Annotated in this window: 47 protein-coding genes and 1 tRNA gene; 24 read left to right on the forward strand and 24 right to left on the reverse strand. The window is 63.9% G+C overall.

All coding sequences use genetic code 11. The features are described from left to right. Positions 1–37 precede the first annotated feature (37 nt). A complete protein-coding gene (gene aroA, locus LB568_RS30545) occupies positions 38–1,396 on the reverse strand; it encodes a 3-phosphoshikimate 1-carboxyvinyltransferase (RefSeq protein WP_224732117.1) in 1,359 nt (452 codons plus the stop codon). 206 nt (positions 1,397–1,602) lie between these two features. On the opposite strand from aroA, the gene LB568_RS30550 reads away from it, so the two are divergent. Beyond that, the gene (locus tag LB568_RS30550; protein ID WP_013891533.1) at positions 1,603–1,989 is read left to right on the forward strand and encodes a TIGR02300 family protein; all 387 of its coding nucleotides are present in this window, start codon (positions 1,603–1,605) and stop codon (positions 1,987–1,989) included. A gap of 173 nt (positions 1,990–2,162) precedes the next feature. Further along, positions 2,163–2,238 (forward strand) — tRNA-Ala (locus LB568_RS30555). 279 nt (positions 2,239–2,517) lie between these two features. Here the strand turns inward: LB568_RS30555 and LB568_RS30560 are convergent. The 4 genes from LB568_RS30560 to LB568_RS30575 form a co-directional block, all read right to left on the reverse strand. Next, positions 2,518–2,757, reverse strand: a complete 240-nt coding sequence (locus tag LB568_RS30560; protein ID WP_013891531.1) for a hypothetical protein — start codon at positions 2,755–2,757, stop codon at positions 2,518–2,520. 175 nt (positions 2,758–2,932) lie between these two features. Further along, a complete protein-coding gene (locus LB568_RS30565; protein WP_013891530.1) occupies positions 2,933–3,655 on the reverse strand; it encodes a Crp/Fnr family transcriptional regulator in 723 nt (240 codons plus the stop codon). A gap of 120 nt (positions 3,656–3,775) precedes the next feature. Further along, complete coding sequence (gene dgoD, locus LB568_RS30570; protein ID WP_224732118.1) at positions 3,776–4,924, reverse strand: galactonate dehydratase; 1,149 nt, start codon at positions 4,922–4,924, stop codon at positions 3,776–3,778. Positions 4,925–4,931: 7 nt separating this feature from the next. Beyond that, positions 4,932–5,678 (reverse strand): FadR/GntR family transcriptional regulator, encoded by a 747-nt coding sequence (locus tag LB568_RS30575; RefSeq protein ID WP_140570544.1) that lies wholly within the window; start codon positions 5,676–5,678, stop codon positions 4,932–4,934. A 200-nt stretch (positions 5,679–5,878) separates the two neighbouring features. Between LB568_RS30575 and LB568_RS30580 the strand changes: the two genes are divergently transcribed. The 17 genes from LB568_RS30580 to LB568_RS30660 all read left to right on the forward strand — a co-directional run bounded on the left by LB568_RS30580 (position 5,879) and on the right by LB568_RS30660 (position 24,823). Further along, positions 5,879–6,868 carry an arabinose ABC transporter substrate-binding protein gene (locus LB568_RS30580; protein ID WP_013891527.1) on the forward strand — a complete coding sequence of 330 codons (990 nt, stop codon included), beginning with the start codon at positions 5,879–5,881 and terminating at the stop codon, positions 6,866–6,868. Positions 6,869–6,938: 70 nt separating this feature from the next. Beyond that, positions 6,939–8,450, forward strand: a complete 1,512-nt coding sequence (gene araG / locus LB568_RS30585) for an L-arabinose ABC transporter ATP-binding protein AraG (protein ID WP_140570542.1) — start codon at positions 6,939–6,941, stop codon at positions 8,448–8,450. Positions 8,451–8,461: 11 nt separating this feature from the next. Beyond that, positions 8,462–9,412 (forward strand): L-arabinose ABC transporter permease AraH, encoded by a 951-nt coding sequence (gene araH / locus LB568_RS30590; protein ID WP_140570540.1) that lies wholly within the window; start codon positions 8,462–8,464, stop codon positions 9,410–9,412. Between the two features lie 24 nt (positions 9,413–9,436). Next, complete coding sequence (locus LB568_RS30595) at positions 9,437–10,216, forward strand: SDR family oxidoreductase (protein ID WP_224732119.1); 780 nt, start codon at positions 9,437–9,439, stop codon at positions 10,214–10,216. A gap of 15 nt (positions 10,217–10,231) precedes the next feature. After that, positions 10,232–11,944, forward strand: coding sequence for an L-arabinonate dehydratase (gene araD, locus LB568_RS30600; protein ID WP_224732120.1), 1,713 nt, complete (start codon positions 10,232–10,234; stop codon positions 11,942–11,944). An 11-nt stretch (positions 11,945–11,955) separates the two neighbouring features. Then, positions 11,956–12,861, forward strand: coding sequence for a dihydrodipicolinate synthase family protein (locus LB568_RS30605; RefSeq protein WP_224732121.1), 906 nt, complete (start codon positions 11,956–11,958; stop codon positions 12,859–12,861). A gap of 257 nt (positions 12,862–13,118) precedes the next feature. Further along, positions 13,119–14,291 carry an FMNH2-dependent alkanesulfonate monooxygenase gene (gene ssuD, locus LB568_RS30610; RefSeq protein ID WP_224732122.1) on the forward strand — a complete coding sequence of 391 codons (1,173 nt, stop codon included), beginning with the start codon at positions 13,119–13,121 and terminating at the stop codon, positions 14,289–14,291. Beyond that, on the forward strand, positions 14,288–15,748 hold the full coding sequence (locus tag LB568_RS30615; RefSeq protein WP_224732123.1) for an FAD/NAD(P)-binding protein: 1,461 nt from the start codon (positions 14,288–14,290) through the stop codon (positions 15,746–15,748). Before ssuD ends, LB568_RS30615 begins: the two co-directional genes overlap by 4 nt. Positions 15,749–15,913: 165 nt before the next feature. Further along, positions 15,914–17,020, forward strand: coding sequence for a dimethylsulfone monooxygenase SfnG (gene sfnG / locus LB568_RS30620; protein ID WP_140570528.1), 1,107 nt, complete (start codon positions 15,914–15,916; stop codon positions 17,018–17,020). 125 nt (positions 17,021–17,145) lie between these two features. Further along, a complete protein-coding gene (locus tag LB568_RS30625) occupies positions 17,146–18,081 on the forward strand; it encodes an ABC transporter ATP-binding protein (protein WP_224732124.1) in 936 nt (311 codons plus the stop codon). Then, the gene (locus tag LB568_RS30630; RefSeq protein WP_224732125.1) at positions 18,078–18,977 is read left to right on the forward strand and encodes a branched-chain amino acid ABC transporter permease; all 900 of its coding nucleotides are present in this window, start codon (positions 18,078–18,080) and stop codon (positions 18,975–18,977) included. The genes LB568_RS30625 and LB568_RS30630 overlap by 4 nt, the downstream gene beginning before the upstream one ends. Before the next feature lie 3 nt (positions 18,978–18,980). Beyond that, entirely contained in the window at positions 18,981–20,021 is a 1,041-nt protein-coding gene (locus LB568_RS30635) for a branched-chain amino acid ABC transporter permease (protein ID WP_224732126.1), read from the forward strand. A gap of 82 nt (positions 20,022–20,103) precedes the next feature. Further along, positions 20,104–21,441 (forward strand): ABC transporter substrate-binding protein, encoded by a 1,338-nt coding sequence (locus LB568_RS30640; RefSeq protein WP_224732127.1) that lies wholly within the window; start codon positions 20,104–20,106, stop codon positions 21,439–21,441. 77 nt (positions 21,442–21,518) lie between these two features. After that, positions 21,519–22,325, forward strand: coding sequence for an ABC transporter ATP-binding protein (locus LB568_RS30645; protein ID WP_224732128.1), 807 nt, complete (start codon positions 21,519–21,521; stop codon positions 22,323–22,325). A 24-nt stretch (positions 22,326–22,349) separates the two neighbouring features. Continuing rightward, the gene (locus LB568_RS30650; protein ID WP_224732129.1) at positions 22,350–23,597 is read left to right on the forward strand and encodes an SfnB family sulfur acquisition oxidoreductase; all 1,248 of its coding nucleotides are present in this window, start codon (positions 22,350–22,352) and stop codon (positions 23,595–23,597) included. A gap of 61 nt (positions 23,598–23,658) precedes the next feature. Then, on the forward strand, positions 23,659–24,219 hold the full coding sequence (gene msuE, locus LB568_RS30655; protein WP_013891512.1) for an FMN reductase: 561 nt from the start codon (positions 23,659–23,661) through the stop codon (positions 24,217–24,219). Positions 24,220–24,337: 118 nt separating this feature from the next. Next, positions 24,338–24,823 carry a hypothetical protein gene (locus LB568_RS30660; protein ID WP_224732130.1) on the forward strand — a complete coding sequence of 162 codons (486 nt, stop codon included), beginning with the start codon at positions 24,338–24,340 and terminating at the stop codon, positions 24,821–24,823. Here LB568_RS30660 and LB568_RS30665 read toward each other — a convergent pair. The 5 genes from LB568_RS30665 to LB568_RS30685 all read right to left on the reverse strand — a co-directional run bounded on the left by LB568_RS30665 (position 24,813) and on the right by LB568_RS30685 (position 30,516). After that, positions 24,813–25,373 (reverse strand): sarcosine oxidase subunit gamma family protein, encoded by a 561-nt coding sequence (locus tag LB568_RS30665; protein ID WP_224732131.1) that lies wholly within the window; start codon positions 25,371–25,373, stop codon positions 24,813–24,815. The two genes, LB568_RS30660 and LB568_RS30665, sit on opposite strands and share 11 nt — an antisense overlap. Beyond that, entirely contained in the window at positions 25,366–28,239 is a 2,874-nt protein-coding gene (locus LB568_RS30670; protein WP_224732132.1) for a sarcosine oxidase subunit alpha family protein, read from the reverse strand. The genes LB568_RS30665 and LB568_RS30670 overlap by 8 nt, the downstream gene beginning before the upstream one ends. Beyond that, the gene (locus LB568_RS30675) at positions 28,236–28,502 is read right to left on the reverse strand and encodes a sarcosine oxidase subunit delta (protein WP_224732133.1); all 267 of its coding nucleotides are present in this window, start codon (positions 28,500–28,502) and stop codon (positions 28,236–28,238) included. The genes LB568_RS30670 and LB568_RS30675 overlap by 4 nt, the downstream gene beginning before the upstream one ends. Positions 28,503–28,510: 8 nt before the next feature. After that, positions 28,511–29,764 (reverse strand): sarcosine oxidase subunit beta, encoded by a 1,254-nt coding sequence (locus tag LB568_RS30680; RefSeq protein WP_224732134.1) that lies wholly within the window; start codon positions 29,762–29,764, stop codon positions 28,511–28,513. Between the two features lie 92 nt (positions 29,765–29,856). Next, the gene (locus LB568_RS30685) at positions 29,857–30,516 is read right to left on the reverse strand and encodes a TetR/AcrR family transcriptional regulator (RefSeq protein WP_041163957.1); all 660 of its coding nucleotides are present in this window, start codon (positions 30,514–30,516) and stop codon (positions 29,857–29,859) included. Positions 30,517–30,796: 280 nt separating this feature from the next. On the opposite strand from LB568_RS30685, the gene LB568_RS30690 reads away from it, so the two are divergent. Both LB568_RS30690 and LB568_RS30695 read left to right on the forward strand, forming a co-directional pair. Further along, entirely contained in the window at positions 30,797–32,236 is a 1,440-nt protein-coding gene (locus LB568_RS30690; RefSeq protein WP_013891505.1) for an aldehyde dehydrogenase family protein, read from the forward strand. Positions 32,237–32,311: 75 nt separating this feature from the next. Beyond that, a complete protein-coding gene (locus LB568_RS30695; RefSeq protein ID WP_224732135.1) occupies positions 32,312–32,887 on the forward strand; it encodes a DUF1349 domain-containing protein in 576 nt (191 codons plus the stop codon). A 69-nt stretch (positions 32,888–32,956) separates the two neighbouring features. On the opposite strand, the gene LB568_RS30700 is transcribed toward LB568_RS30695, so the two are convergent. The 6 genes from LB568_RS30700 to LB568_RS30725 form a co-directional block, all read right to left on the reverse strand. Then, complete coding sequence (locus tag LB568_RS30700) at positions 32,957–34,531, reverse strand: glycosyltransferase (RefSeq protein WP_224732136.1); 1,575 nt, start codon at positions 34,529–34,531, stop codon at positions 32,957–32,959. Beyond that, on the reverse strand, positions 34,528–36,660 hold the full coding sequence (locus LB568_RS30705) for a glycosyltransferase (RefSeq protein ID WP_224732137.1): 2,133 nt from the start codon (positions 36,658–36,660) through the stop codon (positions 34,528–34,530). The genes LB568_RS30700 and LB568_RS30705 overlap by 4 nt, the downstream gene beginning before the upstream one ends. Then, positions 36,657–37,268 carry a bifunctional DNA primase/polymerase gene (locus LB568_RS30710; protein WP_263497327.1) on the reverse strand — a complete coding sequence of 204 codons (612 nt, stop codon included), beginning with the start codon at positions 37,266–37,268 and terminating at the stop codon, positions 36,657–36,659. The genes LB568_RS30705 and LB568_RS30710 overlap by 4 nt, the downstream gene beginning before the upstream one ends. A gap of 168 nt (positions 37,269–37,436) precedes the next feature. Beyond that, a complete protein-coding gene (locus LB568_RS30715; RefSeq protein WP_224732138.1) occupies positions 37,437–38,966 on the reverse strand; it encodes a mercuric reductase in 1,530 nt (509 codons plus the stop codon). Next, positions 38,956–40,305, reverse strand: a complete 1,350-nt coding sequence (locus LB568_RS30720) for a glucoamylase family protein (protein WP_224732139.1) — start codon at positions 40,303–40,305, stop codon at positions 38,956–38,958. The genes LB568_RS30715 and LB568_RS30720 overlap by 11 nt, the downstream gene beginning before the upstream one ends. Positions 40,306–40,542: 237 nt before the next feature. Further along, the gene (locus LB568_RS30725; protein ID WP_224732140.1) at positions 40,543–41,295 is read right to left on the reverse strand and encodes an SDR family NAD(P)-dependent oxidoreductase; all 753 of its coding nucleotides are present in this window, start codon (positions 41,293–41,295) and stop codon (positions 40,543–40,545) included. Between the two features lie 397 nt (positions 41,296–41,692). On the opposite strand from LB568_RS30725, the gene LB568_RS30730 reads away from it, so the two are divergent. Further along, entirely contained in the window at positions 41,693–43,006 is a 1,314-nt protein-coding gene (locus LB568_RS30730; protein WP_013891497.1) for an O-antigen ligase family protein, read from the forward strand. Between the two features lie 292 nt (positions 43,007–43,298). On the opposite strand, the gene LB568_RS30735 is transcribed toward LB568_RS30730, so the two are convergent. After that, positions 43,299–44,555, reverse strand: a complete 1,257-nt coding sequence (locus LB568_RS30735; RefSeq protein WP_224732141.1) for a polysaccharide biosynthesis/export family protein — start codon at positions 44,553–44,555, stop codon at positions 43,299–43,301. An 85-nt stretch (positions 44,556–44,640) separates the two neighbouring features. Beyond that, a complete protein-coding gene (locus LB568_RS30740) occupies positions 44,641–45,318 on the reverse strand; it encodes a sugar transferase (protein WP_140570488.1) in 678 nt (225 codons plus the stop codon). 599 nt (positions 45,319–45,917) lie between these two features. Here LB568_RS30740 and LB568_RS30745 point away from each other — a divergent pair. After that, the gene (locus LB568_RS30745; RefSeq protein ID WP_031249634.1) at positions 45,918–46,190 is read left to right on the forward strand and encodes a hypothetical protein; all 273 of its coding nucleotides are present in this window, start codon (positions 45,918–45,920) and stop codon (positions 46,188–46,190) included. 25 nt (positions 46,191–46,215) lie between these two features. Here LB568_RS30745 and LB568_RS30750 read toward each other — a convergent pair whose 3' ends face one another. The 6 genes from LB568_RS30750 to LB568_RS30775 all read right to left on the reverse strand — a co-directional run bounded on the left by LB568_RS30750 (position 46,216) and on the right by LB568_RS30775 (position 52,052). Beyond that, positions 46,216–48,060: an ABC transporter ATP-binding protein gene (locus tag LB568_RS30750; protein WP_224732142.1), complete on the reverse strand. Its 1,845-nt coding sequence runs from the start codon at positions 48,058–48,060 to the stop codon at positions 46,216–46,218. Continuing rightward, a complete protein-coding gene (locus tag LB568_RS30755) occupies positions 48,053–49,030 on the reverse strand; it encodes a serine kinase (RefSeq protein ID WP_224732143.1) in 978 nt (325 codons plus the stop codon). The genes LB568_RS30750 and LB568_RS30755 overlap by 8 nt, the downstream gene beginning before the upstream one ends. Then, complete coding sequence (locus LB568_RS30760; RefSeq protein WP_140570482.1) at positions 49,027–50,946, reverse strand: lasso peptide isopeptide bond-forming cyclase; 1,920 nt, start codon at positions 50,944–50,946, stop codon at positions 49,027–49,029. Before LB568_RS30760 ends, LB568_RS30755 begins: the two co-directional genes overlap by 4 nt. Continuing rightward, positions 50,943–51,149 (reverse strand): lasso peptide biosynthesis B2 protein, encoded by a 207-nt coding sequence (locus LB568_RS30765; RefSeq protein WP_224732144.1) that lies wholly within the window; start codon positions 51,147–51,149, stop codon positions 50,943–50,945. The genes LB568_RS30760 and LB568_RS30765 overlap by 4 nt, the downstream gene beginning before the upstream one ends. A 296-nt stretch (positions 51,150–51,445) precedes the next feature. Next, complete coding sequence (locus tag LB568_RS30770) at positions 51,446–51,745, reverse strand: PqqD family protein (protein ID WP_013891489.1); 300 nt, start codon at positions 51,743–51,745, stop codon at positions 51,446–51,448. A 154-nt stretch (positions 51,746–51,899) separates the two neighbouring features. Further along, positions 51,900–52,052: a lasso peptide gene (locus LB568_RS30775; RefSeq protein WP_013891488.1), complete on the reverse strand. Its 153-nt coding sequence runs from the start codon at positions 52,050–52,052 to the stop codon at positions 51,900–51,902. A 518-nt stretch (positions 52,053–52,570) separates the two neighbouring features. Here LB568_RS30775 and LB568_RS30780 point away from each other — a divergent pair. Further along, on the forward strand, positions 52,571–53,695 hold the full coding sequence (locus LB568_RS30780; protein ID WP_224732145.1) for a nucleotidyltransferase family protein: 1,125 nt from the start codon (positions 52,571–52,573) through the stop codon (positions 53,693–53,695). Positions 53,696–53,917 lie beyond the last annotated feature (222 nt).

A 53,917-nucleotide genomic window follows, 5' to 3' on the forward strand; every position in this document is an offset into this window, starting at 1 on the left:
GCCGACATCTCTGCTTGCTTCGCGCTTGCCATCAACCTTACCCGATCTCCGCGCCCAGTCCCTTCATCAGCCCCATGAATTCCGGGAAACTCGTCGAGATCATCGCCTGGTCGTCGATCGTCACCGGCTTTTCCGTCGCCAGCCCCATGACCAGGAAACTCATGGCGATGCGGTGGTCGAGATGGGTCTGCACCGTCGTATCCAACCCGTTGGGATGGCCGCCCAGCCCCTTTCCGCCCGGCTTGCCGCGCACGGCAAGCGAAGCCTCGCCCTCGGTGCAGTCGACGCCGTTGAGCTTCAGCCCGTTGGCCACCGCCGACAGCCGGTCGGATTCCTTCACCCGCAGTTCCTCCAGCCCCTGCATCAGCGTCTCGCCCTCGGCGAAGCTCGCCGCGACCGCCAGCACCGGATACTCGTCGATCATCGACGGCGCCCGCTCGGGCGGCACGGTGACGCCCTTGAGCTCGGAATAACGCACCCGCAGGTCGGCGACATCCTCGCCGCCGGCATTGCGCGGGTTGAGGATTTCGATGTTGCCGCCCATCTCCTGCAGCGTCAGCAGAAGGCCGGTGCGGGTCGGGTTCATCAGTACGTTTTCGATTGTGATGTCGGAACCCGGCACGATCAGTGCCGCCACCAGCGGGAAGCCGGCCGAGGACGGGTCGCCCGGCACCGCGATCGTCTGGCCGTGAAGCTTGCCCTGGCCTTCGATGAAGATGTGGCGCACGCCGCGCTCGTCGGTTTCGACCGACAGATTGGCGCCAAACCCCTTCAGCATCTTTTCGGTGTGGTCGCGTGTCATCACCGGCTCGATCACCGTGGTGATGCCGGGCGTGTTGAGGCCGGCGAGCAGCACCGCCGACTTCACCTGCGCCGAGGCCATCGGCACGCGGTAGGTGATCGGGGCGGCGTGCTTGGGCCCATGCAGCGTGATCGGCATGCGGTCGCCCGGCGTTGCCCTCAGCACCTGCACGCCCATCTGCCGCAGCGGCTCAAGCACGCGGCCCATCGGCCGGCCCGACAGCGAGGCATCGCCGATAAAGGTGGTTTCCATGTCATAGGTGCCGACGAGGCCCATGGTCAGCCGCGAGCCGGTGCCGGCATTGCCGAAATCGAGCGGGCCTTCCGGCTGCAGCAGCGCGCCGTTGCCCGTGCCGCGGATCACCCACTCGGTGCCGCGCTTTTCGATATGCGCGCCCATTGCCTTCATGGCCGCACCCGTGCGCATCACGTCTTCGCCTTCGAGCAGGCCGGTGATGCGGGTCTCGCCGGAGGCGAGGCCGCCGAACATGAAGGAGCGGTGCGAAATCGATTTGTCTCCCGGCACCCGTGCGGTGCCGGAAAGGGCTGACGATTTGCGGGCGGTGGCCGGCTTGGCAGCGGCGGCGTGAGACATGGAAATTCCCTGGACGGAGTGCCGGCGGGCCGGCGCTTTTCATTTGTTGCGGCGGTCTCGTATCACGGCGGGGCGAAATGGTCATCCCCATGGCCGTCACTTGGCGCGAGGCCTTTCAGGACTTGGTTTTGTGACGCCGGCTTTTCGCTTTGACAGCGCCCCAAACTGTGGTTAAGGGGACCACTCTTTTATTGACGAGGCTTGCCGTGGCAAAAAACGAACTTGGCACAAAGCGTATCGACCCTGAGACGGGTCGAAAATTCTACGACCTGAACAAGGACCCGATCGTCTCGCCCTATACGGGCAAGACCTATCCGCGTTCCTATTTCGAGGAAGGCAAGATCGCCGCCCTCGAGGAGGAAGAGGAAGTGGCCGAGAAGGAAGTGGACGCCGAGGACGAAGAGGGCGTTGAAGTCGTCTCGCTCGAAGAGGCCGACGAGGACGCCAAGGGCGACGATCTGCCCGATCTCGGCGACGACGAGGATGTCGACCTGGGCGACGACGAGGATGACACATTCCTTGCCGACGAAGAGGAAGAAGACGACGACGTCGCCGACATGATCGGCGTTGGCGACGACGACGACGAGGTCTGATCGGCCCTGGAATGCAAGTGTTTGCAGGCTTTCTCGGCCTGTGAACAAAAAGCCGGTACTCAAGGCTTGATATCTGGGAAAGGCGGGGTTAGAAGCCGCCTGCACTAACGGCGCGGTGTTCCAACCCGCGCCGGATCTCTTCGCCGGCAACGGCGCCGGTTGACTCCGGAAGTGGGGCCATAGCTCAGTTGGGAGAGCGCTTGAATGGCATTCAAGAGGTCGTCGGTTCGATTCCGATTGGCTCCACCAGTCACCTTCTAGGCCGCTGATTTTCCTATCGGTTTTCGATACGGCCAGGATCCTCCCGCGTCGAAATCGATCGCAAATCCAGCGCCGATCGCGCTTCGTGCAATGAGATCGTCAAGTTCCCAATCGGTAAGTTCGCAAAGCGGAAACATTCGCCTCACGGCGCGGTTCACCTCGGATATCGAAATGCTCGTGCTCTCGACATTGTCGATCAGGTGTCGGACGATCGCCAGTCGGACGTCCGACAAGGTAGGCGTCTCCACGGGCGCGGACATCTACGGCCTACGAATGGAGCCGTGGTGCTTTGGCCGTTCTTGCGTCGAAGGCGACGGGCACGCCATGAACGAAGGATGCGGCCGCCACCAGTTCCTCCAACTCGCGGTCGGTGGCCTTGCATGCCGGCATCAGTGTTCGGATGGCGCGGATCGCCTGCGCGATGGAGAGGAACCGGGCCCTTCCCCTGGAAAGGACATAGGCTTCGGCGGCTTTTTCAACAGTGATGGTGCGAAACGAATTGGTCATGAAGAATTCCTCCCTGAAACCCCGACCAATCCGATTTATGGCACGAATTCGACCGCCTTCAAGCCTATGTCCGGTAGCGAACAGTCGCTGCGAGCCGCTCAAAACCGCTGATGCTTTCGGGCGACCTGCTGAGGGGCTAGGGCACGTCGGCCGAACCCGTTTCAACCGGCATGCTTCAGGCTGCGGCCAGGCCGAAATAACGCTGCTCCTCCTCGCCGTAAGCGCCATGTGTGAGCTTTATCAACCCAGCGCGGTCGACGATCGTGATCTCGCCGCGCTTGGCGTGAACCAATCCTCGATATTCAAGCATTTGCAGGGCCGTGGTGACCCCGGGGCGGTGGGCGCCGAGCATGGTCGCCAGAAACTCATGCGTCAGGTAGATCTTGTCTCCTTCGGCGCGGTCATGGACCATCAGCAGCCAGCGGGCCAGGCGTTCCTCGATTTTCGAATGACCATTGACCAGCGCCGTCCGCGACGATTGGACGAGGAACGCGTGGGCATAGTCCAGGAGTGATGCGCGAAGGGACGGGCTTTCCGCAATCGCGGAGCGAAGGGTTTCAACCGGCAGGCGCCACCCATTGCCCGCGACCTGGATATAGGTCTCGGTGGCGGTGCTTTCCTGTCCGAGAATGACGGCAATTCCTGTCATCCCGTCATAGCCGATAATGCCGACTTCACTTTGCCGCCCGCCGGTCATGGTGGCGACCACCGACGCGATGCCCCTCTCGGGAAAATATACGTCCTTGATCGGCTGATGCGCGACCTCCAACTGGTCCTTGATGTCCAGTTCGACATGATGCAGCGATGGCCGCAAAAGCGCGAAGTCCTGCGAGGAGAGGGCCTTCAGCACCTGGTTGCGAAAGAGGGATTGGGGCAAGGCTCTCTCCCATACGGGCAAGAGCACGCACCTCTCACTGTCGGACGCATCCGAAGAACTGGCGGCCGATGCCGAAGCATAGGCCTTAAATGCGCGATTGCAAAGAAATAGCTGACCTGCCGAGACCGGCGATCTATCTCTTCACCACTCGGCGAAGGAGCCGTCCTTATGGCGCCAAATCGGATTGCGCCAGCGATGGCCTTCCTTGGCGCGCTCCTTGACATAGTCTTCGTCGATCTCGACGCCCAGGCCCGGCCCGTCGGGAATGGCGACATAGCCGTCCTCGTAGCAGAAGACGTCCTTGTTGGCGGCATAGTCGAGCAGGTCGTTGCCGGCGTTGTAGTGGATGCCGAGGCTCTGCTCCTGGATGAAGCAATTGTAGCTGACCGCGTCGAGTTGCAGGCAGGCGGCGAGCGCGATCGGCCCCAATGGGCAGTGCGGCGCCACCGCCACGTCATAGGCCTCAGCCATCGCCGCGATCTTGCGGCATTCGGTGATGCCGCCGGCGTGCGACAGGTCTGGCTGGATGATATCGACGACGCCTTGCTCGAATACCGACTTGAAGTCCCAGCGGCTGTAGAGCCGTTCGCCGAGCGCGATCGGGGTCGAGCCGAGGGCGGCGATCTCCTTCAGCGCTTCGCGGTTTTCGCTGAGCACCGGCTCCTCGATGAACATCAGCCGGTAGGGTTCGAGTTCCTTGACCAGGATGCGCGCCATCGGCCGGTGCACGCGGCCATGGAAATCGACGGCGATGCCGATGTTCGGCCCGACCGCCTCGCGCACCATGGCGACGCGCTCGACGGCGGCATCGATCTTGTCGTGGCTGTCGACGATCTGCAGTTCCTCGGTGCCGTTCATCTTCAGCGCCAGGAAGCCGCGCGCCACCACTTCCTTGGCGCCGGCAGCCACTTCCGCCGGCCGGTCGCCGCCGATCCAGGAATAGACCTTGATCGTGTCGCGCAATTTGCCGCCGAGCAGCTCATGCACGGGCACGCCGAGCGCCTTTCCCTTGATGTCCCACAGTGCCTGGTCGATGCCGGCGATCGCGCTCATCAGGATCGGCCCGCCGCGGTAGAACCCGCCGCGATGCATCACCGTCCAATGGTCCTCGATCAGGCGAGGATCCTTGCCGATGAGATAGTCGCCAAGCTCCTTCACGGCGGCCTCGACGGTCAGCGCCCGGCCCTCGACCACCGGCTCGCCCCAGCCAGTGACGCCGGCATCGGTCTCGATCTTCAGGAACAGCCAGCGCGGCGGCACGATGTAGGTGGTGAGCGATATGATTTTCATGCTGGTCTCAGTTGTTCTTGAGTTTCTTGGCGCTGACGAGGTCGCGCGCCGCAAGGTCGAGAATCCGGTTTGCGGCACTGCGTGCCGCCTCGGCGTCGCGCATGCGCAGCGCCTCGACCACCTCGCGGTGCGCGGCCACCGCCTCCATGCGCCGATCGAGCGAAATGGTCGCCGTCGCCTCCAGCGAGAATTTGAGCCCGGTGTCGATCAGATTGCCGATCTGCCGGAAGATCGGGTTGTGGCTCGCCGCATAAAGGATCTGGTGGAAGGCGATGTCGGAGCGCGAGAAGGTACCGAGGTCCTCGCCGGCGCCGGCCATGCCGCGCCACGCGGCTTCGAGATTGGCGATTTCCTGCAGTGTCGCGCGCGTGGCGGCAAGCTCGGCGACCAGCGGTTCGATGGCGCGGCGGGTTTCGAGTATGGCGTCGAACAGCTTGTCGTCGAGCGCATGCGGCGCGTGCCAGGCCAGCACCTGCGGGTCGATGATGTTCCAATCATCCTCGGTGCAGACGACGGTGCCGACACGCGGCCGCGACAGCACCAGCCCCTTGGCGGCCAACACCTTGAGGGCCTCGCGGATGACGGTGCGGCTGACGCCGTATTCGACGCCCAGTTCGTTTTCGGTCGGCAGCGAAGAGCCGGCCGGATAGCGCCCGGAAAAGATGTCGGAGGCAATCGCCTTCGTCACGTCGGGCATGACGCGCGGTCGGCGGGTAGCCGTGTCGCCTGGCGTCTTTTTCAAAATGTCGGTCACCTCAGCCCTCCTCCAAGGCGGCGAACCTGCTGGTTCGCGCAACCGGCCCGGCCTTACCGGATGCGGATGATTTGCGCCAGCGATCCCTGGTCAGAGCATGTAGCTTAATTGTCATACCAGATCAATTGACGAGTATGATAAAAACAATTAGAGACTCCAGCACCCGGGCTGAGCGCCCGGCCTATCGCTGGGAGGTAATCATGCGACTTTTGAAGACCGCGCTCGTCGCGGGCGCGCTTGCCGTGCTGTCCGTCACGACTATCGCTGCGTATGCTCAGGACACCAAGATCGGCTTTATCGTCAAACAGCCCGAGGAGCCTTGGTTCCAGGACGAATGGAAGTTCGCCGACCAGGCCGCCAAGGAAAAGGGTTTCACCCTGGTCAAGATCGGCGCCGAGGATGGTGAGAAGCTGATGTCGGCGATCGACAATCTCGGCGCCCAGGGTGCGCAGGGCTTCATCGTCTGCACCCCGGACGTCAAACTCGGCCCCGGCATCGTCGCCAAGGCCGCCGCCAACAATCTCAAGCTGATGACCGTCGACGACCGCCTCGTCGGTGCCGACGGCAAGGCGCTCGAAGACGTGCCGCATATGGGCATTTCGGCTACCAAGATCGGCGAGGCCGTTGGCCAGGCGATCGTCGACGAGATGAAGGCGCGCGGCTGGAAGGCCGACGAGGTCGGCGCCATCCGCGTCTCCTATGATCAGTTGCCGACCGCCGTCGATCGTGTCGAAGGTGCTATCTCGGTGCTGAAGGCGAACGGCTTCAAGGCCGAGAACATCTTTGACGCCCCGCAGGCCAAGACCGACACCGAGGCCGCGCTTAATGCCGCGACGGTAGTGCTCAATGCTCACGCCGACATCAAGAAATGGGTCTCCTTCGGTCTCAACGACGAGGCCGTGCTTGGCGCCGTGCGTGCCTCCGAAAGCGTCGGCATTCCCGCCGACGGCATGATCGGCGTCGGCATCGGCGGCGCGGATTCGGCGATCAACGAGTTCAAGAAACCGACCGCCACCGGCTTCGTCGGCACGGTGATCATCTCGCCGAAGCGCCACGGCTACGAGACGGCACTCAACATGTACGACTGGGTCGCCAACAACAAGGAACCGGAAAAGCTGATCCTGACCTCCGGTGCGCTGGCCAAGCGCGACGACTACCAGAAGGTCCGCCAGGGCCTCGGCATCGAATAATCCTCACTGTACAAACAGGCGGCGGCGCAACCCGCCGCCTGTTTGCCGTGGTTCAAAAGGATCGACGCCAGTGTCCTTTCTCGACTTCTCGCGCATCACCAAGACCTATCCGGGCGTCAAGGCGCTGTCGGACGTCTCGTTCGGCGTCGACAAGGGCGCCGTGCATGGCCTGATGGGCGAGAATGGCGCCGGTAAATCCACGCTGATCAAGATCCTGTCGGGCGACCAACATGCCGACGAGGGCGAGATCAGCATCGACGGCAAGGCCCAGGCCTACGCCTCGACAAGGGACGCCTTCGACAATGGCGTCATCGTCATCCACCAGGAACTGCAGCTCGTCCCCGAGCTCACCGTTGCCGAAAACCTCAGCCTCGGCCGCTTTCCCGCCAGTGCCGGCATCATCGCCGGCCGCAAGATGCTGGACGATGTCGGCGCCAAGCTGAAATCGGCCGGCATCGATATCGACATGCGCCGCAAGGTCAAGACGCTGTCCATCGGCGAACGCCAGATGGTCGAGATCGCCAAGGCGATCATGCTCGACGCGCGCGTCATCGCACTGGACGAGCCGACCTCGTCGCTGTCCTCGCGCGAAAGCGAAATCCTGTTTGCCCTGATCAACCGCCTGCGCGGCGAGGGCAAGGTCATCATCTATGTCTCGCATCGGCTGGACGAGGTGTTCCGCCTCTGCGACAGCCTGACCGTGCTGCGCGACGGCAAGCTCGCGGCGCATCATCCATCACTGAAAGGCGTCACCCGCGACCAGGTCGTCGCCGAAATGGTCGGCAGGGAAATCTCCGACATCTGGGGTTTTCGGCCGCGCGGATCGGGAGATGTCCGCCTGAAGGTCGAGGGGCTCTCCGGGGCCAAGCTCAAGACGCCGGCCAGCTTCGAGGCCCGTGCCGGCGAGATCGTCGGCTTCTTCGGCCTGATCGGCGCCGGGCGCTCGGAACTGATGCGGCTGGTCTTCGGCGCCGACCCGCGCTCGAGCGGTACTATCAGTGTCGACGGCAAGCTCGTCCGCGCCACCGATCCCCACGGCTCGATCCGGGCCGGCATCGTGCTGTGCTCCGAGGACCGCAAGCATGACGGCATTATCCAGGGTCGGTCGATCGAAGAGAACATCAACATCTCGTCGCGGCGCCATCACACGCGCTTCGGCGTGCTCGACCGCGCCAGCGAGATCGCCACCGCCGAGACCTTCATCAAGAAGCTCAAGGTGCGCACGCCCTCGCGCAGGCAGGACATCATCAACCTCTCCGGCGGCAACCAGCAAAAGGTCATCCTCGGCCGCTGGCTGTCGGAGCAGGGCGTGCGCGTCCTCATCGTCGACGAGCCGACACGCGGCATCGATGTCGGCGCCAAATCGGAAATCTACGAACTGCTCTACCAGCTTGCCGAGGACGGCATGGCGATCATCGTCATCTCGTCCGAACTGCCGGAAGTGATGGGCATTTGCGACCGCATCCTGGTGATGTGCGGCGGACGCATCAGCGCCGAACTTACGCGGGACCAGTTCGCCGAGAGGGCGATCCTGGCCGCGGCACTCCCCGACAAGAAAACCCCCGACGCGATCGCATCCTGAGGACTTTTGCCATGACCGGCCAGTTGAAAAAAATCCTGCTCGGCGAACAGGGCCTCGTCGTCATCTTCGTCGTCGCCTTCGCGTTGGTGTCGCTGCTGGTGCCGAACTTCCTCACCGACCGCAACATGCTCGGCCTTTTGCAGTCGGTAGTCACCGTCGGCATCGTCGCCTGCACTATGATGTTCTGCCTGGCGGCGCGCGACTTCGACCTGTCGGTGGGCTCGATCGTCGCCTTCGCCGGCATGGTCGCGGTGATGGCATCGAACTACACCGGCTCGATCCTGCTTGGCCTGCTGGCGGCAATCGCCTGCGGCGCCTTCGTCGGCTTCATCAATGGCGTCGTCATCGCCAAATTCCGCATCAACGCACTGATCACGACACTTGCCACCATGCAGATCGTGCGCGGCCTTGCGCTGATTGCGTCCGACGGCCGCGCCGTCGGCATCAACAGCCCGGATTTCTACCAGCTCGCGCTGTCGAAACTGCTCGGCATACCGACGCCGATCTGGGTGCTGGCCGTGCTCTTCGGCATCTTCGGCTTCGTCTTGAACCGCACTGTTTTCGGGAAGAACACGCTGGCCATAGGCGGCAATCCGGAGGCGTCACGGCTGGCTGGTGTCAATGTCGACCGGACACGCATCTGGATCTTCGCGCTGCAGGGCGTCGTCTGCGGCATCGCCGGCATCCTCTTGGCCTCGCGCATCACTTCGGGTCAGCCCAATGCGGCGGTCGGCTTGGAGCTTTCGGTCATCTCGGCCTGCGTGCTCGGCGGCGTTTCGCTTGCCGGCGGCCGCGCCACCATGTCGGGCGTTATCGTCGGCGTGCTGATCATGGGCATCGCCGAGAACGCCATGAACCTGCTTAACATCCCGGCCTTCTACCAGTACATCGTGCGCGGTGTGATCCTGCTGCTCGCCGTGCTGCTAGACAATCTGCGTTCGTCGGCACTCGGCCGGCGTTGACCGACTTCACGTGGAGTGACAGCGATGGCTGAGCGCCTGTCCGGCAAACGCATCTTCCTCACCGGTGCCGCGCAAGGCATCGGGCTTGCCATCGCCGAGGCCTGCCTTGCGGAGGGCGCAAGACTGTTCCTGGTCGATCGCGACGGCGCGCTGCTCGACAAGACCGTCGCCGGGCTCGCCGCTTCGCAGGGCCATGTCGGTCATCAAGCTGCCGACATCAGCGACGGGGCGGCGATCGCCGCCGCGGTCGGACAAGCAGGCGACGAGATCGGCCCGATCAACGCGCTGATCAACAATGCCGGGATGAATGTATTCTCCACCCCGCTCGATGCGACCGAGGAAGAGTGGAACCGCAATTTCGATGTCAACGTCAAGGGCGCCTGGAACTGCAGCAAGGCGGTGCTGCCGGGAATGATCGCGAGCGGCGGTGGCGCCATCCTCAACATCGCCTCGACCCACGGCTTCACCATCATTCCGCACACCTTCCCCTATCCCGTCGCCAAGCACGCGCTGCTCGGCCTGACCAAATCGCTGGCGCTGGAATACGCGGCGCAAGGCGTGCGCGTGAACGCGCTGGCGCCCGGCTATGTCGAGACGCAGAAGGCGATCGACTACTGGAACGGTTTTGCCGACCCGGTGGCGGCGCGCGCCAAAACGCTCGCGCTGCATCCCGGTGGCCGCATCGCGTCGGTGCGCGAGATCGCGCTGGCGGCGGTGTTCATGATTTCCGACGAGTGCCCGTTCATGAATGCGGCAACCCTCGTCGTCGATGGCGGGCTCAGCCAGTTGCAGCACCCCGCCTGAACGTCGGGAAAAGCCATGACCAAGAGAAGATCGCAGCACTGGTTCGGCGGTAATGGCAAGGATGCCTTTATCCACCGTAGCTGGATGAAGAACAACGGCCTGCCCGACGACGCTTTCGACGGCCGCCCGGTGATCGGCATCTGCAACACATTCTCTGAATTCACCCCGTGCCATGTCCATTTCCGCGGCCTGATCGAGCACATCAAGGCCGGTGTACTCGAAGCCGGCGGGCTGCCGCTGGAATTTCCCGTCTTCTCCTGCGGCGAATCCAATCTGCGGCCGACGGCGATGCTGTTTCGCAACCTCGCCTCGATGGATGTCGAGGAGGCGATCCGCGGCAATCCGATGGATGGCGTCGTGCTGATGGCCGGCTGCGACAAGACCACGCCGTCGCTGGTGATGGGTGCGGCCTCCTGCGACCTGCCGTCGATCGTCATTTCCGGCGGGCCGATGCTCAACGGCCGCTTCCAGGGCCGCGAGATCGGTTCGGGCACGGATGTGTGGAAATTCTCCGAGGATGTCCGCGCCGGGGTGATGAGCGAACAGGATTTCGCCAATGCCGAAAGCGCCATGTCGCGCTCGCCCGGCCACTGCATGACCATGGGCACCGCCTCCACCATGGCCTCGATGGTCGAGGTGCTCGGCCTGGCGCTGCCCGGCAATGCCGCCTATCCCGCCGTCGACGCGCGCCGCAGCCGCATCGCCCGCATGACCGGGCGACGCATCGTCGAGATGGTCAATGAGGATCTGCGCCCGTCTGCCATCCTGACGAGGCAAGCCTTCGCCAACGCCATCCGCGTCAATGGCGCCATCGGCGGCTCGACCAATGCGGTCGTCCACCTGCTCGCCATCGCCGGCCGCGTCGGTACGGAGCTGACGCTCGACGATTGGGATGCCTTTGGCCGCGACGTGCCGACCATCCTCGACCTGATGCCGTCCGGCCGCTTCCTGATGGAGGATTTCTGCTACGCTGGCGGCATTCCGGCGGTGATGAAAGAGATCGCGGACATGCTCGATCTCGACGCCCTGACAGTCACCGGCAAGTGCGTGCGCGAGAATATCGCAGGCGCCCAAAACCATAATACCGAGGTGATCCGGCCGCGTGACAAGGCGCTGACGCAGCACGGTGGCATCGCCGTGCTGCGCGGCAATCTGGCTCCCGACGGTGCCATCATCAAACCGTCGGCCGCATCGCCGGCCCTGATGAAGCATCGCGGCCGCGCCGTCGTCTTCGAGGACATCGACGACTACAAGGCGCGCGTCGACGATCCCGCGCTCGATATCGACGAGACCTCGATCATGGTGCTCAGGAATTGCGGCCCCAAAGGCTATCCCGGCATGGCCGAGGTCGGCAACATGGCGCTGCCCCAAAAACTCCTGAAGCAGGGCGTCCGCGACATGATCCGCATTTCCGACGCCCGCATGTCCGGCACCGCTTTCGGCACGGTGGTGCTGCATGCGGCGCCCGAAGCCGCCGTCGGTGGCCCGCTGGCGCTGGTCAGGAGCGGCGACATCATCGAGCTCGATGTCGAAGCGCGAAGGTTGCACCTCGACGTGTCGGAACAGGAGCTGGCAAGACGGCGGATAGGCTGGGCTCCCCCGGAGCCAGCAATGCGCGGCGGCTACCAGGGCCTCTATGTCGACCATGTCCTGCAGGCGGACCGTGGTGCCGATCTTGATTTCCTGGTGGGCAGCCGTGGCCATGCCATTCCCCGCGAAAGCCATTGAGGTCGACGAGGATGGCGAATTTCCAGCCGGATGATCTCCATGGCATTCACGCCATCCTCTACGCACTGTTCGACGAGAACGAACGGCTGGACCGCGCGGCGATGCGCAGCCAGGTCGAGATCTGCCTGGCTACCGGCGTGCATGGCATGGCGGCACTCGGCCTCGCTACCGAAGTCGCCAAGCTAACCGAGGCCGAGCGCCGGACGGTCATGGATTGGACGGCTGAAGACACTGCCGGCAAGGTGCCGCTCGCCTTCACCATCTTCGGCGCTTCGGTGGCCGAGCAGATATCGCAGGTTCGCCATGCCGAAAGCGTCGGCGCCGACTGGGTGATCCTGCAGCCGCCGCCTGGCGGATCTTACGGGGCGCTCGAATACATCCGCTTCTTTGGCCGTGTCGCCGAGGCGACCGACCTGCCGGTGGCGATCCAGAACGCGCCCGCCTTTTTCGGCCGTGGTCTGACATCGGATGAAATCCGCGACCTCGTCACGCTGCATCCCAACATCAGGCTGATCAAGGGCGAGGGGCCGGTCACCGACATTGCCGGCCTGATCGAGCGCACCGAGGGCCGGATTCCCGTTTTCAATGGGCGTGGCGGGCTGGAACTGATCGACAATTTCCGCATCGGCTGCCGTGGCATGATCCTGGCGCCGGATTGCGTGGACTATGCCGTACGCGCCTGGAAGGCGTTCCGCGCCGGAAACGAAGCGATAGCCGAGGCTGAGTATGCTAAAATGCTGCCGGCGGCGGTTTTCGTCATGCAGGGCATCGAGAACTTGATCTGCTACGGCAAGCGGCTGTTTGGCGCCCGCACCGGCATCCCGATACATGATCGCGCGCCGGCGATGCGGCCCAATGAGACTGGTCTCGCTATCGTCGAGCGCTTCGCGGCAGGCCTTGGTCGATTGCCGGGCTAGAACGGCCGCCATCGGTAGCGGGGTCGCTGCCGTGATGCTCCGAATAGGCGAAGAACCGGGGTACATCAGCCTGGGTGCGAGCTAGCGCAGAAAATTTCTAATAATCTCGTCGGAATTGGAATAAACTAACTCTACAGAATTTATAGAATAAGCAATCTGTACCGGCGATCTGGCTTTCCCGGACAGGACCACGCCATGCCCACTTCCTTGCGCCCGCTCTCAGCCTGCCGCCGTCGCCCGCGCGTGGGAGGCAGGCCATGACGGCTGATGTCCCCGACCGCATCAAGGTGCTCTGGTTCCTGCCGACACATGGCGACAGCCGCTACCTCGGCACGACGGAAGGCGGCAGGGCTGTCGACCTGCCCTATCTGACGCAAGTGGCCAAGGCCGCCGACACGCTGGGCTATTACGGCGTGCTGTTGCCGACCGGCCGGGCCTGCGAGGATTCCTGGGTGATCGCCTCGGCGCTGGCGCCGCTCACCGAGCGGCTGCGTTTTCTCGTCGCCGTGCGGCCCGGCCTGCAGTCGCCGACGCTCGCCGCGCGCATGACCGCCACGCTCGACCGCATCTCCAGCGGCCGCCTGCTGATCAACGTCGTCACCGGCGGCGACCCGCTGGAGAACAAGGGCGACGGCATCTTTCTCTCGCATGCCGAACGCTACGAGGTGACGCAGGAATTCCTGCGCATCTACAAGCGCGTGCTGAGCGGCGAAACGGTCGAGCATCAGGGCAAGCATTTCCGCATCGAGGATGGCCGCCTGTTGTTCCCGCCGGTGCAAACGCCATATCCGCCGCTCTATTTCGGCGGCTCGTCCGATGCCGGCTCCGTGGTGGCGGCGCAGGAGATCGACAAATATCTGACCTGGGGCGAACCGCCGACCGATGTCGAGCGCAAGCTGGACGCCGTGCGCGAACTGGCCGAAAAGGCCGGCCGCAAGCTCTCCTTCGGCATTCGCCTGCATGTCATTGCCCGCGAGACGACCGAGCAGGCCTGGGCCGCGGCGGACAGCCTGATTAGCCGGCTCGACGACGCCACGATCGCCTCGGCGCAGAAGGTGTTTGCCCGCATGGATTCGGTCGGCCAGGCGCGCATGAGCGCGCTGCATGGCGGCAGCCGCGACAGGCTGGAGATCGCGCCCAATCTCTGGGCCGGCGTCGGCCTGGTGCGCGGCGGTGCCGGAACCGCCCTTGTCGGCGATCCGGACACGATTGCCGAGCGGATCGACGAATATCGGCGCCTCGGCATCGACGCCTTCATCCTGTCCGGCTACCCGCATCTTGAAGAAGCCTATCGTTTCGGCGAACTGGTGCTGCCGAAACTGCCAACCGATCACCCGGTCAAATCGGCCGGCTCATCCGTCAACACCGGGCCATTCGGCGAAACCATTGCCGGCGACCACCGCCCGAAGTCGCTCGCCAGCGCCTCGTGAACGCGCTACCCCAATCCCGCCGGCTACGCGTCGCCATCATCGGCGGCGGCTTTTCCGGCGCTGCGGTCGCCTGGCATCTGGCGCAATTGCCCTGGTTCGAACGTCTGTCGATTTCCGTGATCGAGCCGCGACCGGCGCTTGGCGGAGGCCTCGCCTATTCCGGCGCGGAGCCGGCGCATCGGGTCAATGTCCCGGCGATCAGGATGAGCATGGCTCCGGACGATCCGCAGCACTTCGCACGCTGGTTGACCGACAGTGGCGAACTCGAGCGCGATACCGACGCCGTCTGGAAGAATGGCGACGCCTATCCGCGCCGGCGCGTGTTCGGCCGCTACGTCGCCGAGCATCTGGCGCCCTGGCTCGGTTCGGGCGTGGTCCGTCATGTCCAAGGTCTTGCCACGCGCGTGACCCGTGACGCGGATGGCGCTGGCTGGTCCGTGCACACTTCCGGCGGCCCGGTCGCAGCCGACATTGTCGTTCTGGCGGCGACGCATCTGCCGCCTGGAATTCCGGCCGCGCTGGCCTCCCTGGCCGAAGCGCCGGGTTTCGTCGCCGACCCATACGCCGCTTCCGCTCTTGCCCATATCGGACGGGAAGCGTCGGTGCTGATTGTCGGTTCCGGATTGAGCTCGGCCGACACGGTGGCCGAACTCGATCGCCGCGGCCATCGCGGCCGCATCCTGGCGTTGTCGCGCCGCGGGTTGCGCTCGCGCGGCCATCCTGACGTCAGGGGCGAGCCCTTCGGCGACTTTGCGTCATCGCCGGCCGCAACGGCGCTTGGCCTGCTGAAGACTATTCGCGCCACGCTGGCGGCGGCGCGAGCCGCCAATGTCAACTGGCAGTCGGTCTTCGACCAATTGCGGCTGCAGGGACCCGTGCTGTGGGCAGCGCTTGCACCGCGTGAGCGGGCAAGGCTGGTCCGCCAGTTGCGCGTGTTCTGGGACGTGCATCGCTTCAGGATCGCACCGCAGGTGGCGGCGGTGCTGGATCGCCGTCAGGCCGCCGGCACCTACGAAACCGTTGCCGCCAGGCTTGTCGCCTCGAACCATGAGGATGACGGCCCGGCGGTCAGCTTCCAGCGGCGCGGACGGACGCGGATCGAAACGGTGCGCTTCGATGCCGTCATCAACACGACTGGCCCGGCGCATGGGCAAGCCCTTCGGCTCAACCCGGCGCTGCGCTCCTTGGCCGAAGCCGGGCTGATCAGGGCTGACGCATACGGGCTGGGTATCGAGACCAGCCTCGATAGCCGCGCCATCGGCCGGGACGGCAAGGCGGTCGCCACGCTTTTCGTAGCCGGCCCGCTGGCTCGGGGCACGTTTGGCGAGCTCATGGGCCTGCCGGAGGTGGCCCGTCACGCCCAGACGGTTGCCAGGGAGATCGCAAGGCTGCTGGACACGGTCCCGTCAGCCGAGACGATCGGCGTCGATGCGGACAGCGTTGCCGCGGCCCACTGACGGCCGGAAGCCGGTTTGACCGGGAAAATTGGTATTTCCGTCCCAGGAGGGCTCCAAAAACGGAAAATCCTTCTTTGTATATAAATTCCATAAACATAATAAATATTGGGGAAAGCCGGCGCCGACCGGACCGATCAACGACACTGCCTGAATGGGAGACAGTTCATGGCACACGCAGACACCGACGCGCTCAAATTCGCCTATTGGGTGCCCAATGTTTCGGGCGGCCTGGTGATCTCCAACATCGAGCAGCGCACCAACCATTCGGCCGAATACAACCGCAAGCTGGCGCAGATCGCCGAGAAGGCCGGCTTCGACTATGCGCTCAGCCAGATCCGTTTCACCGCCGGCTACGGCGCCGACGAGCAGCATGAATCGGTAGCCTTCAGCCATGACCTGCTCGCCGCCACCACGACGCTGAAGGTCATCGCCGCGATCCTGCCCGGCCCGTGGAATCCAGCGCTGGCAGCAAAGCAGATCGCCACCATCAGCTATCTGACCAATGGCCGTGTCGCCATCAACCTCGTCTCCGGCTGGTTCCGTGGCGAGTTTCACGCCATTGGCGAGCACTGGCTTGACCATGACGAGCGCTACCGCCGCTCGGAGGAGTTCATCCGCGCGCTGCGCGGAATATGGACCGAAGACAGTTTCACCTTCCGCGGCGATTTCTATCGCTTCAACGAATATTCGCTGAAGCCGAAACCGCCGCGGCCGCTGCCCGAAATCTTCCAGGGCGGTTCATCGCGTGCCGCGCGCGACATGGCATCGCGTGTCTCGGACTGGTACTTCACCAACGGCAACACACCGGCCGAGATCGCCAAGCAGGTCGAAGACCTCAGGACCAAGGCGAAGGCCAACAGCCATTCGGTCAAGGTCGGCGTCAACGCCTTCGCCGTCGTCCGCGAAACCGAGGACGAAGCCAAGGCGGTGCTTGCCGAAATCATCGCCAAGGCCAACCCCGAAGCGGTCAATGCCTTTGGCCACGAGGTCAAGAATGCCGGCAAGGCCTCGCCGGAAGGCGAGGGCAATTGGGCGAAATCCTCCTTCGACGATCTGGTCCAGTACAATGACGGCTTCCGCTCGAACCTGATCGGCACGCCGAGACAGGTCGCGGAGCGCATCGTCGACCTGAAGCGCGCCGGCGCCGATCTCATCCTGCTCGGCTTCCTGCACTTCCAGGAGGAGGTCGAGTATTTCGGCAAGCATGTCATTCCGCTCGTACGCGAGCTGGAAGACGCCGAACAGGCAGCGTCACTGGCAGCAGCAGAATAGTCATCCCGCAAGCTGGCCGGTCAAGCTCCGGCCAGCACACGAATGAAGGTGTTTCAGGTGCGCTCGATCTCCTCGGGCGGCATCGAGAATTCGCGCGCCTAAAGGCGCAATCGAGGACCTTGGAAATGCCATTGGCCAGCTATTCCCTTGGAATGATGGAGGCTTCGGTCTACGCGCCGGAAATCTTCGCGCGCGGCTTGCCGTCGGCGCCCCAGCCGGCGCTGCCTTCCGCGGGCCGTATCGAGCCGGCGGGGTCCGTTTCAGGTGCAGCCGCTCCGCTGCTTTCACTGCAAGCTATCGGACTGTCGTTCGGCGGCGTCGTGGCATTGGCCGATATCGACCTGTCGGTGCAACCCGGCGAGATCCGCGCCATCATCGGGCCGAACGGCGCCGGCAAGAGCTCGCTGATCAACGTCATCAGCGGCGTCTACCGGCCGGATCGCGGCCATGTCCTGCTCGACGGCGTCAGCCATGCCCAGGTGCCGACGCAGCGGCTGGCGCGTCTCGGAGTCGCCAGGACCTTCCAGAACCTGGCCTTGTTCAAAGGCCTCAGCGTCCTCGACAATGTCGCGTCCGGCCTTGCCTACAAGGTCCGCTCCAATTTTGCCGGCCAGGTGCTCGGCATTGGCCGCTCGCGCGGCGAGCAGCGTGAAACACGCGGCCGCGCCGACCAGATTCTAGAATTCCTCGACCTCACCGCCGTTCGCGAACGCCTTGTCGGCACGCTGCCTTACGGGCTGCAGAAGCGCGTCGAACTGGCCCGCGCACTGGTCGCGCAACCGCGCCTGCTTCTGCTCGACGAGCCGATGGCCGGCATGACATCAGGCGAGAAGAGCGAGATGGCGGGTTTCGTCCGCGCCGCGCGCGATCGCTTCGCCACCACCGTGGTGCTGATCGAGCATGATGTCGGCGTCGTCATGGGCCTGTCCGACCGCCTCGCCGTTCTCGACTACGGCCGCAAGATCGCCGACGGCACGCCTGACGAAGTCAGGAACGACCAGCGCGTCATCGATGCCTATCTCGGCGTCGCCTCCGACAATGAGGACGGGGCAGGCATATGATCGCCGACTTCGATTATCAGTTCTGCATCGAAGTGCTCGTCGGCGGCCTGCTCTCCGGCGTCATGTATTCGCTGGTCGCGATCGGCTTCGTGCTGATCTACAAGACCTCGGGCGTGCTCAATTTCGCGCAGGGCGCGCTGCTTTTGTTCGCGGCACTCACCTTCGTCAGCCTCGTCGAACGCGGCGTCCCGTTCGCGCTGGCCCTGGTCGCCACCTTCGCCATCATGGTGGCGATCGGCATCGCCATCGAACGCACGGTGCTCAGGCCGCTCACCAACAAGCCGCCGATCACTTTGTTCATGGCCACGCTCGGCCTGTCCTACATCATCGAGGGTGCCGCCCAATTGATCTGGGGCACGCAAGTCCACGGCCTCGATCTCGGCATCGAGGACGTGCCGCTGGAAGTCGGTGGCGTGCTGATCAGCCAGTTCGATATCTTCGCCGCGGTGGTTGCCGCCGGCATGGTTCTCCTGTTGTCGCTGTTCTTCCGCTACACCCGCATCGGCCTCTCCTTTCGCGCCGTCGCCGACGACCAGTTCGCCGCGCTTGCGGTCGGTCTGCGGCTGCCGCTGATCTGGGCGACCGTCTGGGCGGCCGCCGGCCTGGTCGCATTGGTCGCGGGACTGCTCTGGGGCGCCCGCCTCGGCGTGCAGTTCTCGCTATCGCTTGTGGTGCTCAAGGCGCTGCCTGTGCTGGTGCTCGGCGGCTTCGATTCCATCCTTGGCGCCATCGTCGGCGGACTGTTGATCGGTGCCAGCGAAAAGCTCGCCGAGGTCTATATCGGCGACTATTTCGGCGGCGGCATCGAGAGCTGGTTCGCCTATGTCGTCGCGCTCGTCTTCCTCCTGATCCGCCCTTCCGGCCTGTTCGGCCAGAAGCTCGTCGAAAGGATCTGAGCGATGACCGCGATAGCAAGCGATTTCCCGTCCACGCCGGCGCTGCCGAAATGGTTCGCGCCTGTCCTCCTGCTCGCCTTCGCCTATGGCGTCGTGCCGCTGACCGGCTCGAGCTACCTGTTCGAAGCGATCCTGCTGCCGTTCCTGGCGCTCAGCCTCGCCGGCGTCGGCTTGAACATCCTCACCGGCTATGCCGGCCAGGTGTCGCTTGGCAGTGCTGCCTTCATGGCGGCCGGCGCCTTCGCCGCCTACAATTTCAACTTGCGCGTCGAAGGCCTGCCGTTGATCGGCAGCATTGTTCTGGCCGGCCTCGTCGCGGCCGCGATCGGCATCGTCTTCGGCCTGCCGAGCCTGCGGCTGAAGGGCTTCTATCTGGCCGTCTCGACGCTTGCCGCGCAGTTCTTCGTGCAATGGGCGCTGACCAAGTTCAGCTGGTTCTCCAACAATTCGGCATCGGGCGTCATCGACGCGCCGAGGCTGTCGATTTCAGGCTTCGCACTCGACGGCGCCGTCGGCCGCTATCTCTTTGCGCTGACCATCGTCGCCGTGCTGACCTTCCTCGCTCACCGGCTGGTCTCCTCGCAGACCGGGCGCAACTTTATCGCCATCCGCGACAATGAAACCGCGGCCCGCATCATCGGCATCCCCGTGTTGAAGACCAAGCTTCTGGCCTTTGCCATCTCGTCCTTCATCATCGGCGTCGCCGGCGTCATCTGGGCCTTCGCCTATCTCAGAACCGTCGAGCCGGACGGCTTCGATCTCGACCGCTCGTTCCAGATCCTGTTCATCATCATCATCGGCGGCCTGGCATCGATCCGTGGCGCGTTCTTCGGCGCCGCCCTCATCGTGGTCTTCCCGCTTGGCTTATCGCGCCTCGGCGGCTTCCTGCTTGGCGATGTCTTTGACTCGGGCGTGCTCGACATGAGCCAGCGCATCGTGCTGGGCGCGCTCATCATCCTGTTTCTGATCCTTGAACCCGACGGGTTGGTGGCCCTGTGGGACAGGCTCCGAAGACGGCTCCTGTTCGCCTGGCAGACGAGCTGAGCTCCATCATTCGACATCAATCGCATTTGGAAATGAACCAGAGGCCGAACCAAGGACGGCCCATACCGGGAGTACCCAACCCATGAACTTTCTCAGCACAATCAAGGCGGCGGCGCTGTCCGCGGCGATGATCGTGTCGGTGGCCTTGCCCGCCGCTCACGCCGACGAACAATATTTCCCGCTGCAGAGCTATCGCGTCGGGCCTTACGCGGCTGGCGGCACCGGTTTCTTCGGCGGCTTCATCGACTATCTCAACCTCGTCAACATCCGCGACGGCGGCGTCAACGGCGTCAAGCTGACCTGGGATGAGTGCGAGACCCAGTACGAGGTCGAGCGCGGCGTCGAATGCTACGAGCGGCAGAAGAGCCATGCCGGTGCCGCCGCCTGGAACCCGCTCTCGGTCGGCATCGCCTACGCCATGATCGACCGTATCACCGCCGACAAGGTGCCGCTGATCACCGTCAACCACGGCCGCACCGATTCCACCGACGGGCGTGTGTTTCCTTATGTCTTCCCGCTGCTGCTCAACCCCTACAGCGAGACGTCCGGCATCGTGAACTACATCGCTTCCAAGGAAGGCGGCATCGACAAGCTGAAGGGCAAGAAGATCGTTGTGCTCTATCACGGCTCGCCCTACGGCAAGGAGACCATCCCGATCTATGAACTGCTGGCGCAGAAATACGGCTTCACCGTCCAGCAGATCGAGGTGCCGCATCCCGGCAACGAGCAGCAGTCGCAATGGCTGACCATCCGCCGCGCCAAGCCGGACTTCGTCGTCCTGCGCGGCTGGGGCGTGATGAACCCGGTGGCGCTGAAGACGGCGGTCAAGGTCGGCTATCCCGTCGACCACATCGTCGGCAATGTCTGGTCGAATTCGGAAGAGGATGTCATCCCCGCCGGCGACGCCGCCAAGGGCTACACCGCCATCACCACCCAGGCCTCCGGCAACAGCTACCCGGTGGTGCAGGAGATCGTGAAGACGGTCTACGGCGCCGGCAAGGGCAATCTGGAAGACAAGTCGCGCATCGGCTCGGTCTACCACAATCTCGGCATCGTCAACGGCATCCTGAATGTCGAGGCGATCCGCGTCGCGCAGGAGAAGTTCGGCCACCGCACGCTGACAGGCGACGAGGTCCGCTGGGGCTTCGAACATCTCAAGCTCGATCCGGCCAAGGTCGAGGCGCTCGGCGCCAAGGATCTGTTCCACTCGATCAATGTCAGCTGGGACAACCATGAAGGCGAGGGCTACGTGACCTTCCAGCAGTGGGACGGCAAGAAGTGGAACGTCGTCTCCGACTGGATCGCGCCGGACTGGGCGCTGCTGCGGCCCATCATCGAGAAGTCGGCCGAGGCCTATGCCGCCGAGAAGGGCATCAAGCTGCGCACCGCCGATGATGCCAATGCCGTGACCACCAACTGATCAGCCAGTGCCGGGCGCCGCGGACAGGTTCCGTAGCGCCGGCCGCTTTCGCTCCGCGGACCAGGGAAGAAGAGCCCATGCCGGACAATGACGTCATTCTTGCCGTGAATGCGGTCCACGCGACCTACAACCACGCCATCACGGCGCTGCACGGCGTCAGCTTCGAGATCAGGCGCGGCGAGATCCTGGCGCTGCTCGGCGCCAATGGCGCTGGCAAGACCACGACGCTGAAGGCGGTGTCGAACCTGCTGCCGGCCGTACGCGGCCAGGTCAACGCCGGCACCATCCGCTATGACGGCTCGGATGTCTCGCGCCGCAAGCCGGGCGATCTGGTGCGCGCCGGCCTGGTGCCGGTGCTGGAAGGCCGCCACTGCTTCAAGAGCCTCACCGTCGAGGAAAACCTGGTCGCCGGCGGCATCGGCCGCAGCGGTCGTCGCGCCGAAATCAACGTCGACCTCGAACGCATCTACGGCTATTTCCCCCGCCTCAGGGAAAAGCGCCGGACACTGTCCGGACTGACCTCCGGCGGCGAGCAGCAGATGACCGCGATTGGCCGGGCGCTGATGTCGCGGCCGCGCCTGCTCGTCCTCGACGAACCGTCGATGGGGCTTGCCCCGCTCATCGTCCAGGACATCTTCCAGACTCTGAGAAAACTCAATCGCGAGACCGGCCTGTCGATCCTGGTGGCCGAGCAGAATTCCGCGGTCGCGCTCAGATATGCCGACCATGCCACGGTGCTCGAAAACGGTGTCTCCGTCCTCTCTGGCCCGGCTGCAGAGCTTCGCCAGCGCGAGGATGTGCGCGCCTTCTATCTCGGTCAATCGACCTCCGGGCAACAGCCGTCAGCGGCTACCAAAACAGCCCATCTTCATGCCGTCGCCTGAAACGAAATTCGAAGGAGCAGTGAAATGACCGTCTCGACCGTCAAGACAGACCATGCCTCCGCCGCCGTGCCGCCCGTTGCAAGGCCATCGGCGCCAGCCCACATCATCAAGGATGACGCCGAAGCGATCGCCATCGCCCACGCACTCGCCGCCGAATTCGCCAAGGACTCCTCCAGGCGCGACCGCGAGCGGATCTGGCCGGTTGCCGAACTCGACGCCTTCTCGCAAAGCGGCCTCTGGTCGATCAATGTGCCCAGGGCATTCGGCGGACCGGAACTGTCCTACGCGACGCTGGCCAAGGTGATCGAGATCATCTCGGCGGCGGATTCTTCTATCGGCCAGGTGGCTCAGAACCATCTCGGTGTCATTGCCGCCATCCGCACCGTGTCGGACGCCGAACAGCAGAAACTGCTCTTTGGTGAGGCGTTGAAAGGCACGCGGTTCGGCAACGCCTTCTCCGAGTTCGGTTCCAAGCGTGCCGCCGATTTCGAGACCCGCTTTACCGATGCCGGCGACCATGTCGTGGTCAATGGCCGCAAATTCTATTCCTCCGGCGCGCTGCTCGCCCATCTGGTGCCGATCGTGGCGCTCGATGACGAGGGCCGCGCCTGGTATGCGATTGCCGACCGTGGCGCGCCCGGCCTGACAGTCATCGACGACTGGTCGAGCTTCGGCCAGCGCACGACGCTCTCCGGCACCGTGATCATCGACAACGTCAAGGTGCCGAAGGCTTTTCTGGTGCCCGGCTACAAGGGCTACGACAGGCCGACCGCCGACGGCGCCATCTTCCAGATCATCCAGGTGGCGGTGGACACCGGCATCGCCCAGGCGGCGATCGACGAGACGGTTCACTTCGTCAGGACCAGGAGCCGCGCCTGGATCGACAGCGGCGTCGACAATGCCTGGGACGATCCCTACACCATCCAGGCGATCGGCGACCTGACGCTGCGCCTGCACGCGGCACAGGCGCTGCTCGAAAAGGCCGGCCATGCGATCGACCGCGCCGTGATCGAGCCGACCGCCGAGACGGTCGCGCATGCGCAGATCGTCACCGCCGAGGCCAAGATCCTGTCGACCGAGATCGCCATTGCCGCGACCAACAAGCTGTTCGAACTCGCCGGCACGCGCTCGACGCTGGCCGAGCACAATCTCGACCGGCATTGGCGCAACGCCCGCACGCACACGCTGCACGATCCGGTGCGCTGGAAATATTCGATCCTCGGCAAATATTTTCTCAACGGTGAAAATCCGCCGCTGCACGCCTGGAGCTGATTTCCATCGGCGGGCGAAAGCCCGCCTAGCAAAAACTTCGACCATCAAGAGGCCCACTGCCATGTCAAATCCAACAGTCGTCGGCTTTTCCGGCAACATCACCCGGCCGTCAAAGACACGTGCCTTCGTCGATTTCGTCGCAAGGGACATTGCCGCGCGCCACGGCCTGTCGGCCAGCACCTATGACATCGAGGATGTCGGCCCATCGCTGGGCACGGCAAGGTGGGCACGCGACCTCGACAGCCAGGCGCAACCGATCCTGGCCCAGATCCTCTCCGCGGATGTGCTGGTGGTCGGTTCGCCGACCTACAAGGGCAGCTACACCGGCCTGTTCAAGCACTTCTTCGACCTCATCGATCCAGCCGCGTTGCGCGGCAAGCCCATCCTTTTGACCGCGACCGGCGGCGGCGAGCGCCACGCCTTGATCGTCGAGCATCAGCTGCGGCCGCTGTTCGGCTTCTTCGAGGCCTTCACCCTGCCGACTGCCGTCTACGCCACCGACAAGGATTTCACCGACGGCGTGCTGCGCTCCGAGGCGATCCTGAAGCGCGCCGCGCAGGCGGTGGACGAGGTCGGCTTCGTGCTGGCGAACCGCTCGGCGGGCAGGGTCGCCGCCGAATAGTCTCTCGTCATCGGCTTGCACCGAGGTCGAAATCGGCGTCTCGGGTAACCTCGCTTACCCGCAATTTACGACCGCCGGCTACAACGTTCCTGTCTGATTCGTCTGGGACAGGAACATCATGAGCAAAGCCCTCATATCCTTCGCGCTGGTCGCGGTGCTGACCGCCTTGCTCATGGCGTTGAGCCTGGCGGTGGCCAGGCACGGCTATCCCTATGGGGCGATCGGCGTCAGGCGCCTCGACGGCATTGCCGATGCCGGAACGTTCATTCCGCTGGCCGCCGTCTACTTCTTCAGCGCGCTGCTGATGATGATCCTGCCGATCCGTGCGGCCAGCATCGTGCTGACCCATGCCGCCGACGCGATCTTCTGGACGGTGATCGTGCTGCTTGCCACCATTGTCGGCGGCCTTCTTGCCAGATGGGCCTTCGGGCAGGGCAGCGCCCTGCTGGCATTATTGAACTGGCGGTTCCTGTTTGCCGTCGCCGTCGTCGGCTGTCACTTCGTCATGAACGAGCTGCGCCGCAACGTGCTGCTGCGCAGCCTGTTCTTCGTGGTCTTCGCCGCCGCGACGCTGGCCTGCCTGTTTTGGTCTTTCACGCTCTGAGCGTGATCGAGGCTGTCTGGCTCCCGGCCGCGATGTGGCCGGCAGCCTGCTCCATCCACGTCCACAGATAGGCGGCAAGACCGCGGTCGACGTGGATGCGCAGCTTGCTTCCATGGCGATAGACGATGGCGCTGATGCCGGCGAAGGAAAGCGCCGCACTGGCACTTGGCTGCCTGGGGTCGAGCGTCGTTCCACGGGCCATGAAAGCCTCGAGTTCCACGCCTTCGATTTCGAACACCTGCAGGCCGCCGCTGATCTCCGTCACCGCGAACCCTTCCTTGTGCCAGCCTGCCGCGATGCCAAGCGGGGTGTTCGACACCACGAGCAGCCGGTCGCGGGCCAGCCGCGCGGCATAGCGTTCGCCCTGCGCCGCGCCAAAGGCACCCACGCCATCCGCCTTCACGCCGGACAGACGCGCCCAGGCATCGAGGTCGCCGCTGACCAGTGTCTGGTCGAGGCCCATGACCGTACGCACCGCCAGGCCAGGCGTCATGATCGTTGCCGCCGGCCAGTCCGGCGCGATGGGCCATTTCTCCGCGAGATCACGCATTGAGCCGGTCTCCTGCCGGATCGAAGGCGCAAGCGGCGGCGATCGTCGCCGTCCTGATCTTGCCGAGATGCTGGATTTCGATCGTCTCGCCATGACGCGTTGCGCCACGCTCGATCAGGCCAAGCGCGATGGGGTGGCCAAGCGTCGGACTCTGATAACTTGACGTGACAAAGCCCAGGCTTTTCAGCTTGCCGTCGCGACGGTCGATGCCGTGCGCGCCTGTGGGCAATGGCGCTTCACCAGACGGCACCGACAAGCCGACAAGCTGCAAACGGTTACCGCGCGACGCCTCCTCGGTGAACAGCGAGCGGCGGCCGACATATTCGGTCTTGCGCTTGGCGCGGGGCCCTTCGCTGCCGAGATCATGCGGCAGCGTGGTGCCGTCAGTGTCCTTGCCGATGACGATGAAGCCTTTCTCGGCCCGCAGGATCATCAGCGCTTCGAGGCCGATGAAGACGGCGTCGAGCGCATGGCCGGCCTGACGCAGATGCGCCCATAGCGGTTCGGCACGATCGGCTCGGATCGAGATTTCGTAGCTTCTGTCGCCGGTGAAGCTGACACGGGCGATGCGAACCTGGTCGCCGCCATAGCGGCCATGGCCGACAGCCATATGCGGCAGGTCGGCATCGTCGAACGAGAGGCCGAGATCCAGCTTTTCCAGCAGTTTTCGCGCGTTTGGACCCGAAACGGTCAGCGTCGCCATTTCCGATGTGGCGTTGTGGATGTAGACGGCGTCGCGGCCGAAACGGTCCTGGCGCCATTCCTCCAGCCGGGCGTGCACGGCGGCAACATGCGAGGACGAGCACGAGACGACGAATCGATGCTCGTCCAGCCGCACCAGCACGCCGTCATCGAAGACCACGCCGTTCTCCGACAGCATGAAGCCGTAGCGGCAGCGGCCGGGCTTCAGCGTCGACATGGTGTTGTAATAGAGGAAGTCGACGAACGCGGCCGCCTGCGGTCCGATCACCTCGATCTTGCCGAGCGTCGAACCGTCGAACAATGCCACCGACTGGCGGGCACGCCGCGCCTCATCCTGGATGGCGCGATCCGCATCGGCGTCGCGGCCGCCATAATGGGCCGGGCGCAGCCAGCCGCCATATTCCTGGAAGACGGCGCCGCTGGCACGGTGCGCGTTTTCCAGCGGCAGCCGGCGCACCGGCGCCATCAGCTCGCCAACGCGCGCGCCAGCAAAGCTCGCCAGTGGCACCGGCGTGAACGGTGGGCGATACGTGGTGGTGCCGACCTCCGGCACCGTGCGGCCGGTAATGCCTGCCATCAGCGCCAGGCCCGGCAGGTTGGAGGTCTTGCCCTGGTCCGTCGCCATGCCGAGCGTGGTGTAGCGCTTGAGGTGTTCTACCGAGACGAAGTTTTCGCGTGCCGCCAGTTCGACGTCCTTCACCGTCACGTCGTTCTGGTAGTCGATCCAGATGCGCCCTTTCGAGCCCGGCATCGGCCATGCCGCTACTATGCCGCCAGTCGCCTCTGGTCCGGTGCTGCGCGGTGTTGCAGCACTTCCCTTGCCCGGGAAGGCGTCCGCGACGCCGGCGAACACATCCGACAGGCAAACCGCGCCAGCGGCTGCCCCGACGACGGAAATGCCGTCGACCGGGTCGCCCGGCAGGAAGGCGGCGCGCGCCTCGCTCCAGGCGAGCTTGCCCCTGGCCTGACCGAACAGATGAATGGTCGGCGTCCAGCCGCCCGAGACCAGCACGCAATCGGCATCGAGCCTGCTGCCGTCGTCGAGCGTCACGCCTTCGACGCGAAGCTTGCCGCGTGCCGAGGCAAGCGCCCGCCCTTTGAGCACCCGCGCATTGACGGGCGCGGCGGGCATGCCGTCGCGCCTGATGTCGACAAGCGTGACGTCGGCGCCGGCCTCCGCGACTGCCGCGGCAACCTCGTAGGCGCTATCATTGTTGGTCGCGACAACGATGCGCCGGCCGACCAGCACCGCATGGCGCCTGAGATAGGCGAGCGCCGCATCGGTCGACAGGATGCCCGGCAGGTCATTGTTGGCAAAGGGCAGCGGTCGCTCGATGGCGCCGGTCGCCAGCACGATCCGGCGCGGCCTGACCCGCCACAGCGTGTCCGGCCGGCCGTCGAGATGGCGCTGGTTCAGCCCGACCAGATTGTGGTCGTAAATGCCGAAGGCGGTGGTCCAGGGCAGGATCAGGTGGCCGTTGGCAGCTAGGTTCGCAACCGTCTCGTCGACCCACTCCGTCGCCGATTTCCCGTCGATCTCACCGGTGCGATGGCCGAGCGATCCGCCAGCTCGGTGTTGGTCATCGACAAGCACCACGGACAGGCCCGCAACGGCGGCCAGTCTGGCCGCTGCCAGCCCTGCCGGTCCGGCACCCACCACCAGCACGTCGCAATGGTGGTTGATCTGGTCCGATAGGCCCGGCGAGGCCCAGCCGGCGTCGACCTTGCCCAATCCGGCCATGGCACGGATGCGCGGCTCGAACATGTGCCAGTCCGGCCACATGAAGGTCTTGTAGTAGAATGCGGCCGGAATGAAGCGCGAAAAGCGGTCGAGAAAGGCGTTGCGGTCGGCCAGCGCATTGGGCGTCGCGTTGACGCTTTTCGCCACCAGTCCGTTGCGCGCCGGCTCGGTCGTGGCCCGCGTGTTCGGCGTCGCGCCGCCGACATCGACCAGCGCGTTCGGCTCTTCGACGCCCGCACCCCAGATGCCGCGTGGCCTATGATACTTGAAGCTGCGGCCGACCACCGCGACATCACCGGCCAGCAGCGCCGAGGCGATGGTGTCGCCGGCAAAGCCCTGCACGGTCGTGCCGTCGAAGCTGAAGCGGATCGGGCGCGAGCGGTCGATGGCGCTGCCGCCGGTGGCAAGACGCGAGGCGGTCACGCCGCGTGCTCCCCGCCAAGCGCGGCCGAGGACAGCACCTTGTGGGTGACGGTGTCACGTTCCATGACGAAGAACTCGCCGCAAGTCATGTGAACCCAGATCTCGCGCGCCGTGCCCTTCGGATTGCCGCGCAAATAGAGGTAATCGGCCCAGCGCTCGATCGGCACCTCGGCACCATCCGGCCGGACATTGCCGGCATCGCCGCCATAGTGGAATTCGGTCTCGTCGCGCGGGCCACAGAACGGGCAAGGGAAAAGCTGCATGATTGCCTCTAATGCGCAATGCCGGAGCCGGCCGCCTCGTCGATCAGTCGTCCGCTGGCGAAGCGGTCGAGGTCGAACGGGCGGCTGATGTCGTTGTGCTTGCCGGTCGCCACCAGGTTCGCCAGCAGCGTGCCGCCAGCGGGAATAGCCTTGAAGCCGCCGGTGCCCCAGCCGCAATTGAGGAACAGGCCCGGCAGCGGCGATTCCCCGATGATCGGCGACGAATCCGGCACGACGTCAACGATCCCCGCCCACTGCCGCATCAGCTTCAACTGGCCGAAGATCGGGAACATTTCCAAGACGCCGGCAATCACCGTTTCCAGCGTCGGCAGATTGCCGCGCTGCGCATAGGACGGGATGCGGTCGAGCCCGCCGCCGACGACGATCTCGCCCTTGTCCGACTGGCTGACATAGACGCCGCAGCCGGGTGACAGCACCACAGTGTCGAGGATCGGCTTGACCGGCTCGGAAACGCAGGCCTGCAGCGCATAGGAATTAACAGGCAGCCGGAACCCGGCCTTGGCCGCCAGCACCGAGGAATGCCCGGCCACCGCCATGCCGATGCGCTCGGCACGGATGACGCCACGTGTCGTCTGGACACCGCGGCAGCGGCCGCCTTCGATGATGAAATCGGTGATCTCGCAGTTCTGGATGATATCGACGCCAAGCCGGCTCCCGGCGCGCGCATAGCCCCAGGCAACCGCGTCATGACGCGCCGTGCCGGCCCGGCCTTGCCAGATGCCGCCGAACACGGGGAAACGCGCATCGGCCGAGAAATTGTATATCGGCGCTACGCGCCGGACATCCTTAGGCGAGAACAGCTCGGCATCGATGCCATTGATCTGCATGGCGTTGACGGTGCGCGCGCCGATCTCCATTTCGGCCGTCGAGTGGCAGAGATTGACCATGCCGCGCTGCGACAGCATGACGTTGTAGTTCAAATCCTTCGACAAGCCCTCATAGAGCCGGTGCGCCAGCCCGTAGAGCTCGACGCTTTCGGGATAATAATAGTTGGAGCGCACCACTGTGGTGTTGCGGCCGGTGTTGCCGCCGCCGATCCAGCCTTTTTCCAGCACGGCCACTCGGGTGATGTTGTGGTTCTTGGCCAGGTAATAGGCCGTCGCCAGCCCGTGGCCGCCGCCGCCGATGACGATCGCGTCATAGGCCGGCTTCGGCTCGGGCGAGCGCCAGGCCTGCTTCCAGCCGGTGTGGCCGGCCAGGCCTTCCTTGAAGAGCGATAATGCGGAATAGCGTCTGGTCATGGTGCGGCGGACAAGCCTGATTTCTCAGGGTAGCGTAGTGGCATTGTACATATATGTCTAGTTCGGTATCGCTTTGCGCACGACGGCTGGTGCTAACCTTTGCGTGCCATCGTCTCCACCACATAGCGCGAGAAATCCTCGACATCTGCGGTCGTGGGTTCCTGGCCGGTAAAGCTGCGCAAGTATGAAGCGACGTGAGGCAGGCGGCTGCTCATCGGCTCGTCGAGTTCGAGCGAGTAATAGCCGATCTGCATGAAATAGAGGATGCGGGCACGAACGAATGCGTCCTCCTCGTCATAACCATGGCGCATGAACATGTCGCGGATGGCGTTGACGCGTTCTTCGTCGGCTTCGTCGAGCGCGCGCCGGATTGCGGGCGAACGGCGCGCCCAGGCCCGGATCGCGAAATCCAGCCGGGGATCGAACAGCCTTTCGTCGACCCAGCATTCGAAGATGCTCATCACCCCGCGGACCACGGTGGCGGAAGGCCGCCTGGCGCGCTCGACGATGAATTTTGTGTTGGTCTGCCGCCAGTGGTCCAGCAGCTGGTCGAGAAGATCCTGCCGGCTCTTGAAATACCAGTAGAAGCTCGAGCGCGAGACGTCGAGCTGCTGGCCCAGCGTCAGCACGCGGACGCGCTCGACACCATCAGAGATCAGTGTTTCAAGCGCAAGCTTCAGCCAGTCTTCGCGAGTGGCCTTGACGTTGCCGGTGGCGCCGGTGCGTTGGATCGTCGTTTCGAGTGCTGCCATCGCACGACGCATGACACGCCGCACAGGCCAAATCAAGGTCATGGACACTACTGTACAGGGCGATTCATTCCGGTCTGAATGACGCCGCGTGGATATTAGCCGGATTGGTTTTCGGAATGCACCGCACCATCGGCGCGGAGACAAGCCTGGGCATTTTTGTCGCGGCGTCTCGGCTAGTGCGTGCTTTCGCGCAAAGCAATTGTCTGGCAAATACCAGTTCAGACGGATGCCGCCGCGCGGCCGGCAGCCAAGCCAGCAGCCAAGGCAGGAAGGCAAGATCATGAACGTATTTCGCAAGAACCTCATCGATGGCGAGTGGGTCGGCGACGCCGGCTCCCGTAACATCAATCCCTCGGATACCGGCGACGTCGTCGGCGAGTATGCCTCGGCTGGCGTCGAACAGGCCGGCCAGGCAATCGCCGCGGCCAAGGCGGCGTTTCCGGCATGGTCCCGCTCAGGTCCGCTGGCACGCCATGCGGTGCTGAAGAAGACCGCGGACGAGATCATGGCCCGCAAGGACGAGATCGGCCGCAATCTGGCGCGCGAGGAGGGCAAGACGCTGGCCGAAGGCATTGGCGAGACCATTCGCGCCGCCCAGATATTCGACTTCTTCGCCGGCGAGACATTGCGCCTGTCCGGCGAGATGGTGCCGAGCGTGCGCCCGGGCGTCGGCGTCGAGATCACCCGCGAAGCGGTCGGCGTGGTTGGTATCATCACGCCGTGGAATTTCCCGATCGCCATTCCGGCCTGGAAGATCGCGCCCGCTTTGGCCCACGGCAACACCATCGTCTTCAAGCCGGCGGAACTCGTTCCCGAAAGCGCCTGGTCCATCGTCGACATCCTGCATCGCGCCGGCCTGCCCAAGGGCGTGCTCAACCTCGTCATGGGCAAGGGCTCGGTGGTCGGCCAGGCCATGCTCGACAGCCCCGATGTCAACGCCATCACCTTCACCGGTTCGGTCGGCACGGGCAAACGCGTCGCCGCCGCGAGCGTCGAGCACATGCGCAAGTTCCAGCTCGAAATGGGCGGCAAGAACCCGCTGGTCGTGCTCGACGATGCCGATCTCGCGGTCGCCGTCGATTGCGCGCTCAACGGTGCCTTCTTCTCGACCGGCCAGCGCTGCACGGCCTCGTCCAGGCTGATCGTGACCGACGCCATCCACGACCGTTTCGTCGACGCGCTCAAGGACCGCATGGGCAAGCTGGTCATCGGCGATGCGCTCGACGCGCAGACGCAGATCGGCCCGGTCGTCGACGCCACTCAGTTGAAGCAGGACGAGGACTACATCGCCATCGGTGTCAGGGAAGGCGCGACCCTTGCCTTCGGCGGCGAACGGCTCGACCGCAAGACGCCAGGCTTCTTCCTGCGCCCGGCGCTGCTGACCGAGGCCACCAATGCCATGCGCTCTTCGCGTGAGGAGATCTTTGGCCCTGTCGCCAGCGTCATCCGCGTCAAGGATTATGACGAGGCGCTTGCCGTCGCCAACGACACGCCTTTCGGGTTGACGTCGGGCATCTGCACGTCGAGCCTGAAGCACGCCACCCACTTCAAGCGCAACTCCGAAGCCGGCATGGTGATGGTCAATCTGCCGACGGCGGGCGTCGACTTCCACGTTCCCTTCGGCGGCCGCAAGGGCTCGAGTTTCGGCCCGCGCGAACAGGGCCGCTATGCCATGGAGTTCTACACCACCGTGAAGACTGCCTACACGTTTGCAGGCTGATCGGGCGCAAGGTGGTCGGCGCCGGCCGGTCGGGCCAGCGGTCACGCAGCTCAAGAAACGGATCGGCGCGTCGCCATGGCATTGCAGGACCTGACCTGGCTCAACCCGCCGCCGCACCACGCCATCGACGGCGATACCGTCCATGCACGCACCGGCAAGGGGACCGATTTCTGGCGTGAGACCTTCTACGGTTTCTGGCGCGACAACGGCCATTTCCTGCATCGGCCAGTCGAGGGCGATTTCACCGCCGAAGTCACCGTCAGGGGCGACTACAAGGTGCTCTACGACCAGGCGGGGCTGATGGTCCGGCTGAGCGAAACGCACTGGATCAAGGCCGGCATCGAATACACGGATGGCCTCGCCTATGTCTCGGTCGTCGTCACCAACGACACGTCGGACTGGTCGCTGGTGGCCATTCATGCCGGCCCGGACGGCGTCAGGATCCGCCTGACGCGCCACGCCGAGGCGATCCGCGTCCAGTATCTCGATGCTTCGGACGGGGATTGGAAGCCGGTGCGGCTCGCCTATTTCCCGGTCTCGAAGACGGTCGATGTCGGCATGATGTGCTGTTCGCCGCAGCGCGAGGGTTTCGAGGTTATATTCTCCGGCTATTCTGTCGGTCCGCCGATATCGCGCGAGTTGCATGACTGACGCCTGGCGACATCTGCGGCCATCGTCGATCTGGAACCCTTAGGCAAGAAACTTCGGCGGGCTGCAGGCTCACCACGGCACGTGCAGTATTTCCAGCTTAGGCAGGCCGACCGGCCTGATGCCGAGATCGTTGGCGAGCACGCCAAAAGCTTCGGTCTCGATGAGGTCGCGGTAGGGAATTTCGGGGAAGCGAAGGCCGCCGCGATGCAAGGCGGCATCGACCAGGAGCATGGTTCCGCCGACCGCATCGAGGCCGATCATGTCGAGATGCCTGACATCGCTGAGATGATACCGGTTCGGTGTTTGCGCGGGAGGCTGGTGGAGACCGCCACGGATGTCGCGGTAATAGCGATAATCCCTTGTCTGCCGCCTTACGATGAAGCTGTTGAGGTCGAAACTGCCGCCGCCGGCGATCTTCACGCAGTTGGGCACCGCGATGCGATGTCCCGTGGCGATCAGCCGGTTGAGGGCATCGCCGGGAAAGCGCCAGACGTCGATGTCGATCCACAGTGCCCAGTCGTCGTCCTTGCTCAGCCCGTGATCGATCAGGTAATTTCGCACCTTGGCGATCGCGCCCCGCCTCACGCGTTGCATCCTGGGCCTTGCCCGTTTTGCCCGGTCGAGGCTGGTGCCGACCCGCCTTTGCAGCAGGACGATGTCACGATATTTGCCGGTTAATCCCGCCGTCGCGGCCTGCAGCCGCTCCCAGCTCCCATCCAGGCTGTCACCCTCGCAGAAAACCAGCTTGATCCTCTCCTTGGGATAGTCGAGCCCCTCCAGCGCATCGAGAAATGGCTGGATGAGGTCGGCGGCGTCGCGAAGCGGCACCAGTACGGCGACATTTTTGCCTGAAGGCGGCGGCGCCGACAGGACCGCTTTGTCGACGCCCGCTTTCGCCACGGCCTCATCGAGATACGCGCCACGCGTCAGCTGATACCAAAGCCGGTAGGCTCGATTGCGAAGCTTGGTGGTCCATTTCGGCGGCGGCTCAGGGATCCACCAGGTGCCGGCCCAGTGATGGATCGAAAGTGCTGTCGTGTCGTCGGCGGCCTCGCGCTCGGAGCTGCCGGCCGACGTCACCGGCGTGAACAGGCCGGAAGGATGAATGGCGAAGGCCGCCTGATCGCCGTAATTGCGCTGGGCGGAGGTCAGCAGGCAAGGACCGGTGGCGTCGAGCACATCCTTGGCGCCGACGAGCCCGGGCATCATCGACAGGACATGCAGCCAGAACGGATGACCGGGCGGGCTCGCCATCGTCCCGTTGAACAGGAGATAGGGCAGGCCGCGGAATTCCAGCTGGACGGCCGAATGCGAAGCCGGCTCCTTGCACAGCACGATCCGGGTCTCGTTCATGACCGGATCGAAGGGCGCGACGCATTCGCAGTCGATGTCGGCGTAGACCCCGCCAAAATGATGCAGAAGCATGTAGCGGGCCGCATCCGACCGCTCCACGCCGTTCGGGTACGTGCAGAACACCGGCAGGAAATCCGGGTAGTGCTCGGCAACGATATCGAGCAGCATCCGGTCGCTCCAGAACATCACCGTCCAGTGTGGATTGTGCCGCTTCCAGCTGTCGGCATACGCCTGGAAGCGCGCGGGGACACGGTCGGTCTTCCACGTCTGGTGCAGGATTGCTGGAATCATGCGGCGGGGCCGTTTGGTCCAAGCCCATCACGAACGGCGTCGCGGATCGCTTGCAGGCCGAACCTTGCCCATGCCGCCTGATGCGCGCGAAGGCGTTGCCGCGCCCGGCGTTCGGGATCGAGACAGAGTCCGATGGCCATCTCGGCAAGCGTCTCGTCGGTGTCAGACAGCAGCACCTCGTCGTTCCCGGCCAGGTCCAGGCCCTCGGCCGCGATCGGCGTGGCGATCACCGGCACACCCGCGGCCATTGCTTCCAGGATCTTGATGCGTGTGCCGCCACCCGCCGTCAGCGGGACGACGGTGAGATGCGCGCTGGACAAGAGTGGCGCCACGTCGGCGGGATCTTCGATGAGCTCCACACCAGGCAATCTGGCCAGTGCCTGCACGGCCGGTCTCGGCGTGCGTCCAGCCAGGACAAGCCTGGCATCCGGCAGGGCGTTTCGGATACGGGGCAATATGACACCGGCCAATCGCTGCGCGGCATCGACGTTTGGCGGATAGGCAAGATGGCCGATGAACACGATCACCGGAAAGCCGTTGCCGGTCGACGGCTCGGCAGGCAGGTGCGTGGGAACATCGCCGGTTTGCGGAATTCCGTTCGGAACCACGTGGATCGGAATCTTGTGCCGGGAAAGCCTCATCAGCTTCTGGCGATCCAGGTTCGAGCAGACCCATACCCTGTCGACAAGGGACAGCGCTTTTCTTTCAAGGAACCTGACGCCGAATGCCGCCGCGGTTCGCTTGGCACTGAGACGCCTGATCTGTGCTGCAAGGTCGGACTCGACATTGTGCATGTCGAGAATGATCTGCGCCGCCAGCGGGCGCAGGGGCCGCAGCAGCTTGAACAGGCCGAGGCCCTCGACAATGATGGTGTCAGGGCGGAATTCACGGGCGAGCGCCTCAAGCCGCGTCAGGGCGGAACGCGGTATGCGATTCTCCGCCCTGGTGCGCCACCACCCGACCGAGGCCGTGCGGGGCTCTCCCTGGATCGAAAGGCCCTCGACGCGGATCAATGGATCAGGCGCATTCCCTGCTATCTTCGGCTTCACCGAAACCAGGCACACCGGTCCGAACCTGGCGGCTGCGTCGGCATTGCGGAAGTTTCTCAGATCCGAACCTGAAGTTGGCGGAGAAGCCGGGTCGTACGACACGATCAGCGTGCGTCTTTCCCTGTCCCTCCTGGCATCCAACCGATGACCAGGCCGCTCGACAATGGCCCCGGCATGAATTCGGGTATGATATTGCAATGTCTTCCAACTCCCGCCCAGGGTCTTGTGGGCGCGAACGGCACGCATCATGCGCTTCGCAGCCCTGTATTGCTTGTGCTTGAGGAGCTGCCTGGAAATCCGCTGCGCGATCCAGGCTTTCCTCCATTGCAGAATGTCCTTAGCAAGGCCTAAACCGGCAAGCTTGTCCAGTTCCAGTGCGATCGCGAGAAATGTGGCTCGGGGGGTCTGGACGAATCGCCGCGCCATTCTCGCTTCGTCGTGGTGATAGAGAAGCACCGGCGCGGGGGTCGTCGCCACGTCGGAGCGTGCCAGCAGGGCCGCCCAATAGCAAGTATCCTCATCGAGACCGGTGGTTTCGGGAAAGCTGATGGCGGCCGTCGCCGCGGCTGCGACCAATGCGCTTCCCACGGCGATCGGCCACGCTTCATTGAGAAGGTAGCGTCGGGCGTTCAGGGCCCGATCGCTTGTATATCCATGTGGAGCCTTGAGCTTATCCGGCCGGCCCGCGGTGCGTCGAATGCTGGATCCGATCGACAGGCCGGCTCCGGGATTGCTCACAAGCGCCTCACGCAACAGCCCCAAGCCTCCCGCGATCACCTCGTCGTCGGTGTCGAGGAAGAACAGGAACTCGCCCTTGGCACGCGCCATACCGGCGTTGCGGGCGGCGCCGGCGCTGCCAAGCCGCATGCTGAGGACCTGCAGCGGCAATTCATATTTGCGGGCGCTTTGGATCGAGATAGCCGCGGTCTGATCGTTGGATCCATCGTCGACCAGAAGGATCTCACCGATGAGGTTTCTGTCCGGCACAAGGCTGCGCAGGGTCGCGTCGATCGTCGCGGCCGCATTCCTTGCGGGGATGACGATGCTGATGTCCGGTCGCGCGCCGTCCGGGATACTCATGCGGGCTCGAAGAAGCCACGGTTCAGCATGCGGTCATAGTGGTATTTGAACGGCGAGACCGCGCGAAGCGAGAGACTAGCGAGGCCCTCGATGGGCGACGGATCGACATCGAATGGTGAATGGTCCTTCAGCCAGCTGTAGGACGAGCCATCCTTGAGCATGGAGGGGCTGCCAACGACATAGCCCCCAAGCGCCTTCACGTGGCCGATCCGGCGCATACCGGCATAGAGGCTCGACGAAGCCGTCGGGTCGCGCGTCCTGAGATAGACATGGAACCCGTTCGGCGATCTTGCAATCGGCGTGCGACTTAAAAGGGCCTGGTGCTTGCTCGACCAGCTCAGATAGGTCGCGGCATCATCGAAATCCAAGATAAGAAGGTTGGAGAACCCTCCAAGGATTCCGACATTTCCGGCAAACTTACGGAACCAGCGCCGGATGTCATTACCGGTTGGCGGCTTCTGCGACAGATGAAAGGCAACCGATTGGAACGCCAACTCTTTCAGGTCCTTTCGACGGGCCTGCAAATGTAGGGGGCGATACTCCATTGCCTGGAGATCGAGATGCTTGCCCCCGGCACACAACGGCACGCAGATGTAGCCCTTGGCCAAGAGCCGGATTGCATATTCCGTTTCAGTTGCAGGCTGCATCCCCGAGTGTTCCGCGGTCGCACGGTGCGTCCAATCTTCCTTAGTCGTACTGGGTGCCGTCAAGGGCCGGGCGGGATACTTGGTCGTGTATTTGCGGACATTTCAGCGAAAAAGCTGCTCCATGCGCTGTCATCGCCTCGACCAGGCCAGCCAGCGCGCCGCCAGGCGCCTGCGCAAGGTGGTGAACCGCGTTCGCCGGTAGGCGTCGCCCGCCATCTTGATGCCTTGAGCCTGCGTCGGGAAGGGGTGGATCACGTCGGCCAGGGCATGCAATCCCATGCCTGACCGGATGGCGAGCGTCACCGCATTGATCATCTCGCCGGCGTGGGCGGCGACCACCGTCGCGCCGAGGATGCGGTCGGATCCCTCCCTGACATGGATCTTGACGAACCCCTCTTCCTCGCCGTCCATAACGGCACGGGCGACGTCGTGCATCAGCACCGTATAGGTCTTGACCGGAATGCCGTTCCGGCGTGCCTCCACCGGATAGAGACCGACATGGGCGATCTCCGGATCGGTATAGGTGCACCAGGGAACGACAAGTTCGCTGAGCTTCCCGCGCCCGCGAAACAGCGCGTTGCGCACGACGATGCGGGCGGTCGCTTCCGCCGTATGGGTGAACTTGTATTCCAGGCACACATCGCCCGCCGCGTAGATATGCGGATTTGTGGTCTTGAGATAATCGTCCACCTTGATGCCGTTGGCGTCATACGCGACCCCGGCGTCTTCCAGGCCAAGGCCATCGACATTGGGCGAACGGCCGACACCGGTGATGATCTCGTCGACGGAAATCGTCGTCACGTCGCCGTCCCGCATCAGGTCGGCGAGCTTCTGGCCGCCCTTTGTCCGCACCGCCACCACTTCGGTGTTCAGGCGCACCTCGACCCCCTCGCGCGCCAGCGCATCCGAAAGGATCTGCGCGGCGTCGCGTTCCTCGCCCGGCAGGAACATCGGATCGCTCTGCGCCAGGATGACCTTGGCGCCGAGCAGGCAGAAGGCCTGCGCCGTCTCGCAGCCAAGCGGCCCGCCGCCGATGACCAGCAGCCGTGGCGGGCACTTCGTGAGGTCGAACATGGTCTCGTTGTCGAGATAGCCGGCCTCGGCAAGCCCCGGAATCGCCGGCCCGCTTGGATGCGCACCTGTCGCGATCAAAGCCTTTCTGAACCGCAGCGTCTTGCCGGCGACCACCACCGTGTCCGTGCCGGCGAAGCGTGCCTCACCGAAATAGAGGTCGATGCCTTGCGAAGCGATGGCGGCGGCCGTATCGGTGCGGCTGATCCGCTGCCGGATCTGCCGCATCCGCATCATGGCGCGCTCGAAGTCGACGTGCAGACGCTCCGGCGTGTCGCCGCCGAAATTCTCGGCGTCGCGCATGTCGGCATAGAGCCTGGCCGTGCGGATGATCGACTTCGACGACACTCCGCCGACATTGACGCAGGCACCGCCGATCAGCCCGCGCTCGATCAGCGCGACCTTGGCGCCAAGGCTTGCGGCGTCGCGCGCGGCGGTCAGTCCGGCAGGCCCGGCGCCGACGACGACGAGATTGTAGGGACCGTCCGGCTCCGGGTTCTTCCAGCGCGGTGGATGCGCGCCCCGGATCAGCTCGACATCGTTGCGGTCGACCGGGAAAGCGGCGGCTTTTGTCCGTTCACGCGACATCGCGGCCCCCAGGCTCGGGGCTTGCGAGCTGCGACAGCCATCCGCCAGTGAAACCGGCCTTGTCCAGGCCGCGACGGATGTGAGGATTGGACCGCATCAACTCCCAGATCAGGCGCGAGCGGTGGTTCTCGATCATCATCGCCACGATGCCCTGGTCCAGCCCATAATGGCCTTCCGAGATCCAACCGTTACGGCCGAATTTTCGCCGGCTGGCCAATGTCGGATTGAAGCCGCTCGGCAGCCGGAAATTGTCGATCACCTGCGGATAGCGGTTGCCGAGATGGCGCAAGGCCGCCAGGCAAATGTCAGGCGCGAAGGGCAGCGACGCCGGATAGGACCATGGCGCGATCGTCCCGTCATCCGGCCCGAAAGGCGCCCCGCGCGCGGCGTATCCGGAAAACCGGTGGCGCCGTCGCTCCACGCTGGCGCGGAAGCCGCCCGGTCCGTCCCCGGCCGACAGTCCCCAGAGGTTCTCGCCATAGCCTTCAAAGCCATAGGGATTGTGCCGGGCATAGTCGCGGTGAAGGTAGGTCGAACGGCGGCTGTTTTCGAAATAGTCGGAATTCTTCTCGCGCATGAAGGCATCGCGGATGCCGGCGAAATCGATCCAGGCATGCGAGAATTGGTGCATGAACAGCGGCCCGCCATAGAGCACGTCATGGCCGTAGATGTTTTCCCACTGGTAGGTCGCCGTCCAGCCTTCGTAGCTGTCGTCCGACGTCGGGCTGTCGGGCGAGGCCATCGACAGCACATAGAGGATCGTCGCCTCGTTGTAGCCTTCCCAGCCATAGTGCAGAAAGCCGCTCTTGGGCTTCCAGCCTTGCCGCAAGGTCGGACTGCTGCCTTGCGCCCAGCGCCAGTCGACGCGCCGGTAGAGCGCCTCGGCCAGCTGGCGGATTTCGGTTTCCTTCTCATCCCTGCCGGCGAAATAGGCGCTCGCCACCAGGAAGCCGGCGATCAGCAAGGCGGTATCGACCATCGACAGCTCGCAACGCCAGACGCGCAGCCCGGTCCGCATATCGAGGAAGTGGTAGTAAAAACCCTTGTGGCCGGTGACCTCGTCGCCGCCGCCTTGCGGGCTGGCCGAGAAAAAACGCAGCGCGGCAAGGGTAAGCTCCACCGCCGTCTCGCGCGTCATCCAGCCGCGCTCGACGCCGATCGGATAGCAGGACAACGCGAAACCGACGACCGCGATGCTGGCCGGCGAATTCGGCCGCGACGTGTCGGCGACCAGCCCGTTGTCGGGGTTCACATTCTCCAGGAAATAGCCGAAGGCGGCGCGCTGATAGCGATCCAGAAGTTCGTCATCGGACAGCGTGGCGGGATATGCTTCAGGCAAACGATGCAAACTCCGGCCTGATGGTCGCGGCTCCCGCCGATCGCACGGCATCGGCACGGCGGCCGTGGGCGTTCGCTCCTGCCGGGCTGTCTCGTCGCGTCATGGCTTTCCCGCAAACCCTGTTATGTCATCACCATCCATCCGGACGTCAGCCACTATACGCCTGTCCAGCTCCGTTCGTTGCTCCGTCACGCGGAATTGTAGTTGGATCTGGCAGAGGCGGGAGTCCCCGCCTGGTCAATAGGTAGCGCGGCCGCCGGAGACGTCGAACACCGCGGCCGTCGTGAACGAGCATTCTTCCGAGGCGATCCAGCAGATCAGTGCCGCCACTTCCTCGACCTCGCCGAAGCGCGCCATCGGTATCTTGGACAGCATGAAATCGATGTGCTCCTGGCTCATCTGCTTGAAGATCGCGGTGCGCACGGCCGCCGGCGTCACGCAATTGACCGTAATCTTGGTCTTGGCCAATTCCTTGCCGAGCGACTTGGTCAGGCCGATTACCGCCGCTTTCGAGGTGCTGTATGCGGAGGCGTTGGGATTGCCTTCCTTGCCGGCGATCGAGGCGATGTTGACGATGCGGCCATAGTCGCGTTCGAGCATGTGCGCAACGAGCGCCTTGTTGCAGTAGAAGACGCCGTTGATGTTGATGTCGATGACCTTCTGCCAATCCTCCGTCGAATAGGACCAGGTCGTCATGTTGGGTCCGGTGATGGCCGCACTGGTGACCAGGATGTCGACGCCGCCAAGGGCTTCGATCGTCCGCGCTGTGGCGGCTTCAACACCCTTCGCATCGGCAACGTCCAACGTCACGCCGTGCAGGCCGGGAACAACGGCTTTGGCCTGTTCGATCTGGGCCGGGTCGCGATCCCAGACGCTGACGCGCCCGCCCTCGCCGACGATCCTTTGCGCCACCGCCAGACCGATGCCCGAGGCCCCGCCGGTGATGACCGCCGACCGGCCGGCGAAGCGTCCCGCAAAATGCATAGGCATCTGATTTTCCTCTGTCCGTGACCGATGCAACCGGCCGCCTCGCCCCAGGTGGACTGTGAAGTCGCCGGCAGGCAAGTTCAAGCCGGCATGCGGGGCGATCGTCTGGGCCAATCCCGAAGCAGCGCCGTGCCGCTCCATTTGTCGCCTGATCCCAGGTGGCTGTCGCCGGACAGGCGACCCGTCGATCTCTCGGCAATCGCCCGGCTGTAAGACAAGGTGACCGGATTTGCCCCGGATTTGCCATTGAGCGAGGGGCGCGATAGGTTATATTGCACTGCACAATGGAGACGCTGTTTATTGTACGCCCCTGTTTGCGGATATGCCGGCAGGCTTTCGGCCTGCCGGCCTTGGTGGTCTCTGGCTTGCCGGTCTTGGGTCGCGTCGACGGGACTCTGAGATGAAGATTCCCAAGTCCCTGCTGGTCGATCCCGAAAAGAACTCCGCCTATGGCGCCTTTGCCGTTGCCGTCTCGATCTGGGCGTTCTCCTATTCCGTCATATTCGGCCAGGTGCTGATCCTGGCCTACTACGCCGTCTGGCTTCCGCTCATCCTGGTCGACTACCGGCGCTTCCTGCGTCAGCTGTCCAGCGCCTGGCTGCCGCTGCTGTTCGCGGCCTATGTCTGCTTCTCCGTCTTCTGGTCGCAGGCGCCCGGCACCACCGCAAGGACGGCGATCCAGTACCTTTCCCATATTGCCTGCGCCTATGTCGCGGCGCGCACCGTCAGCGCGCGCACCCTGACGCTGGGCGCCCTGATCGGGATATTCTTCGTCCTGCTCTATTCACTCAAGGTCGGGGGCTATTCCGAGGATGTCCTCGACGGCACCTACAATTTCGTCGGCGCCTTCGCGTCCAAGAACCAGATCGGTTTTGTCGGCTCGCTCGGCATCTATTTCTCGGTTGTGTTCCTCGCCTTCCTGCGGCGTGGCCGGCTCAGCTTCATCCTGACGGTGCCGGTCGTGCTGTTGTCGGCCTATGTGCTGGTCGTCTCGCATTCCGCCACCTCGATGGCCTCGATACCGGCGGTCCTGGCGCTGATTGCACTGCTTGCCATGAGCAAGCTCTTGTCGCGGCGCTATCGCCGCGTGATCTTCCTGGTCGGTGCCGGCATGATCGTCGTGGTGGCTGTTGTGGCGCTCAATCTTGGGCTCATGGACTTCGTGCTTGGCATCTTCGGCAAGGATTCGACGCTCACCGGGCGGACCTATCTCTGGGAACAGGGCTGGGATGCCGCTCAGCGGTCGCCGATCCTCGGCGTCGGTTATGCCGCCTATTGGGTGCAGGGATTCGCCGAGGCCGAACGGCTGTGGAACGAATTCTACATCACCACCCGCACCGGCTTCCATTTCCACAACACCTATATCGAGGCGCTTGTCGAACTCGGCTTCACCGGCGCGACGATGGTGTCGCTGATCATGCTGCGCACGCTTTACGGTCACGTCTCGATGGTGATCTTCAAGGCGTGGCAAGCCGAATCGGTGGTTCTCTTCGGCGTGATGGTGCTGCTGCTGATCCGCTCCTTCGTCGAGGTCGAGATCCTCAACCCCTACATCATGGGCTCCTTCCTGATGTATTTCAGCTATTTCAAGCTGGCACGGCTGCCCGTTACCGGCACGCGGCGGTCGCCGGCCTTCGAGCCGGCGGATGCGAACAGGGGCGAGGCCGAATGGCCGCGGCACGCGGGCCGTCCGGCGACTGCCGATCCTTCGTGAGCCAACGCACCTTGTCCAAAAGGGCGTAGCGATTTTGGGCAACGACATGCATCAAAGACAAAAGCGCGTCGCGTGATTTCCTTCGAAGGCGGCGCGCTTTGATCGTTTCGCCGCCTGAAGATCTCACGGCCCCGAAAATCTCAAGGTCTTGAAAATCTCAAGGTCTTGGACATCGCACTATCAAAGAAAATCGCACCAACAAAAAACCTCCGCCAGGCAGGCCTGACGGAGGTTGGATGTCTTTTTTGCGATTGGGGATCGAAGGCGCCGGATCGCGCCAAAGGCGGCGTGTCTATTGGCTGGCCAGCGGCGCCAGCTTGACCTTGATCACATCGCCGGGCAGCACTTGCGTTTCTTCCTTCGCCGCGATCTCGCTGGTCTTGCCGTCGACATTGCGCACCAGTGAATAAAGCAGGGTGGGCTGCTGGTCGTTGGTGATGGCGGCCGTCGTCGCGGGATCGGTGGCCTGGGCTATCAGGCCTTTCTGCATATTCACCTTCAGCGCGGCCTCGTTCAGATCGGCTTCGGTCTGCTGCCGGTCGGCGGCGAGGCTGGAACTCAACGTGTTCTGGGCATCGATGGCGTCCTGCGTCGCCTTGCTGATCGCCTGCTTGGCGGTGAGGATGGCTGTCTCGTAGTCGAGGATCTTGCCCTGCAGGTCGGTGACGGACTGCTGCGAATCCAGAAGTCTCGCATTGGCGACCAGGCCCTTCTGGGCCAATGGACCGATGCTGGCGAGCTGCTGCTGCGCAAGGTCGACCTGCTTCTGCTGGTTGACGATCTTCTTCTGCAGCGATTCGATTTCGGCCTGCAGGACGCCCTTGAGGTCGTCGAGCGCCTCGAGCTTCAGCTTCAGCGCCTTTTGGTCGGCCGTCAGGATCGTCATCTCGTCGGCGACGATGGTCGGCAGCCGTGGATCGCCCTCGACCTCCTTCGGTGCCTCGAAGCTCGTCTTGCCCGCAAGGTCGGCATCGATGCGGGCACGCCTGACGATCAGCCGGACACGCTGGTCGTCGGAAATGTCGAAATTGCCCTTGGCGGTGACCAGGTCCTTGCCGAGCTGCGGGCCGTAGTCGGCGTTGCGCCGGATGCCGCCGGCGACGCTGATCGCTTTCAGCACCGTCAGATCGGGCACGTAGGGAAACTGGCCGGGGTTCTGCACTTCGCCCGAAATGTAGAACGGCCGGAACTGCGCCATCTCGACCGAGGCTTCGGGTTTGTCCGACAGAGCGAGCTTGCGCTGCAGCGCCTCGCCGATAGCCGCCGCGACTTCCGCCGTGGTCTTGCCTGCCGCCGGCAACTCGCCGACGAAAGGCACCGACAGCGTGCCGCTAGGGCCGACCGTGTATTGGCCATTGACCGCCGTCCAGTCCCTGAACGTGCCTTCGACGGTCTGCCACTCCGCGATGCGGATGGTGAGCTTGTCCTGCGAGCCGAGATGGTATTCGTCGGCGGTTGCGAGCTGGGGAAAAGCGAGGGACAACGCGAGGCATGTGGCCATGAGCCGCGAGCGGCCGGAGAGTGGGCCGCTGCCAAAGGCTTCGAACATGTCTGTCTTCAAGTGAACGTTCCGATCCGTTTTAGCCCCATCGCCCGATGAGCTTGCCGCCGGATGCTTGGTATCGGCCGGCCGGTCAGTAAGAACCGCGTGACATCCACACGGCCGGCACGGTCCTGATGATGATGCGAACGTCTTCGAACAGCGACCAGTTTTCGACATAGTGGCGATCGAACGCGACGCGGCTGTCATAGGAGACGTCGTTGCGGCCGCTGACCTGCCACAGGCCGGTCAGGCCGGGCCGCGACTTCAGATAATAAACCGCGGCGCTGCCGTAGATTTCCAGCTCGTCGCGCACAACGGGGCGAGGCCCGACAAGGCTCATGTCGCCCTGCAGGATGTTGATGATCTGTGGCAATTCATCGAGGCTGAGTTTCCTCAACACCGCTCCGACGCGGGTGACGCGCGGATCGTTCTTCAGCTTGCGGGTCGCAATCCACTCCGCGTTGGCTTCCGGATTGGTGGCCAGATAGGCGGCCAGCACCTTGTCGCCATCCGGAACCATGGTGCGGAACTTCAGGCACGGGAAAACCCGGCCGCCGCGGCCGATTCGCCGGTGGCCGTAGAAAACCGATCCGCCGTCGGAGAATTTGACGAGCAGCGCTATCATCACGAACAGCGGGCTGAGAGCGATTAGTCCCGCCAGCGAACCGACAATATCGAAACTTCGCTTCATGAGTCCGCCGATCGGCGGCGGAAAATCGGTGTCAGCCTGCGAAAAGTCCGCCGTGGCCGACTTGGCAATATCCCTCATGCCGTAACTCCATGCGTTGAACGAATGGTTCACCACACGATACCAAAAAAATGTTGCAGCGCAACACACAATTTCCCAGCCCATTGAAATAGTCACGTCATGAATTGACTAAATAATAAGCTCCCAATGCACATTTTTCAGGATACATAGCACATTTGTGACAATAAATGGGCAAATGAAAAAAATGCGGACCTTTTTGAGGCGAATTTTGGGCGGGACGTTCTCTGTGGCCCAGAGGGATGCATATTAGTGCTTTAGAAAGGTGCGAAGTTCACGACTATTAACATAAAATACTACTCAATATTACAGATTGTACTGAAAAATGCCAGCCGCTTCAGGTTGAGTGAAGTGCGGTCGTGTGCATTGCAGCATGGCAGAGTCGAACGCGAAAGCTCAATCAAAAATATGTGCGGTTGCCCTTGCCGCCTTCTGCTCGCCTTAATAGAATTGCAAATTATACCTGTCAGAGTGGCGACAGGTTGAAAGGCCGGAAGCAACCGGTCGACGGCGGGTGGTTTAACAAGCCCGCATAACAAGGGACGGCGCTCGGGTGGGGCAATCGTTGGATATAACCCGAGCCGGTTTATGGGCTGTTGGGTATGTCGCTTCCAAAATTCATCGTTGGGATGATTTTCGCTCTTGCGATCGTCGTCGGCTGGTCCTGGATTGACGGCGTTTCGCTGGGCACGACCCTGCTACGCGTCATCATTTGCGCCGTGGTCATCCAGGCCGGGTATTTCGCCATCATTTATGTCATGGTTGCCAGGAGCGCGCCGACGCCGGCCGACAGGCTACGCGAAGCCGAAAGAAAGCTGAACTCGCCCGAAGTAGAAGGCGAGAAGCTGGGCAGTGCCCGGCGAGGCCTGCACTAATTCCAACGCGCGGCATCGCCCGGCCTCAGGCCACATGGGCCGGTTCGGTCTCCGACTGCTCTCCCGAGAGCATCCTGGACAAACGGCTCGCCGGCTTCGCCTTCAGGCGCTGATACTGCCCGACTTCCACGACACGGCCGTCTTCCATCGCCACCACCCAGTCGGCGAAGGCGATCATCGACGGACGGTGGGCGATGGTCAGGATCGTCATCGCGCCGCGCAACCCTTCGATCGACCTGGCGATCAGCGACTGGTTCTGCCAGTCGAGCGCGCTGGTCGCCTCGTCGAGGATGAGCAATGACGGCTTGCGCAGCAGCGCCCGCGCCAGTGCGATGCGCTGGCGCTCGCCGCCCGAAAGCCGCACGCCCCGGTCGCCGACCACCGTATCGAGCCGGTGGTCGAGCCGTTCGACGAACTCGCCGGCATGCGCGGCGCGCAGCGCGGTCCACAGATCGTCGTCGCTGGCCTCCGGCGCGGCAAGACGCAGGTTCGCCGCGATCGTATCATGCAGCAGGAACACGTCCTGCGGCACATAGGCCACCTGATCGCGCCATCGGCGTCGATTGGCGGCGTCGATCTCGCCCCCCTCGACCAGGATCTTGCCGGCGGTCGGTTCGAGCAGGCCGAGCAGCATGTCGGCGATCGTGCTCTTGCCCGATCCGGAGGGCCCGATCAGGGCGGTGACCTTGCCGGCCGGAAGGCCGAAGGTGATGTCGCTTACCACCGCCTTGCCGGCGCCGTCGTCATAGGCGAAGGAGACGCCACGGATGTTCAGCCCCGTATCGAGTGCCAGCTTGCTTGCATCTTCGACCTCCGAATGGCCCGGTTCGCGCTCGGCGTCGAAACGTGCCTGCAGGCTGCGCATTGCCGTGTAGGCGGGCAGGTTGATCAGCACCTGCTGGGCCTGCGTCTGCATGTCCATGAAGCGTGGCGCGATGCGCATGAAAACCAGGAGCAGCACGACGATCTCGGCGAGCGAGAGGTTGAAGCGGACCAGCGCCACGTAGATGAACAGGCTCAAGCCGACGACGCTCGCGACCTGGAACACGGCGGTGCCGATCGAGCTGTTGCGGACATAGTCGATGTTGTCGGCCTTCATCTTCTCGAGCGTTGCCTGCAGCTGCGCGAAATAGCTGGCTTCGACGTTCAAGCTCTTGGCCACCTTGATGCCGCCGAGGAATTCCGAGACCGTCCGGTACTGATCCTGGCGATTGCTTGTCAGCACGCGCCCAAAGGCGGTGGCGCGTGAGCGAAAGGGCTGCAACGCCACGAACATCACGATGCCGATAATGATTGCAAACGCCGTCATGACCGGCGAGATGAACATGGAGATCACGAGGTAGCCCACCAGCAGCACGGCGATCTGCACCAGCATCAGCAGCGAGAAAGCGGCCCCCTGGACACGGTCGATGTCGCCGGTCAGGGCGTGGTCGAGGTCCGAGCCGCGCATGCGCGAAAACACGCCCCAGCGCGCCTTGCCGATGCTCTCGAACAGGTTCATGCGCAAGCGGTTGATGAAATCGAACAGAAGCCTGGCCATGTAGACCGATTTGAAGCGGTTGAACGCCGCCTGCGCGGCAACAAGCCCGACCAGCGCAACCAGCACCGTCGTCAGCTGCAACGTCCCGCCTGGCACCAGCCAGCGCACGAAATCGATGTTCGGCAACCGCACCGCGAAATCCTGGTCGGCCCGCCCGACCAGATGCAGCAGCGGCACAAGCAGCAGGATGGAGATGCCTTCGGTCAGGCTGCCGAGCACCAGGAACAGCAGCGCCGTCCAGGTCCGACGTCCGCCGATCTGGGCGATCACGGCGCCGAAGGCGGCGACGTCGCGAAACAGCGACAGACTCAAGACCGATGACCTAGACATCTTCAGCCAGTTCTCTCTCAAGCAGCGCCACAGCCTCGCCGATCCTGTCGAGACCGGCCGGAACTTCCAGCCGGCACACGCCGACATGGTTAGCGATTGCTGAACATTGGCGAAGATGCATCGCCGCGAAATCGCCGGAGAGGGCCGCGCGGCCGAACCGGGTGACGTAGGAGAATTTGATGATGGCCGGCAAGGCTGCGATGGCGGGCAAGGGCGTCATCGCGGCCCTTTGGCCGCGCTCGAGGACATAGATCCGGGCCACCGGCACCACGCTGCCGGAAAAGGCGCCGTGCAGGCGATGTTGCATCTTGTCGATCGCCGGATGGACTTGCGGTCGCACCTCGGCTTGCCCAAGCGGGATGGCGGCCGCGGCGTCGGCCGCCAGCTTGATCTGCGGAAAGCCCGGCACGATCATCGGCCGGTCCGGATTGCTGAGATCGAGCGCCACGACGTCATCGGTAAGCAGTTCATGACCAGCCCGGATCAGCGCGCTTGCCGTCGTCGATTTGCCGGCGCCCTTGTCGCCCATGAAGATGGCGCCCTTGCCGGCCACCGCGATGGCGCTGGCATGCAGGACGAGCAGGCCGCGCCGATGCAGCAGCAGCGCCATCACCGGCCCGAGCAGCGGGAAGGCAAGCAGCGCGTCGTCGACGCCGGGCGCCGGTTCGACATCGATGCGGCGGCCGCCACTGATCAGGAACGCGCCGACGGCATGCCATGCCAGATATTGCCGGTCCGGCTCGAAGCGGAAGGTGGTCGCGGCCTGCGGCGAAGGCTTCGGCATATCGATTGCGCCGACGGCGATCGTTATGTCCGCCGCGGCCGGCTCCACCGGCTCCAGTTCTGGCAACGTCACGTCGGACGCGACCGTCAGCCCATAGGCCCGGTAGAAGTGGCATTGCCTCTCCGGCACTCCCGCCACAGCGGGATAGTGTGGGGCGAGGGGGAGTGGCCCATTGCGAGGCATCATGCGGCACTCCCGCCCTGTTGCACCTGCCGCAGCCACAGCGACAGCGACGCCGAGCGCCAGACATACTGGACGTCGAGCGGTGCCGCCCGATCCGGCTGGCGCAGCAGCCGCGCATAGGCGGCACTCACCTGCGGCAGGTTGACGTAGGGTGCGATGCGATCCGTGTCCGAGACCAGCAACTGCTCCAGGAGATCACGGTGGTTGCGCACCATGCCGTTGACGAGATTGGCGGTGAAATCGATCTTGTCTCGCCGCCACTGGACCGGCGGCGGCAGGATCCCTTCCATGGCGCGGCGCAGCACGGAGCGGCCAAAGCCGTGGCTGAGCTTCTCCTCGCCCGGCAGCCCCAGGCAGAACTCGACCAGTGGCTTGTCCCAGAACGGGTAGCGCGGCTCGACGCCGAAATTGGCGGCGGCTTTGTCGAGAACCTCGAAGGAATGCGGGACATAGCCGTTCGACAGGATCCAGCGGTGGCTCAAGGCGTCGCTGGCCTGGACGCCGCGCGGCATGTACCCGGCCCGGTGAAAACGGTCGATGAGTTCGGTCCGCCTGGCCAGGTCCGGATTGACCAGGTCGCGCCAGCTTCGGCCACGCGTTGGCGTGGGCCGGCGTATCTTGTTCAGGGTCCGGTTTGCCAGCTGCCTCAGTTTGGCGATCCGCCAGGCCGGCCCATAGAGGGTCAGGAACTGGAAATACAGGGCGAGCGTGCTGTCGCCATAGGTGTTGGAAGCGCTGCGGATCTCGCGCCAGAGGTCCAGCCATCTGCCGCCATTGGCCAGCTCGTGCAGGTGGCCATGGCCTTGCGAGACGACCTCGTCGCCGCCATGGCCGTCGAGCAGCACCTTGATGCCCTTGGCGCCAGCCGTCCTGTAGATCCCGCGGGTCAGCGTCAGGCCCGGCGCCAGGAAGGTGCCTTCCTGCTCCTCCAGCACCCGTTCGAATTCAGCGAAGGGCGCATAATCGCCGACCGCGATCAGCGTCGGGTCGACCTTCTGCTGGTCGAGCACGGCGTCGATGAAGGGGCGTTCGTCCATCGACGACCCTTTCTCGAAGATCAGCGAAAAGGTCGGCAGCCTTGGCTTGCGTTCGGCGGCGTTCCGCAGGCCGGCCACGCAGGCGATCGAGGAGGAATCGAGGCCGCCGCTCAGCATCGCGCCGATCGACGATGTCCCCCGCATACGGTTGCGTACCGATTGCGAGAACAGATGGGCGAATTCCTCCGCCGCATCCGACGGCGGCGGCCGCGAAGACGGCTCGATCTGCCAGTACCGCCGCAGCAGCACCTGTTGAGCGCTGACGGTGAGGCTGTGACGGGCCGGCAGGCTGAAAATATCGCTGTAGGGCGTCGATTGCGGGTCGTCGGGAAGCCCGGCCAGGAACCCCGAGATCCGGTGCTCGCTGATGCGCGCGCCGACCCCGTCCAGGCCAAGCATCGGCCCGATCTCGGAGGCGAAGGCAAAGCGCCGGTCCGCCGCGTGGTAGTAGAATGGCTTGACCCCGAAATGGTCACGCGCGCAAAACAACAGCTGCCGCTCGGCATCCCAGATGGCAAAGGCGAAGTCGCCTTGCAGATGCTCGGGGCAGGCTTCGCCCCAGCGCAGATAGGCCCGCATCAGCAACACCGCGTCGGCGACCGAGCTGTCCCGTATGCCGAGCCTGGCGAGCAGTTCGTCGCGGTTGTCCAGCCGGCAATCGGCGGTGATGGCCAGCTTGCCGCCGGCCATGGTCAGCGGGCCGGGGCCGGCCTCATCCAATGTGTTGAGCCAGGCGTGGCCAAGGGCGATGCCGGCGTCCAGCCACCATGAGCTGCCGTCGGGGCCGCGATGGCGCATGCGTGCCAGCATCTGCTGGATATCGGTTGCCGCGTCTGCCGGCGCGGGCCCCTGTCGCAGCACAATTCCGGCCACGCCGCTCATCGGCTGCCGTGGTCGACCAGATGGGCGAAACCATCGACGGATCCGCCGAGCACGATATGGTTGTCGCTGATCAGCCAGGCATGCGCTTTCAACTGCTCGCCCGTGCCGCGTTCGACGCCGATGCGGATATTCGAGGCATTGCCTTGGCGCGCGAGCATATATTGGCCCGAAAGTGCCTGGGTGAGGCACGTGGCGCGGGGCACGAACCGTGCCCGCCGCGGCAACCCCCCAGGCGACAAGCCGCAACTCGCCCATGCTGGCGCACTGGTGCGCGTTGAGCCGGGTCACCATGGCGCGAACACGGTTGTACGAGAACAATGTCAGCCCCAGCCGGACAACCGCGACCACCACCAGGCATTGGCAAAGGAAAAGCGCTTCCGAGCCGCTCAGCGAGAGGATTCCGGTTAGGCTCCGCCTGCCTGACCGACTTTTCGCCTGCCTGGGGCTCTTTTCCGTCGCAGGTCTTTGCCGCGAAACCATGGCCTTTTGCGAAACCTGCCTAGACAAGTGCCTCATGCTGCAGCCTCGCAAGCCCGTTTTCGGCCAGCCCCTTCAGCAATGCGTCGACGTCGGCCTTGCAGCGCTCGGCGTCGACATTATAGGACGCAAGCACGGCGCTACGGATATCGGCGATCGACTTCGGCTCCTGGATCAACTCCCAGATGAACGCGCCGACGCCGTTGAGGCTGTAGTAAATATTGGATTTCAGATTGAGAAGCGCGAGGCCGTCGCCGAATTCGCAAGCCACGGCATCTTTGTTGGCACTTATGCAATCGTGGTCCGATGGGTTCCAGTTCATCCTAAAACCTCGTTTGCAACACACGGTCTACACATCGTCGCTTCAAAAAGCGGAAAAGCTTCAAAAGCGGAAAGTCGGGGATTTTCATCCCCGGCTCCATTTATGGTCTTGAATCCCAGAGGCCCAACGTAATTCCTCCGGGATCAGGCTAGTCTCACGAGAACGTCAGGTCGCCGATCGGGGTGTGCGCGGGAAACGACGCGTCGATCGCCGTGTTGCCCCCGCCGCCCTGAGTGATGGTTTCAATCGAACCATGCACCGTCAAGCTTGGCGTTTCGTACTCATGCTTTTCAACATTCTGTTCCATTTTACTCTCCAATGAGGACTGGAAACGGCCTGTCGAGTGCCGTCAGCACTTGCATGCTGCGATGCAATAGCTGCATAGCAACATTTATGAGTCAAGCCTGATTTACCTCTGGTTAATCAATTACGGGTTGCGGACGTCACCATGTGTGTGTGGGATGCTCAAAATCTCGCCGCATTCGGGGTAAAATCTAGTACGGTCTGGGTTTGTCGCTGACGGTTCTTTAAGCGATTGATTTTGCTTGCATAAAACATCTACGCCACCGCTGCTTTTTTAGGCAATGCTAAAAGATGAATTTAGTTTAACCGATCCAGGTTGATGTCCGGCTGGAACGCTTCGGCATGATCGGAATTTGGACCGAGTATTTCCACCGCTTTCGCGGCGCGCCGGCAAACGTTCTGGTTGCAAAATTCCGCACTGCGAAAGGAAAGGCTTTACGGCGCCGAGGTTTTTGAGGATGCTTTGCTTCGCACCTGCAGCATACCTATCGCGCGAACCGCTTTTTGGAGACTGTGCGCTCAATGGCCTTGCCGGAAAGCTCCTATGAACGACTGCGCGCCGCCGATTGCGCCGACGAGGTCGCCTATGTGCAGGCCTGCCTGCGGTTGTATTTCGCGGGGCCGGCCGCCGGCAAAGTCTCGACGCCCGGTCTTTCCAACGACGCCGTCGCCGACATCGCCAGGCTGAACAAGGTTGCCATCTTCGTCCTGAAGGCGCTGTCGCGGGCCCCGGTCGGCGAAAGGCCGGCTGAGCTCTTCCAGTGGCTCGACACCTATCGCAGGCGCACGGTCTCGATGAACGCCGCCTGCCTGATGGACTCGATGACGATCCATGAGGCGCTGCGCGACAGGCAGATCGATTTCGTCTTTCTGAAGGGGCCGTTCCAGCAGCATCTGCTCTACGACGACCACTTCATGAAGCCTTCGGGCGATGTCGACATCCTGGTTTCTCCCGCCGGCTTTTCCAGGGCGCGCGACGCACTGCGCTCGATCGGCTACGAGGTGTCGGGCAAGTCCCGCTCGGTCTGGTGGGTCCGTTTCCTCGGCGAACAGCACATGATCCGCGGCAACGGGCCGAAATCGTCCACGGTCGATCTTCACTACCGCCTCCAGCAGCCCGGTTCGCCCAGTCCGCGCGACGCCGACGGGTTCCTGCGGCGCAAACGGCTGGTCGAGATTGCCGGCACTGAGGTGCCGTTCACATCGGTCGCCGACACGCTGATGCTGTCCTGCATCAGCGTCGCCAAGGCCCTGTTCAACCGCGAACCCTGTGCCGGCTACGTCTGCGATATCAGGGCCAGCGCCAATCGTCTCGACGAGGCCGATCAGCAGCGTCTGCTCGATGCGGCGATGAGCCAGGGGCTGGACGATACGCTGCTGCTCGGCCTGCGCGCCGCCGACGTTCTGCTGGGTGGTACCGGCACGCTTTTGTCGGAGCGGGCCAAGCCGATCCTGTCGCGCATCGGCAATGAGGATCTGCTCAGCATGGTCATCGCGCCTTGGCTGTCGTCGCTGCGATGGCCGCAACGGCGAACGGTGTTGTGGGAATTATGCGGCCGTGCTCCCGTCCGCTACCTGGCCGAGGCAGGCTGGGCGGCGTCGGCGGATATCAGCCGCCGCATCTTCGAACGGCCGGCCAGTCCGTGATGGTGGTGCTGTCGGAGATTGAATGCGTACAGGGCGAGGGCAGATCGGAACCTGTGCAAGAGGCTAAGCCCATGTCGATGACGAAATCCGAGGTTTGCGTGATCATCGCGGCCAAAAACGCGGCACGCACGATCGCGGTCGCCATCGCGTCCGCGTTGCGCGAACCGGAAGTGGTGGAGGTCGTCGTGGGGGGCTACCGCGGCCCCGCCCCCCCCGGCCCGG

Source organism: Mesorhizobium sp. B263B2A, assembly GCF_020165775.1.
Lineage (GTDB): Bacteria > Pseudomonadota > Alphaproteobacteria > Rhizobiales > Rhizobiaceae > Mesorhizobium > Mesorhizobium opportunistum.

Bases quoted from the DNA above. Each gene is read 5' to 3' on its own strand.
- aroA (WP_224732117.1), bottom strand. From the start codon at position 1,396: ATGTCTCACGCCGCCGCTGCCAAGCCGGCCACCGCCCGCAAATCGTCA.
- LB568_RS30560 (WP_013891531.1), bottom strand. From the start codon at position 2,757: ATGACCAATTCGTTTCGCACCATCACTGTTGAAAAAGCCGCCGAAGCC.
- dgoD (WP_224732118.1), bottom strand. From the start codon at position 4,924: ATGAAAATCATATCGCTCACCACCTACATCGTGCCGCCGCGCTGGCTG.
- LB568_RS30580 (WP_013891527.1), top strand. From the start codon at position 5,879: ATGCGACTTTTGAAGACCGCGCTCGTCGCGGGCGCGCTTGCCGTGCTG.
- araH (WP_140570540.1), top strand. From the start codon at position 8,462: ATGACCGGCCAGTTGAAAAAAATCCTGCTCGGCGAACAGGGCCTCGTC.
- LB568_RS30595 (WP_224732119.1), top strand. From the start codon at position 9,437: ATGGCTGAGCGCCTGTCCGGCAAACGCATCTTCCTCACCGGTGCCGCG.
- araD (WP_224732120.1), top strand. From the start codon at position 10,232: ATGACCAAGAGAAGATCGCAGCACTGGTTCGGCGGTAATGGCAAGGAT.
- LB568_RS30605 (WP_224732121.1), top strand. From the start codon at position 11,956: ATGGCGAATTTCCAGCCGGATGATCTCCATGGCATTCACGCCATCCTC.
- ssuD (WP_224732122.1), top strand. From the start codon at position 13,119: ATGACGGCTGATGTCCCCGACCGCATCAAGGTGCTCTGGTTCCTGCCG.
- sfnG (WP_140570528.1), top strand. From the start codon at position 15,914: ATGGCACACGCAGACACCGACGCGCTCAAATTCGCCTATTGGGTGCCC.
- LB568_RS30625 (WP_224732124.1), top strand. From the start codon at position 17,146: ATGCCATTGGCCAGCTATTCCCTTGGAATGATGGAGGCTTCGGTCTAC.
- LB568_RS30630 (WP_224732125.1), top strand. From the start codon at position 18,078: ATGATCGCCGACTTCGATTATCAGTTCTGCATCGAAGTGCTCGTCGGC.
- LB568_RS30635 (WP_224732126.1), top strand. From the start codon at position 18,981: ATGACCGCGATAGCAAGCGATTTCCCGTCCACGCCGGCGCTGCCGAAA.
- LB568_RS30640 (WP_224732127.1), top strand. From the start codon at position 20,104: ATGAACTTTCTCAGCACAATCAAGGCGGCGGCGCTGTCCGCGGCGATG.
- LB568_RS30645 (WP_224732128.1), top strand. From the start codon at position 21,519: ATGCCGGACAATGACGTCATTCTTGCCGTGAATGCGGTCCACGCGACC.
- LB568_RS30650 (WP_224732129.1), top strand. From the start codon at position 22,350: ATGACCGTCTCGACCGTCAAGACAGACCATGCCTCCGCCGCCGTGCCG.
- msuE (WP_013891512.1), top strand. From the start codon at position 23,659: ATGTCAAATCCAACAGTCGTCGGCTTTTCCGGCAACATCACCCGGCCG.
- LB568_RS30660 (WP_224732130.1), top strand. From the start codon at position 24,338: ATGAGCAAAGCCCTCATATCCTTCGCGCTGGTCGCGGTGCTGACCGCC.
- LB568_RS30665 (WP_224732131.1), bottom strand. From the start codon at position 25,373: ATGCGTGATCTCGCGGAGAAATGGCCCATCGCGCCGGACTGGCCGGCG.
- LB568_RS30675 (WP_224732133.1), bottom strand. From the start codon at position 28,502: ATGCAGCTTTTCCCTTGCCCGTTCTGTGGCCCGCGCGACGAGACCGAA.
- LB568_RS30680 (WP_224732134.1), bottom strand. From the start codon at position 29,764: ATGACCAGACGCTATTCCGCATTATCGCTCTTCAAGGAAGGCCTGGCC.
- LB568_RS30685 (WP_041163957.1), bottom strand. From the start codon at position 30,516: ATGGCAGCACTCGAAACGACGATCCAACGCACCGGCGCCACCGGCAAC.
- LB568_RS30690 (WP_013891505.1), top strand. From the start codon at position 30,797: ATGAACGTATTTCGCAAGAACCTCATCGATGGCGAGTGGGTCGGCGAC.
- LB568_RS30695 (WP_224732135.1), top strand. From the start codon at position 32,312: ATGGCATTGCAGGACCTGACCTGGCTCAACCCGCCGCCGCACCACGCC.
- LB568_RS30700 (WP_224732136.1), bottom strand. From the start codon at position 34,531: ATGATTCCAGCAATCCTGCACCAGACGTGGAAGACCGACCGTGTCCCC.
- LB568_RS30705 (WP_224732137.1), bottom strand. From the start codon at position 36,660: ATGAGTATCCCGGACGGCGCGCGACCGGACATCAGCATCGTCATCCCC.
- LB568_RS30715 (WP_224732138.1), bottom strand. From the start codon at position 38,966: ATGTCGCGTGAACGGACAAAAGCCGCCGCTTTCCCGGTCGACCGCAAC.
- LB568_RS30725 (WP_224732140.1), bottom strand. From the start codon at position 41,295: ATGCCTATGCATTTTGCGGGACGCTTCGCCGGCCGGTCGGCGGTCATC.
- LB568_RS30730 (WP_013891497.1), top strand. From the start codon at position 41,693: ATGAAGATTCCCAAGTCCCTGCTGGTCGATCCCGAAAAGAACTCCGCC.
- LB568_RS30735 (WP_224732141.1), bottom strand. From the start codon at position 44,555: ATGTTCGAAGCCTTTGGCAGCGGCCCACTCTCCGGCCGCTCGCGGCTC.
- LB568_RS30740 (WP_140570488.1), bottom strand. From the start codon at position 45,318: ATGAGGGATATTGCCAAGTCGGCCACGGCGGACTTTTCGCAGGCTGAC.
- LB568_RS30745 (WP_031249634.1), top strand. From the start codon at position 45,918: ATGTCGCTTCCAAAATTCATCGTTGGGATGATTTTCGCTCTTGCGATC.
- LB568_RS30750 (WP_224732142.1), bottom strand. From the start codon at position 48,060: ATGTCTAGGTCATCGGTCTTGAGTCTGTCGCTGTTTCGCGACGTCGCC.
- LB568_RS30755 (WP_224732143.1), bottom strand. From the start codon at position 49,030: ATGATGCCTCGCAATGGGCCACTCCCCCTCGCCCCACACTATCCCGCT.
- LB568_RS30760 (WP_140570482.1), bottom strand. From the start codon at position 50,946: ATGAGCGGCGTGGCCGGAATTGTGCTGCGACAGGGGCCCGCGCCGGCA.
- LB568_RS30770 (WP_013891489.1), bottom strand. From the start codon at position 51,745: ATGAACTGGAACCCATCGGACCACGATTGCATAAGTGCCAACAAAGAT.
- LB568_RS30775 (WP_013891488.1), bottom strand. From the start codon at position 52,052: ATGGAACAGAATGTTGAAAAGCATGAGTACGAAACGCCAAGCTTGACG.
- LB568_RS30780 (WP_224732145.1), top strand. From the start codon at position 52,571: ATGGCCTTGCCGGAAAGCTCCTATGAACGACTGCGCGCCGCCGATTGC.